The organism is Thalassotalea sp. G2M2-11 (assembly GCF_017168195.1).
GTDB lineage: Bacteria > Pseudomonadota > Gammaproteobacteria > Enterobacterales > Alteromonadaceae > Thalassotalea_E.
The window spans coordinates 634385-692055 of sequence record NZ_JADNYL010000001.1 but is presented as its reverse complement, the minus strand read 5'-3'; the positions used below and the strand labels follow the sequence as shown (position 1 = coordinate 692055).

The following is a 57671-nucleotide window of genomic DNA, read 5'->3' as shown; positions in this document are numbered from 1 at the left end:
AGCATTAAGGGCTGGCTTAGAGCAAAAAACCTATGTTTATGTGTTTGATGAACAAGCTAGCGTGGTACGACAACGCCAAGTACAAACTGAAAATATTTTAGGTAATAGAGTGTTTATCTCAAGTGGCCTAAAAAGTGGAGAAATTATTGCAACGGCTGGCGTCGCATTTTTGCGCGATGGACAACGGGTGACTTTACTTGACAAATCAACGGCTCGTTTCAATTAAGGAACCCCAATGAACTTAACTGAAATTGCATTCAATTACCGAAAAACCGTATTACTGATCGTTAGTTTATTATTAGTTAATGGTGTATTTGCCTATTTTACCTTGCCCGCCCAAGAAGATCCGACCATCACAATACGTGAAGCCATTGTTAGCACTGCCTTTCCTGGTATGGCACCAAAAAGAATAGAGCAACTGATCACTAAAAAACTCGAAGAAGAAATTCGAAAAATTCCAGAAGTTAAAGAAATAAAATCAAGCTCTTCAACAGGTTTATCAATTGTCCATGTCAAAATTGACGATAAGTATTTTAATCTCGATGACATTTGGCAAGATCTTCGCAATAAAGCACTTGCTGCTCATAGCAAAATGCCCGCGGGCACTGCTCGGCCTTTTGTCAATGACGAGTTTGGAGATGTATCTGTCATCACCCTTGCCCTGACCGCTGATGGTTTTGATATGGGGGAAATGTATGACATTGCGCAACATACCAGAGATACCTTGTATGCGGTTAAAGGCACTAAAAAAATAGAAATTTTAGGGCAAAAAGCAGAGCGTATATTTATTGAAGTATCCAACAGTAAATTATCGCAATTAGGGATTTCACCTAGAGTATTAATCGACGAATTACGCAGCCAAAATATTATCCGCTCAGGTGGCTTAATTGATACCGGCGCAAAAAGTTTTATTGTTGAACCTTCAGGTAATTATTTACATTTGGCCGATATCGAAAAAACCCAAATCAATATTCCGAACAGCGAAAACTTTTTTGCGTTAAAAGATATTGCTACCGTCAGACGTGACTATATCGACCCACCTAAAAAACTGGCGTACTTTAATGGTCAACCCGCGATATTTTTCGCTATTTCGATGTTACCGGGCTACAACATTTTAGAATATGCCCCAAGAATGCTTGAGCATATTGAACAAACAACCAACACCCTTCCTATTGGCTATCAATTAGATATTGCCACTTATCAAGCGGAACAAGTTGATAAAACCGTTAAAGGGGTATCAAAGAGTGTCATGCAAACGCTGGCGATCGTCATGGTGGTAGTGATCTTATTTTTAGGCGTTCGTACCGGCTTAATTGTCGGTGCCATTGTCCCCTTTGTTATGCTAACCACACTGTCAATCATGCAATTTACTGACATCAAGCTTGAACGTATGAGCTTGGCAACCTTGATCATTTCACTGGGTTTACTGGTGGATAACGGCATCGTCATCGCAGAAGACTTTAAACGACGAATAGAACAAGGTACTGAACGTTTTCACGCCATGCTACAAGGGAGCAAAGAACTAGCAATCCCCTTACTCAGTTCTTCTGCCACCACAATTTTATTCTTTTTACCGCTGATGCTTGCTGAACATGTTGCTGGAGAATTTACCCGCTCTATTTCGTTAGTGATTTTAATCACCTTACTCACTAGCTGGGTATTGGCGTTATGTGTCACGCCGCTACTGTGTTATTTCTTTATTCGCGTTGAGCAAACAAACACAGCACAAGAAACCAATGACACCACAGGTATCATGGCAAAAATTTATCATTCTTATGAAGGATTTTTACATTGGGTGTTACGCCATAAAGTATTATTTTGTAGCGTCATGGTAGCGTTATTTATTGCGTCAGTTTTCAGTATGAAATTTGTTGCTAAACAGTTTTTCCCTGATTCAGATCGCACACAGATATTAGTCAACATTGATTTACCCAATGGCACTTCTTCTAAAGAAACCAATCGCCAAATGAATGAAATATTCGATTGGCTAAATCAGCAAGAATCTATGCACTTTATTGAAAGTTACTCGGCCTATGTTGGCTTTAGTGGCCCTCGGTTTGTGCTGTCACTAAACCCAGAAGATCCTGCTGAAAATAAAGGTTTTATGGTATTAAATGTTGCTGAAAGTACCAATGTCACCGAAAAAGTCGCAATGTTAGAGCGTCAAATAGAACAAACATTTCCTAATGTCTCGGCACGAGTGAAGAAAATGTTTCTTGGCCCTTCAGATTCCAGCACTATAAAAATTCAGGTCAAAGGCCCTGACAGTGAAGTGATTTACAAAAAAGCTCAAGAAGTGATGGCATTATTACATCAAGTGCCAAACACCCTAGACATTCGTACTGATTGGGAAAATTTGATCACAAAGATCAATGTACAAGTTGACCAACATCGCGCTAAACGAGCAGGGTTAAGCTCAAATGATATTGCTCAGGCACTTGAAGCTTACTTTTCAGGGGCTCAAATTACCGAATTTAGAGAGCAAGATGAAATTATTCCTGTCATCCTACGAGCAAAAGAAACAGAGCGTCACAACTTAGACCGCTTGCGTACCCTTAATATTTATTCTGAGAAAACAGGCAAAGCTGTGCCCTTATTTCAAGTAGCCACTTTTGAACCAGTTAATCAGTTTTCTGTGATCCAGCATGAAGACATGTTTCGCACCGTCAATATACAAGCAAGAAATACTGAAATGGCGGCAGAAGATTTAAAGCTAATCATAGATAAAGACATCGAACAATTAAAACAAGATTTACCGGTCAATCATGTCATTGAGTATGACGGGGTGATCAAAGAATCTGCGGCGGCTCAAAAAGCATTAAGCGCGAATATGCCGATTGTGCTGGGGGTGATCATTATTTTATTAGTGGCCCAGTTTAATTCTTTTAGACAAACCGCCGTGATCATTTTAACCATTCCATTATCTTTTATCGGTGCTGTTATCGGTTTGTTGGTATTGAAGGCACCGTTTGGCTTTATTGTCACCTTGGGGCTATACAGCCTCGCTGGGATTATTATCAACAATGCCATTGTCTTGATAGACAGGATCAAAATTGAAATAGCAGAAGGGAAAACAGACTATCAAGCCATTGTTGATGCTTGTTTGACACGACTGCGCCCGATCACTATGACTACGATCACCACCGTGATGGGTTTATTGCCTTTGATCATCGGCAAAGATGCAATGTTTTACGGCATGGCAAGTGTGATAGCCTTTGGTCTAGCCATTGGTACTATACTAACGCTTGGCTTGGTTCCTGTAATTTACGCTGCTTTCTATCGGGTAAAATTGCCTTAAACCATCACCTGTTCATTATTGAGGGTATCACCACTGCTGCCCTCTTTAATGCATTGCTTTAACCAAGCTTTTGCCGATTCATTGTCCTGAAAAAAGTCATGCCTGATATTGACTTGAGCAAAGCTTTGATGACAAATGTTTTGGGTCAATGCTGGGGTGAGAACATCAGATAAATTAAAGGCAACAGCATTAACCAGTGACGCTTCTAAATACTGGGTTAAAAACAACATAGCATCTTGGGTCGCCAAGGCTTCACCATGTAAAATAATCAACGCAGTGTATTGCTCAATTTCTACCTGTTCACGCACCACTGCTAATTCTTTCGCCATCTGTTGAAAAAATTCAGTATTGCAATGTCCTTCAACATTAATGATCACCATATTTTCATCAATGCTTGTTTGAATATTGCCATGAGGGGCAAAAAAACTTTCTTGCATAATAGTACAACATTAACTAGAGAGGAGCTTACCCTAGCATAAGAATGGTTAACATAAAAGTGGTCAACCTCTTATATCTGAGGTTGAAGTGGTAGCCAATAGTAAAGTTTGCTAGACTCTCGGCAAAAATTGCCCGTACAAGACTCATGACTACTGATACACTTTCATTTTCAACTTTTCCACGCGCAGGTTTATTTCGTCGCATCGCTTCTTGGGTCTATGACGCCTTAGTTGCCATTGCCGTGTATATGGTTGCCGGTGCTTTTGGTTTTTTAATTTTTGCACTGTTTGCTTATTTTGGCTTCATTGATATGCAAGGTCATCAACACCTGATTGAAGCGCAGCAATCATCACTACTGTATAGCAGCTTAATTTATACCTGGAATATGGCGTGGGTCGCTTATTTCTTTATCTTTTTTTGGAGCAAAAGTGGTCAAACCGTTGGTATGAAAGCATGGCGTTTACGTGTCCAAAACCAAGACGGTAGTAATATCGATAAAACCACAGCGATGAAACGATTATTACCTACCTGTTTCGGTTTAGGCAACTTGTGGTTATTAGTTAACTGGCAACAAAAATTAAGTTTACAAGATTGGTTAACGGACACTGAAGTGGTGGTTTTATCGCCACAGGCAAATAAAGCCCGTTTATCGGCAAGTAAAGATTAACTTGCCTTATTTCTCATAAAAAATAATGCCACACTGGTAAAAATTACGCTCGGCATTAACGCGCCAAAAATCGCAGGCAATTGATACACTAAACTGATCGATCCTAATACTTGGTTAGTAATGAAGAATAAGATACCGGTGGCGACCCCCATCATGATCCTCGCCCCCATAGAAACTGAGCGTAATGGACCGAAAATAAAAGATAATGCCAATAATAACATCACAGCGACCGTCACGGGCTGAACAACTTTACGCCAAAAGGCAAGTTGATAACGACTTTTATCTTGTTGGTTTTCTTCTAAGTAATCCAAGTACTCAATTAAATCTCCCACAGATAAAGATTCAGGCTTAACCGTCACCACCCCTAGTTTATCTGGCGTTAACGATGACTGCCATGTTTTCACATGCATACGCTCACGGGTGATTGCTTGTGCAGCTATTTGTGTTTCAACCACATCATTGAGTTGCCACGCATCAGACAAATACACCGCACTTTGTGCCGATAACCAGCTGGTTAATTCTAAGGCCTGATTAAAACGGTATATTTGTATGCCATTTAATGACCCCGTATCTTCAACTTCATTAATATGGACAAAGTAGTCACCATCTTTTGCCCAAGTTCCCCCTTTAGCGGCAATTAAACTACCGCCAGAAATCGCCTGAGCTTTAACTTGTCGAGCAGATGCTTCACCAACGGGTGCCAACCACTCACCGATCACCATGCTAGCAAAGATCAACAAGGTGGCTGATTTCATCACCGAACGAATAATATCAAGCCGAGACATCCCTGACGCTTGCATTACCACCAGCTCTGAATTACTGGCCAACATACCTATACCAATAAGGCCACCAATTAATGCTGCCATAGGAAAAAACATTTCAACATCACGCGGCACAAAATACAGTACATATAACGCCGCATGAGAAAGGTCATAACTGCCTTTACCTACCGTTTTCATTTCTTCAACAAACTTGATAATGCCGCTTAAGCTCACAAAAACCACTAAGGTTAAAAATGTTGTTGAAGCAATGATACGGCCAATGTATAAATCAAGGATCTTCATGTTACGCTGCTCCAGTTCGTTTAAACTGAGGCAGTAAAGCCTTGATTTTCAGTCCGGTACTGCGTCCTTTAATAAGTAACGAAGTCCCTAAAATTAACGCTGTTAGGTGCACAGGCCATAAACCTACCGAGCTTGAGATAGAACCACTTTCAACCCCGCGTTTAATCGCGGTTAATAATAAAAAGTAACCTAAAAATAGTAATAAGGCTGGCAACATCTTAGCGAATTTACCTTGACGAGGATTAACCGCACTCAGCGGCACAGCAACCAGTGTTAAAATTAAACAGGCTATCGGAAAAGCAAATCGCCAATGGATTTCTGCGCTATATTCGGCAATATCTTGTTGAAATAATTCTGCCGTTGGAATGGCTTTTAATTTACGCCGTTTATGCTCAACTTTCTGATCTTGGATCTGAATGTAATATTTCCCAAACGCTACTTTGCGAAATTCATTATTACTTTCATCATTTTGATAACGAGTGCCGTCACTCAGGATCAAACGCTGAGAACCACTAGCCTCCTCAATAACTTCTCCTTTTGCCGCGTACACTAAACTGGAGTTAATAATAGATTCATGACTATTTTTATCACTCGGCAACTGAGCAACAAACACTTTTTCTAAACTGTTATCATCGCGGTTTTTATCGTGAATAAACACCACCGCTTTTTTGTTACCTGTAGTCTGAAATCGTCCTGCTATTAAGGTGCTTAAACCAGAATCTGCCGCCAATTGTTCTTTTGCTTGGTATTCATATTCTGCCGCTACAGGAGATAAGTACAAAGTAAAAACCCCGGTGATCAATGCCGTTATCAAGGCTAAAATTAACGTCACCCGAACCACATACCATTCACTAACCCCGCACGCATGGAGTATGGTCATTTCGTTATCGGCATATATTCGGCCATAGGCTAATAAAATTCCGAGAAAAAAGCTTAAGGGGAGGATCATGCCGGCTAAATCAGGCACTTTTAGACCGATAAACACCATGACCATTTGTCCTGGAATGCCACCTTCAGAGGCATCATCCAATACACGGACAAATTTATTACTAATAAATATCGTCATTAAGACAATAAACACAGCTAACTGAGTTTTAGCGACTTCTTTGAGTAAGTAACGGAATATGATCACGAAAAGATCCTATAAAAACTTAGTTTTTTTCTGACATTTTGACATTTTTTAAGTAAACTTGTCGTTTTCATAAGTAAATATTTGATAAGCTCTTATATATTATTTGCTGTGTGCGGCTATAATTATAGCCTTTAGCAAAATAAAAGATAGAGTTAGCTTATCTATAATTGATAGATTTAAGCAAGATAATCAGCATTTTTAAGAGAAAATGTTTCTGAAGATTGCAAAATTAGGAGAGTCCATGGAGTTCAGTGTAAAAAGTGGCAGCCCCGAAAAACAACGTAGTGCCTGTATTGTCGTAGGAGTATTTGAACCTCGACGTTTATCAGCCGTTGCTGAACAGCTTGATGAAATCAGTGAAGGTTACATCAGTAACCTGCTACGTCGCGGCGATCTGGAAGGTAAATCAGGTCAAATGCTGTTGTTACATCATGTTCCTAACATCCTAAGTGAACGTGTATTACTGGTAGGTTGTGGTAAAGAGCGTGAGTTAGATGAACGTCAATACCGTCAGATTATCAGTAAAACCATTAATACATTGAATGAAACAGGTTCAATGGAAGCCGTGTGCTTTTTATCCGAATTACACGTTAAAGGTCGTGATAATTATTGGAAAGTGCGCCAAGCCGTAGAAGCAACTCAAGATTGCCTATACAGTTTTACCAGTTTAAAAACGCGTAAAGATGAACCTCGCAGGCCCTTACGTAAAATTGTTTTTAATGTACCTACTCGTCGTGAATTACCCTTAGGTGAGCGGGCTATTGCTCATGGCTTAGCGGTTTCAGAAGGGATAAATACCTGTAAAAATGTTGCCAATATGCCACCCAATATTTGTAATCCGGCTTATTTAGCGGAACAAGCAAAAATTTTGGCCAACGATTACGAAAAAGTTAACACCGAGATTGTCGATGAGAAGCAAATGGCTGAATTAGGCATGGGCTCGTATTTGGCAGTAGGTCGAGGCTCTGCCAATGAGTCCTTGATGAGTATCATCAAATATCAAGGCGCGGCTGATGATAGCAATCCCATTGTATTAGTGGGTAAAGGACTGACCTTTGATACCGGCGGTATCTCCATCAAACCAAGTGAAGCGATGGATGAAATGAAATATGACATGGGTGGAGCTGCAGGCGTATTAGGTGCAATGCACGCGCTTGCGGAACTGGATTTACCCATTAATGTCGTCGGTGTGCTAGCAGGTTGTGAAAATATGCCTGGCAGCAATGCTTATCGCCCTGGTGATATTTTAACCACCATGTCTGGGCAAACGGTCGAGGTATTAAATACTGACGCCGAAGGTCGCTTAGTATTATGTGATGCGTTAACCTATGTAGAGCGATTTGAACCTGAAGCGGTTGTGGATGTTGCCACATTAACAGGCGCTTGTGTTATTGCGTTAGGTAAACATGCTTCAGGTTTATTAAGTACCCATAACCCATTAGCACATGAATTACTCAACGCCTCAGATCAAAGTGGTGACAGAGCTTGGCGCTTACCATTATGGGATGATTACCAAGAACAATTAGAAAGTCCTTTTGCTGATTTCACTAACCTTGGTGGTCGTGCAGCAGGCACCATTACAGCCGCGTGTTTCTTATCCAAATTCACAAAAAAATATCACTGGGCTCACCTTGATGTCGCAGGAACAGCATGGCGTAGTGGCGGTAAAGATAAAGGTTCAACAGGCCGTCCTGTCAGTATGTTAACGCAGTACTTACTGAACAAGTCGGGTGTCGAACAAGGCGAGTAGGCTAAACATAACCATGAATACACAGGTCATGTTCTATTTGTTAGATAACGAAGTCAGCGAGCAAAAAATGCAGCTAGCTTTTTTACATAGCTGTTTTCAAGCAGCCTATTATTATCGACAAAGACAAAAAGTATTCATCTATTGTCAAGACCAAACACAAGCTCATCATATTGATGAGCTTTTATGGTCATTTGAGCCTGACAGTTTTGTTCCTCACAATTTAATTGGTGAAGGGCCAAAACAGGGTGCAGCGGTTGAGATCAGTTGGCAACCACCAACAAATCGACGCGCAGTACTCATCAATTTAACGAGCACAGTACCAAACTTTGCTCATCAATTTTCACAAATCATCGATTTTGTACCAAGTGATGAACAATTAAAGCAAAGCGCTAGAGAGCGGTATAAAGCCTATCGCCAGTTAGGTTTTCAAGTTGATAACCAAGCTGTCAATCATCCACAAACATCGTAAGATTTTAACAATTAAGTAGTTACTCTGATGGAAAAAACATTTAATCCTTCTGACATTGAACAATCGCTCTACCAAAACTGGGAAGAGAAAGGGTATTTTAGTCCAACTGGTACAGGCGATGGTTATTGTATCGCGATCCCACCACCGAATGTCACAGGTAGTTTGCACATGGGCCATGCGTTCCAACAAACCATCATGGATACCTTAATTCGTTATCAACGCATGCAAGGCAAAAACACCTTGTGGCAGTCTGGTACAGACCACGCGGGTATCGCTACCCAAATGGTTGTTGAGCGCAAAATCGCCGCTGAAGAAGATAAAACGCGACATGATTATGGTCGGAAAGCATTTATAGACAAAATTTGGCAATGGAAAAACGAGTCTGGTGGTACCATTGGTAAACAAATGCGCCGCTTAGGTAATTCAATTGATTGGAGTCGCGATCGTTTTACCATGGACGATGGTATGTCTGAAGCCGTACAAGAAGTGTTCGTACGCTTATTTGAAGACGATTTAATTTACCGCGGTAAACGCTTAGTTAACTGGGATCCAAAATTTCATACCGCCATTTCAGATTTGGAAGTTGAAAACAAAGATAAAAAAGGCCATATGTGGCACTTACGCTATCCATTAGCGAACGGCGCTAAAACAGCCGATGGCTTAGATTACTTAGTTGTTGCCACGACCCGCCCTGAAACTATGCTAGGTGATACTGGCGTTGCGGTTAATCCAGAAGATCCTCGCTACCAAGCGTTAATTGGCCAACACGTGTTACTACCGCTAGTTAATCGCTTGATCCCAATCGTTGGTGATGAACATGCTGACATGGAAAAAGGCACGGGTTGTGTAAAAATCACCCCAGCACACGATTTCAACGATAACGAAGTCGGTAAACGTTGCGGTTTAGCAATGATCAATATCTTTGATAAAGATGCTGCAGTATTAGCTAAAGCCGAAGTGTACAACACCAAAGGTGAAGTAAGTGATGAGTATTCAAACGAACTACCAGCAGATTTAGCCGGTTTAGATCGTTTTGATGCGCGTAAAGCCATTGTTGAAAAATTTGAACAATTAGGTTTATTAGAAAGCATTAAAGAGCATGATTTAGTCGCACCATACGGTGATCGTTCAGGTGTGATCATTGAGCCATTATTAACTGACCAATGGTATGTTCGCACTGAGCCGCTAGCAAAGCCTGCGGTACAAGCCGTTGAAAATGGCGATATTGAATTTGTGCCAAAGCAATATGAAAATATGTATTTCGCGTGGATGCGTGATATCCAAGATTGGTGTATCTCTCGCCAGTTATGGTGGGGACACCGTATTCCGGCATGGTACGATCAATCAGGTAAAGTCTATGTTGGCCGTAATGAACAAGAGGTACGGACAAAATACTCACTCTCAGATGACATCCAATTAACACAAGATGACGATGTACTCGACACTTGGTTTTCATCCGCCCTATGGACTTTCTCAACCTTAGGCTGGCCAAATAACATGGAAGATATCAAAAAGTTTCATTCAACCGATGTGCTTGTCACTGGCTTTGATATTATTTTCTTCTGGGTTGCCCGCATGATCATGATGACCATGCATTTTATTAAAGATGAAAACGGCCAACCGCAAGTACCGTTTAAGAAGGTCTATGTGACTGGACTGATCCGTGATGAAAATGGCGACAAAATGAGTAAATCTAAAGGAAACGTTGTGGATCCATTAGATATGATTGACGGCATTTCATTAGATGACTTATTAGAAAAACGCACCGGTAATATGATGCAGCCACAACTGGCGAAGAAAATTACCAAATTAACCAAAAAAGAATACCCAGAAGGTATTGAAGCACACGGTACCGATGCATTACGCTTTACCTTAACCTCAGTCGCTTCAACCGGCCGTGATATCAGTTGGGACATGAAACGCTTAGACGGTTACCGCAATTTCTGTAATAAATTGTGGAATGCCAGCCGTTATGTGTTGATGAATACCGAAGAACATGATTGCGGTTTAAATACTACCGATGTTGAGTTTTCACTTGCCGATCGCTGGATCAGATCTCAGCTGCAACAAACCATCAAAACAGTGCATGAATCATTTGAACAATTTCGTTTTGATTTAGCCTCACAAGCTTTGTATGAATTTACCTGGAACCAATTCTGTGACTGGTATTTAGAACTAACAAAGCCGGTACTATTCAAAGGCAGCGAAGCCCAGCAACGTGGTACTCGTCAAACCTTAGTAGAAACCTTAGAAACGTTATTGCGTTTAATGCATCCAATTATGCCATTTATCACTGAAACTATTTGGCAACGTGTGGTACCGCTTACCCGTTTTGCTAAAACCGGTGATAGCATCATGATCCAACGCTTCCCGCAATTCGAGCAACAATTGGTCAATGAGCAAGCAAGTGAAGATCTCGAATGGGTAAAACAGTTTATCGTGGCTATTCGTAATATTCGTGGTGAAATGGATATTGCTCCTAGCAAGCCATTACCTGTGTTACTAAACAATGTAAGTAGTGCAGATCAGCGCCGTTTAGACGAAAACCAACAGTTTCTTTCGTCCCTTGCCAAACTTGAGTCAATTCAAGTATTACAAGCTAATGATGAAGCGCCAGCTTGCGCTACCGCAGTTGTTGGTGAGTTATCTGTGATGATCCCTATGGCGGGTTTAATCGATAAAGAAGCCGAACTTGCTCGCTTAACGAAAGCCATTGATAAGCTTGAAAAAGACACGCAAAAAATCCGTGGCAAATTAAGTAATGAAAACTTTGTTGCCAAAGCCCCAGAAGCTGTTATTGCTAAAGAAAAAGCCAAACTTGCTGATGCCGAGTCAACTTTAGCGAAGATGGCCGATCAAAAGGCGCAAATAGCGGCACTTTAACGACAAAACATTCGATTGTTAAAACCCGCAATACCAACAACCGCATATAATTGTTATATGCGGTTTTTTTATGTCATTAAAAAGTCAAGTAAAGTTCATTTTTTTTCAAGATCTTGGCAAATTATTGTGTTAGTATTATTTCGCGTTGAGTTTTTGCGTTTCGGGAGAAGGATAAGATTAACGATTGATTAACATAAAGTTTTTCAACTGTTGATTGACCTAGACGCTATAAGAAGTGTGTTATTGGAAACCTTTCTCTGTCTGTACTTTAGGTAGAGGGCATTTACTCCGTAACTGGCTAATTTAGCCCAATTTTTAATTTTTAACTGCGAGAAATGTCGGTATGTCTGATACAGTAACTGGTAAAGTAAAATTTTTTAATGAGTCAAAAGGCTTTGGCTTCATCGAGCAAGAAAACGGTCCTGACGTGTTTGTACACTTCAGCGCAATCACTGGTGACGGTTTCCGTACCTTAACAGATGGCCAATCGGTTTCATTTACCGTTGAACAAGGTCAAAAAGGTCCTGAAGCGAAAAACGTTACCGCCCTTTAAGGCTCGTCCTTTAAGGCAGATAACGAAAAGATTTTAAAAGGAGCTGATATCAGCTCCTTTTTTGTTGGGCGGGTATTTAACTTCAGCGAGCATAAGCCATGGGGTTCTAGCCGCTATTTCTTAGACAAACCTGAGGTTATTTATTCAGATTATTTTCTATGATGTCCGCAATCAATTGACAGTGATCATCCCGATCATTGAGTGCCGCAATATAGTGGTATTGTTCACCGCCCGCTTGGATAAAAATATCTTTATTTTCATGGACTAATTCTTCTAACGTTTCTAAACAATCAACACTAAAAGCTGGACTAATGACCGCGACATGCTTAGTACCTGACTGCGCTAATTCAGTTAACGTTGCGTCCGTGTATGGTTTTAACCATTCAGCTTTACCAAAGCGCGACTGAAAGGTCATCACGTATTCTTCTTGTGCTAAATTGAGCTGCTGAGCCACTAATTGAGTGGTTTTATGGCAAAAGCAATAATATGGATCACCACTTTCTAAAAAGTACTTGGGCATACCATGATAAGAAAAAACGAGTTTTTCTGGCTTTCCATGCTTGGCAACATGCTCATCAATGGTATTAGCAAGTGCACTAATATATTGCGGATGATCATAATAACCATTGATAAAGTGTAGTGATGGGATCCAGCGCCACTGCTTAATAGTATTCACCACGGCATCAAAAGTCGAACCTGTCGTTGGGCCAGCATATTGAGGATATAAAGGGAGCACGACAATATTATCAACTCCCTGCTGTTGAAACTTATCCAATACTTGCCCAATAGCAGGTTGTCCGTAACGCATGCCGATGGCTAGCACTATATCTTCACGCTCACTTACCTGAAGCTGATCCGCGACTTTATCGCGCAATTTCTCGGTGATCACTAATAGTGGCGAGCCTTCTTTTGTCCAAATACTTTCATACAACTTGGCAGATTTCTTAGGTCTTACTCGCAAAATAATGCCATGTAAAATAAGCATCCAAATAACACGAGGGATCTCAACTACACGCGGATCCGATAAGAATTCACGTAGATACTGACGCAATGCACTGCTAGTGGGAGCATCTGGGGTACCTAAATTGGTCAGAATGATCCCAGTTTTTCGCTGCTGTTGATGGATTGAACGATCACGGCCTAAATAACGAGACTTCAATGGTATTCCTCAGGTAAATTTATTGAACGACACTATCAATAATCATATTTATCGGTGCGGCTTCATTGACACTGACATTATTGAGCTCCGCTTTATAATCGCCCGGTTTAATACCAACACCACCATCATGAGAGATAATGGCATAAAGATGAACCTGCTCGACATCACTTAACTTTGCTTGTGGTGTCATGGCACGGGCATCATTTAGCACGATATCAATAGGTAAATCACTGGCATTTAATTTCACTGCAGCAAGTGGCATACGAGTACCATCAGCGGGAGTCGCGTAAACAAAAACCACTTTATCTTCCCCTTGACTCAACTCTTGGATGATTTCATCGCTAATGCTGAGACTTATCGCCAGTTGAGGGCCAGTAGTCGCGTTAGTGTCAGCGACTTCTCCCCCAGTTAATGCTAAACGATTTTTTGCTTCGACTATCGCCGCTTTTAACGCATCAACATTAACGGTTGGGCGACTTTCATCAACCACCAACTGCCAAGCATTAATCGCCGCTTGATAATTTTTATTCACAAAGTGATCCATACCTAACAAAATATTGGTTGACGGATCACGCGCATCTAACGCAAGTGCTTTATCGATATATGTCTGAACTTGAGGTGTAATTCTCTGTTGATTTTTGTAATAGCTTGCTTGTGCTTTGGCGCCAAATAAATCGGCATGTTCACCATCAATAGCAATGACACGATCAAAAGCAGCTAATGCGTCATCAAATTCACCAATCCCCACTAATGCCTGTCCTAAACTATACCAAGCATCAGAATTATCCGGTTGCTGCTGAGTCATTTGCTTCAGTTTTTGAATTTGAACAATCGCTTGTTGCTGCTCATCCAGAACTTCGTGACCAGTTTCTGCTTTTGGCGTATTTAAAATAAGATCAAATGCGCCGTGTTGCGTATAAAAATAGCCACTAAACACCAAGATAAATATGCTTAACATTACTGGCCAAATTATTGATAACGGCTTGCCTTGCACCTCTCCCTGGGCAGCTTCTTGCGCATTATCTTCAATATCAGACAACAAACTTTGATCTAATTCTGCCTTCAAATACTGGTAGCTTTCTTCATCTAGGCCACCTTGTTGAAAGTCCCTTTCAATTTCTTCTTTATGTTCATGGTACAAACGCACATTAGTCTCATCACGAAAACTATTATCCGTTACTGTTTGTTGCTTATTTTGCGTGATGTAATGCGCCCATATCACTACCAATAATAATAGGATAAAGGCGATAACGATTATTAACAGTTCTATCATGGCTTATTTATCTTTTAAAATTTGCGCGAGTTTATCTTGCTGATCATCCGATAAGGATTTTTCGATTTTTTTAGCGGGTTTCTTCCGCAGTATCATGACGACCACAAAAGCACCTATCAATAATAAAATTGCGGGGCCAAACCACAAAACGTAAGTAAGGCCTGATACTTTCGGACGATATAATACGAATTCACCATAGCGCTTCACCATAAAGTCTACGATTTCACCATCTGACTTACCTTGTTGCAATAACCCATATACTTCACGACGTAAATCAGCGGCAATTGGAGAATTTGAATCGGCAAGGTTTTGATTTTGACATTTAGGACAGCGTAATTCTTTCACTAAAGACTTATAGCGTTTTTCAGTCACCAAATCATTAAATACGTATGTGTCAGTGTTCCAAGCATGAGCTGCGAAGCTTACTATTAAAGACATTAATACGGCACTGAAGATATGCTTCATGAATTCTCCCCTTGATACTCTTTTTCTAAGTTCTCAATCATAGGCAAAAACTTATCTTTCCAAACTCGACCATCAATGGGTCCAACATGCTTCATACGTATAATGCCATTTCTATCAATGACAAATGTTTCAGGCGCAGCAGTTACCCCTAATTCAATCCCTAATTTACCTAAGGGATCAAAAATTGACAGCTGATATGGGTCTTCATAATCTTTAAGCCATTGCGCAGCATCTTGACGATCATCTTTATAATTTAAACCGTAAAGTGCGACACGACCACTTTGGGCAATATCCACTAAATAAGGATGTTCGTATTTACAATACACACACCATGTGCCCCAAACGTTGAGCAATACAATATCACCTTGCAAGTCTTGCTCAGTTAACATCACCTTAGGTTGTAATAACTGGGTGAGTTGAAAACTTGGCATCTTTTGCCCAATCAATGCAGACGGTAGTGCCTGAGGGTTCAAGGACAAACCTCTATATAACACAACACCCAGTGCAATAAATAAAATTAGTGGAATAAAACGAATAATTTTATTCATGAATTATGCCCCTTCAGATAATGGTTGTTGCACATTAGTCGAAGCTGGCACAGCACTCGTCACTTTTTTACGACGGCGATAACGTTTATCTAGCATCGCCATAACACCACCTAATGACATAAAAATAGCACCCAACCAAATCCAACGGACGAATGGTTTATAGTGAATGCGTATTGCCCATGCATTTTGTGGTAATGGGTCACCCAAGGCAACGTAAATATCCCTGAATAAACCAGGATCAATACCAGCCTCTGTCATTCCCATCGTTTGCACCAGATAGGTACGGCGTTCCGGTTTTAATAACGCAACAAAATCACCATCTTTTGATATTTCTAACTGCCCTTGTTCGGCACTGTAGTTTGGTCCTTTAACCGCTTTAATTCCTTTAAAAGTCACGTCGTAACCAGAGACATTCACAGTATCATTTTCAAACATTTTAACACTGACTTCTCTTTCATATATCGAAACAAGCGTAACGCCAACAATAGTGACAGCAATACCAAAATGAGCAATCGTCATTCCCCATTGGCTTAAGCTCACCTTAGAAAAGTCATAGCGATTTTGGCTCCCTTTTGCTTGATTACGTAAATCTTTAATCACGACAAATGATACCCAAAACGCTAGCATCATACCAAAGCTGGCCATTACATTAACTTCGCCAGCATAAAGCACTGGGAATATTGCCCCCAACACAATACTAATGATTGACGGTTTAGTGATTTGTTTTCTTAATTCACCTTTTTTTGCTTTCTTCCAGCGGATTAATGGCCCAATCCCCATAATAATAAACAGTAAACTCATGATCGGGATAAATACCGCATTAAAGTACGGTGGTCCAACCGATATTTTACCTAAACCGGCAGCATCTAGTATCAACGGATAAATTGTGCCAAGCAGTACAGTTACACAGGCGACCACTAAAATGATGTTACACAAAAGTAACGCGGTTTCACGCGAGTAAAATGAAAAACGACTAAAGCTGGCAACATTTGACGCACGAAATGCAAATAAGGTAAATGAGCCACCCACCGCAAGAGCGAGTAACAGTAAAATAAAGGCACCACGTGTTGGATCTGCAGCAAAAGAGTGCACTGAAGTGATCACCCCTGAGCGCACTAAGAAAGTACCTAGTAAACTTAAACTAAAGGCAAATATCGCCAGTAATACCGTCCAGTTTCTAAAAGTACCGCGTTTTTCAGTAACCGCAAGGGAATGTAATAATGCGGTACCAACGAGCCAAGGCATAAAAGAAGCATTCTCAACTGGATCCCAGAACCACCAGCCGCCCCAGCCAAGTTCGTAATAAGCCCACCAACTTCCGATTGCGATACCTAATGTTAAAAAGATCCATGCACCAACTACCCAAGGTCTTGCCCATCGCGCCCAAGCAGCATCGAGTTTGCCCACCATGAGTGCCGCAATCGCAAAAGCAAAAGACACTGCAAAACCAACATAACCTAAATATAATAGTGGCGGATGAATAATCAGACCAACGTCTTGCAACAATGGGTTTAAATCACGCCCTTCTTGAGGCACCATTGGCCACAAGCGTTCGAAAGGGTTTGAGGTTAGTAAGGTAAACAGCATAAAACCTACGGCCACCATACCTAATACCGAAAGCACACGGGCGATAAAGGCTTCATCAATCCCTTTACTAAAGCGTGCAACGGCCATGGTCCACGCCGTTAACGAAAAGACCCAAAGCAATAAGGAACCTTCATGCCCCCCCCAAACAGCACTCATTTTAAAGTAATACGGTAAGTGGGAATTGGAATGACTCGCAATATATTTCACCGAAAAGTCATCGACAACGAAACTGTAGCCAAGAATAACAATACTAATTGCCGTAAAGGCAAACATACCGAAGGTTAGTGGTTTTGCGTAGCTCACCAATTTACTTTGATGGCTATAGATCCCCACTAACGGGATTATGCTCAAGCATACTGCAAAGGCTAGGCCAATGATTAAGGCAAAATGCCCTAACTCTGGTATCATATCAGCTCTCCGAATAGTCTCTTATGCTGCAAGTACGGCACAAAATACATTTATCAAATTAACAATTAATTAAACGCAGCAATTCTAACACTGTTTATCATAAAAATTCATCAAAGAGTGAACTTCTTATCGAAATGAGTTAACTAGTCTCGCTCGTTATAGAACGCAGTTATAGTATGATAATTTCTTTGCATGTAGTAGGATCTGGATCAAGTCATTAAAAATAACTTCTATTTAAAATACCATTATTCAGAAGTGATATATATCAACTTAAGTTTGTACCATAAATGCCAATAACTTCATTACTAAGTGCTCAACAGCTGACTTGTATCAGAGAAGAGAGAATTTTATTTGAAAATCTCAGCTTTAATATTAATGCGGGTGATATTATTCAAATAGAAGGGCCCAATGGTGCTGGCAAAACCAGTTTATTACGCATCTTGGCAGGACTTTCACAACCATATGAAGGTCAGGTAAGTTTCAATCAAATACCCATCAACCAAGATAGAGAGTATTTTAATCGTCATTTACTTTATATTGGTCACTTAGCAGGTATTAAAGGTGAAATGTCGGCTCAAGAAAACTTACGTTTTAATCTTGCGTTAAATGGTTTAGATGCCTCACAGGCAGAAACAACCTTAGGTAAAGTCAATTTACTTGGTTTTGAAGATGCGTTGGCCTCTCATCTGAGTGCCGGTCAACACCGCCGTATTGCATTAGCTAAGCTTTGGCAAAGCCAAGCGCCTATCTGGATTTTAGACGAACCTTTTACCGCTATAGATAAGCTTGGTGTGAAAAAACTAGAGCAACTGATGATAGATCATGCCAAAAAAGGCGGTTGTGTGATTTTAACCACTCATCAAGATCTCGCTATGCCGACTGAGCTTTATCAAAAAATTATACTGGAATACCGTTTTTATTAACTTTATGAATAATATACCTAATATGAAGCCAACGAGCATTAACATCAGCAGCCAAAGCAGCACTGAACATTCTCAGTCATACAGAGAGGCTTTCTTATTAGTATTTAAGCGAGATCTAACCATCGCTTTTCGCCATAAAGACGATATTTTAAACCCGCTGTTATTTTTTATCATTGTTATCACGCTTTTTCCGCTTGGTATCGGGCCAGAATCTAACACGCTAGCACGCATTGCCCCTGGCATTATTTGGGTAGCGGCATTATTATCAACGCTACTATCGCTTGATCGCTTGTTTAAATCTGACCACGCTGATGGTTCATTAGAGCAAATGCTATTAAGCCCACATCCTTTGTTTTTAATTGTGCTAGCAAAAATTATTGCCCATTGGTGTTTAACCGGTCTGCCTCTTATATTTGTCGCGCCTCTATTAGCAATATTATTAAACCTTAATGAAAACAGCTATCTAGCACTGATGTTAACGCTATTAATCGGCACCCCTGTATTGAGTTTTCTTGGTGCTATCGGTGTGGCATTAACCGTCGGTATTAAAAAAGGCGGCGTACTGTTAAGCCTATTGGTATTGCCTTTATATATTCCGGTACTGATCTTTGCCACAAGCGCAATAGATACTGCCGCAATGAACTTACCCTATAGCGGACAACTTGCTATAATTGCCGCTCTTTTTATTGGTTCATTAACTTTATCTCCATTTGCGGTTAGCGCCGCACTAAAAGTGAGTACTAACTAATGTGGAAATGGCTACACCCTTATGCAAATCCTGAAGTGAGTTATCACTTCACTGGTAAACTTATTCCTTGGTTTTCCAAGTTAACCTTTGTGTTATTAACTATCGGTATTATTTGGGCGTTACTTTTTGTCCCTGCTGATTATCAGCAAGGTAATAGCTTTAGAATATTTTATCTGCATGTGCCTGCCGCCATGTTGTCTATGGGCATCTATGTAGGGATGGCAATTGCTGCACTGTCGAGCTTAGTTTGGCAAATAAAACTTGCCGATGCATCGGCTGCTGCAATGGCTCCCGTTGGTGCCGTGATGACTGCAATTGCCTTATTTACCGGTGCGGCTTGGGGACGCCCTACTTGGGGGACTTGGTGGATATGGGATGCACGCTTGACCTCTGAACTTATCTTATTGTTTTTATATTTAGGCGTGATTGCATTACACAATGCGTTCGAAGATAAAACTCTTGCAGGCAAGGCCGCTGGAATTTTATCGCTAGTAGGCGTGGTGAATATTCCTATCATCAAATACTCGGTTGAATGGTGGAATACCCTACATCAAGGCTCTACCGTTTCTAAGTTAGGTGCACCATCGATGTCTTCAGAAATGTATTGGCCATTTCTTGTCTGTTTACTTGGCTTTGTCTGTTTTATTTCTTGGGTGATCTGTATTCGTTTTCGTAATGAAGTGTTAGCACGAAATGCAATGCGCCCTTGGGTACGTGACTATGTTAAAAACGTGGAGGTACGCTAATGCAATTTTCTAGTTTAGCTGATTTTATTGCTATGGGCGGTCATGGTTTTTATGTGTGGCTTTCTTATGGTGTTAGTGCAGCATTATTGCTTGGTTTAGTGATCACCAGCATCAGCAATAATAAACGTATTATTAAACAAATCCAGCAACGCCAACAACGCGAACAAAAGTTAAAGCAGGCAGCACTTAATCAACAGGTGATGCAACAAGAGCAAAGTTTACAAGAGGCAGATTCATGAACCCACGTCGAAAAAAAAGGTTAACTATCGTTTTATCAGTGCTTGCCGGCATTGGGCTAATTATCGGTTTAGTACTTTATGCACTGAGTCAGAATATTGATTTATTCTACACTCCTTATGAAGTCGTTCATGGCAAAGATGATACAGGCGTCAAACCAACGATTGGTCAACGTATTCGCGTTGGAGGCTTAGTGGTTGCAGGTAGTGTCAAGCGTGACGAGGACAGCTTAAAAGTACAGTTTGATCTCACCAATAAAGGTGAAATCATGACAATAAAATACGATGGTATTTTGCCTGATTTATTTCGTGAAGGACAAGGGATCATTGCCAACGGCTCTTTGATTGATCAAACCGTGTTAGAAGCGTCTGAAGTATTAGCTAAGCATGATGAAAACTACATGCCAAAAGAAATTGCTGATTCATTAGGCGAAGGACATGAAGCCCCCAAATACTCAGATGAACAATTAGAAAAAGGTTACTAACCATTAACTGATTGTTAAACCAATGACAGAAACGCCGAGTCTCTAACTCGGCGTTTTTATTTGATTAACTGGGGCTGTGTCGATGTCACCAACACATGAGGAATAATACGCTCACCCGCTTTATTGAGGATATTTACTTCGCCATGACAAACCGCAATAATTGATTTTCCTTGCTTTAATTCATCTGGAATAACGACTCGGCCACTTTCAGCTTTCTCTAATTGACAAACTAAATGCTCTAACTCTAATGACGCATCGCTATAGTAAATAATCGTGATCGTTTCTTTCTGACAATTACTCATAATTTCCCTTCATTTATAGTACTTATTTATTGGGTTATTAAGGTATACTTCTGTCCCTTTTTTCAGCATCATCGCTGAATAACATCGCCATAGTAGAATAAATTGTTTGCTATTCATACACTTCACATCAAAAAAATAGCAAAAAAAACCCTGAGCAAAACTCAGGGCGATCTAGGACGATCGTTTAACGCACCTCAACAAATGAGCACGGATGTCGTTTCAGACAAATTTCAGAAACTAAGCACCATTAAGACCATGAACGCAATTTATGGCCTTTAACGGCATAAAACAAAATAAATAAGTAACAAGGTAATAGTACGATATACCCTCCTTGTTGCCCGAAAGAGCTACCGCTCGCCAGTCCCCAAAATAATGGCCCGAAAGCACCACCAGCAATCCCCATCACTAGCAACGCCGAACCAGTACTGGTTAATTTTCCCATACCTGAAAGGGCTAGCGGAAATACTGCAGGCCAAACAATGGCATTCGCCAATCCTAAAAAGGCAATGAGTAATAAGGTATCAGGTAATTGCGCACCACCTAATGGCACTAATAAAGTATTGGCAATAAAAAAGGATTCATTGTCACCAAATAAAATCCCCAGTGACAGTAATACACCTAATATCGCCGATACAGTTAACGCCTTAGCTTGTGTGATATAACGAGGAATTAATGCGATGCCGAGAATATAACCTACTACCATGCAAATCATGGTATATGACGTCATTACACTGTAATTTTCGACACCAAGTGATAAGGCAAATGTCCCTATGGTGTCACCTGCAATGACTTCCACGGCAACATAAACAAATATCGCGATCACCCCTAAAGCTAAGTTAGGGTGTGATAACGCTTGTTTTATTTGTTCTTTGCCATTGCTATTCTCGTCATCATCAGTATTTTCTAATTCAGGTAACGGTGATTTCAGCACTGCAAATGCTAATAAACCAATAAATAACGCCATCCCTAAATAAGGTAAAATCAAGCCATTGGCCATTTCATCTATTTGGCTAGGAGTCAGCTCTTCGCCCACTAGATGAGTGAAGTTACTCAAAATCAATGCTGTAAAGACCATAGGCGCAATAACACCCGCACCTTTATTAAGTATTCCCATAATGCTGATACGTGCTGCCGCCGACTCTTCTGGCCCTAAACGCACCACGTAAGGGTTAACAGCTGTCTGCAACAAGGTTTGCCCTATCCCCATCACTAACTGCGCCAATAAAAATAAGGCAAATACTTGTGACTTGGCAGCGGGAATAAACAATAACCCCGCAACCATCATAGTCGCCATCCCTAACGCCATGCCTTTCTTGTAGCCTACTTTACGAATAACGGCAGCAGAAGGTAGAGCAGTAAATGTCACTGCAATATAAAAAGAAAATAAGATCAATGACGCTTGAAAAGGCGACAATTGTAATATTTGTTTTAGGTACGGCATTAGTGAACCGTTTAACCAAGTGGCAAATCCTAAAATAAAAAACAAGCTGGCGACAATCGCCATAGGAACTGCACTACTTTTTTTCTTGTCACTCGACATTGTCATTTCCATCATATCCTCATCTATTATGTTGTTATTGTTATTTTTTTACACACTTACTATTTGCTATTAATACACTTTTTCGCCACCGATCCAAGTTGATAACACTTGATAGTCATCATCAAGGGCGACAAAATCAGCCTGTGTACCCGGCTGTAATCTACCGCGTATTTTCTGTTGGTTAATATAATCAGCGGGATACATAGAAGCCATTCGAATGGCTTCTTCTTTACCAACCTCTAAGCCCTGCGCGGTATTTCTCACCGCTGTATTCATTTCCAGCGCAGCACCAGCCAATTCTCCGGTAGTTGATGTTAAGCGCCCATCATTTAAATAAACGGTACGATCAAAAAATGAAAACTCCGTTTGATCTGTGCCTATGGTTGACATGGCATCAGTGACTAAAAACAATTTCCCTTTAGGCTTATTTTTTAACGCTAGCTTGGCACTGACATAATCCACATGATGACCATCGATAATGATGCCACAACTTGCCTGATCATTAAGCAATGCACAGCCTGTTACACCTGGTGCTCGCCCTTGTAATGGTGACATTGCATTGTAAAGATGGGTAAAGCCATCGGCTCCTGCATCCATCGCGGCTTGTGCCTGTTCAAAGGTCGCATTGGTGTGCCCTAAACATACTTTGATGCCTAACGACACCATACGTTCAACATCCTTAACTGTGACGGTTTCTGGCGCTAAGGTAACTAAAATTTGGCCGATGTCTTTGCGTTCAAGAATCTGCCATTCACGCTCTGAGATCGGACGAATATATTGTTCAGCATGAGTCCCTTTTTTAGCAATGGACAAATGTGGGCCTTCAAAGTGAATACCTAAAATTCCCGGTACCTTTTCAGCCATCGCCTCGGCCACAGCTTCAGCCGCTTGCGCCATAACCTCAACCTTGTCCGTAATCAAGGTAGGTAACATCCCTGTAGTACCATATTGAGAATGAGCGGTGATGATGGTTTTCAAGCTATTTAATGAGGGAGAACCATTAAACAAAACACCACCACCACCATTAACTTGTAAATCAATAAAACCAGGGACAACTAAGCCCTTAATTGCTTCATCATAATGAGCATTATCATCATCAATGGCAATGATCTTACCATCAGCAATACTAAGCACTTGCTGATGGCTAATTGCTTCACCATCAAACAAGCTTTCGGTAAGTATGCGCAAATGACTCATTATAATGTCCGAGTAACTTTCTTTAGGCCTTTCGGCTCATCTGGATTAAAACCACGTGTTACGGCAACTTTGGCCACATCAAGATAAAAACGTTGCAATACCACCAAAGGAGCAATACGTGGGTGAATGCTGTTATCTGTTTGACGTAAATGCACCAGATCAGCACCACGTTGACCAACTTCGTCAATTTGATCTTGATGAGATTTTGCACTTTCATCATTCACTGCGCAGTTTAAAATAGCTAAACCTTGTTCCACTAGAGTTACTGGGCCATGTAAAAATTCGGCACTACTAAATGCCTCAGCATGAATGGAACTAACTTCTTTTAATTTTAACGCCATTTCTTTGGTAACGGCGTAACCCAAACCACGCCCTAATACCACCATGTTTTTGACACCATCAATCGATTCAGGCGTCAGTTGCGCATCAGATTGGATCATGGTTTCTAATGCGCCAGGTAATGTCGCTAAGGCATCAATTAAGCCTTGGTTTTCTGTCCAATAAGCCGTTAATTGTAGCAAAGCCGATAATGTAGCTAAGTAGCTTTTGGTTGCAGCAACAGAAATTTCAGCACCAGCTTTAAGCGGTAATAACTCATCAACAATGTCTTTAAGTGGCGAGCTTTCATCATTGACTAGAGCAACACAATACGCTCCCGCTTTTTTAGCCATTTCAGCTTGTGCAATAATGTCTGGGCTTCTGCCTGATTGTGAAATCACAATCACTAACGCATTCGCCAATTTTAACTGTTTACCATAGACACTTGAAACAGATGGTGCCGCAGCAAATGTTGGCACGCCAGCTTCAATTTCAATTAAGTATTTACCAAAAACACCGGCATGGTCTGACGAACCGCGACCTATGATCATTACCATTTTAGGATCGATCTCACGTAGCTTACTGCCAATTTTTTCTGCAAGTGCTTTGTTCGCGCTAAGCTGCCCTTCAATAACCGAAGGTGCTTGCTTTGCTTCTTTTTCCATAATTGATTGTGTCATGTTCACTTCTACCTAACTTAATAAATTTGATTACTGCAATGCCAATTGTTGTTTGGCAAAAATTACTGCCCCCATTTCAGGGGGACATAACGGCTCTTGTAATTTTTCTTGGATGTCTTTATCTAACCAAGGTTTAATCCGCGGCGTTAGCCCGCCAATTAATGAAATACGCGGTGGTTGCTGCTTTTCTAGTTGACGAGCGACACCACTAATATAGCCAGCACCTTCTTCAACAATGGCTTTAGCGACTTGATCGCCTTCTTCAGCGGTATCGAACACTAAATTAGCCATCTTGGCATAAAATGCCGCGGGTTTACCGGCAATAGTTTCCACCATAGATAAACCATCGTTAACATCTAAAAGCGCTAATAGTTTTTCATTGATCCTTGATGGCGCTTTTAAGCCATCTAATGACATCAATGCATAATTAGCCGCCTGAAAACCAAACCATGCACCACTACCTTTATCACCATGTGGAAAGCCGTGACCTCCCAGTGTGTATGGATGACCATCAACATAAGAGAAACCACAAGATCCTGTGCCTGTGATCATTACCGCCCCATCCTCGCCGTTATGGGCGCCTAAGCAAGCGATCAATAAATCAGTAGCTAAAAACATTTGTTTAAACGGGTGCTGCCAATTTGACATTTGCTCAAATAATATCGGTAAGTTTACCCCTGCTAAACCAACACCTGCGGTAATATCCTGTAATTGTGTCGAAGTTAAACCTGCATCTTTAAGCGCTAACTCAGCAGATTCGGTAATTGAGTTTATTGCTTGCTCAAAACCGTGAAGAGGATTTGCGGGGCCAGATATGCCGGTACCTAAAATAGTATTATTTTCATCAACAATAATGGCTTTACATTTACTACCACCACCATCAATTCCTAGGAAGAATGTTTTATTGTCACTGTTACTAGGCATGTCACCCTCATGTCTCTTACCTATCCATGATGAAAGAACTTAAGAAAATCGAGTTCTCAACATCTCACAATTTCATCTTAACCATAAATGACAGCGTTGTCATTTACTTTTTTAGAATAATTATTATATTTTTATTGTCTATCGGCACTAACCTAAATAAACCATTGATTAAATTATAATTAAACTTGTAACACAGGACTTATTACTCCCGTGTTACCATCATGATCCGCCCAGCTCTTTCACCGTTAGAGGAAATCGCTCTGACACGTACATCACCTGAAACTTTCGTTGCTTGACGATAATACTGCCAAGGACCATTCCCTTCCTGAAACTGAATGTTCACGCCTGGAAATGCAATATTCGCATAAAGCGTTCCATCTGTTATTTTCGCTCCGACGGTAGGTAGTCGATAGGTTACATTTGCTAAATCAAGCTTAGGCAACTCTTTTTGACCTAATGCATTGGCAAATACACGCCATGCCTGATCGCGTTGCTGACGTAAATCTTTAGTAAACACATGACTATTGGCATCATATTTAGCCCCCGAGTAATTATAAGGGACCGCCCACGAAGCTCTATGCCATGCGCGCTCAGCTAAAGCGATCACCCGAGGAAATATTTTATATTCCGCAATTTCATCGGTACGTACATTTTCACTCCACAACTGCCCTTGTACTCCCAGAAAACTGCGCCCTTGCTCTAATGGTTGATGGATAATATGACCTTGGTCATCTTTTTGCACTCTATCATCGGCAGTATAAGGGTTATCTTCTCTGTCTAACCAGAACTCTGCATGTATCGGTAAATTCTCTGGCATAAACTGAAACACTTTTTCTGTATTCGTTTTACGAGATGCCCAGTAATAGCCATGCTCTTTCGGATCTGCTTCATACGGAAAATCAAAATACGTTACATCAGGAATGGAGAGTACAATTTGCCAGTTACGATTTGCTAACTCATTCACCTTTGTATGGGCTCCCCAAGGAAGATGATCCCAAGCATTTGCTTGCACAACTGCTGGCATGTTCTCTTTCGCGGTGTGCTCTAATCCATCACTCCAAGCGCCCGGCTCAATTCCCATATCTGCGATCATATTAGCAACACGTTCAACAAAGTAAGCACCAAGTTGGCTCATCTGGGTAATGCCTTTATCATTATCAGCTATAAATGTTTTACATACCGGAGACTCTAACCAAGCACCTGCAGTTTCATCCGCGCCGATATGATATCGCGTCAATGGTTGTCCAGCTTCGGCGTGAATTTTCTTCACCTCTGACATCACTTTTTCAATAAATGCATACGAAGATTCTTGACAGGCGTTAATGGTATTATCTTTATAAAATTGCACAGAAGAATACTCAGTGACGTCATCAGGATCATGTAATAAATATTGTTCAGCTTTTTCTTTGTCTTCTAATTGACTGTATTTAGCATAACGAGCCGCCATGGCTTTAATTGCTGCTCTTGAATGACCTGGCATGTCTAATGAAGGAATAACTTGTATGTGACGCGCCGTTGCCGCCTTTAATATTTCAGTATAATCCTCAACGCTATAATAGCCGTTTACCGACGCATTAGGATCAACACCAGCACCTAACTGAGGTAATAAACATGACTGTTCAGTTGGATCAAAGCAGCGCTTACTGCTCACTTTTGTCAGTTCAGGCAGGCCAGGGATCTCAAGACGCCACCCTTCATCCTCTGCCATGTGCAAATGCAGTTTATTCAACTTATAGGCCGCCATTTGATCGAGCAATTTGATAATAAACTCTTTACTACGAAAATTACGCGCAACATCTACCAGCATACCTCTAAACTCATACATAGGTTCATCGTCAACGCTTAAATAAGGTAAGGTCTTGCTATCAAGTTGATATAAACTTGCCAGCGACTGCAAGCCATTAAATACACCATCACTATCAACGCCTATCACTTCAATGCCAGCTGGTGAGATCATTAACTGATAGCTGCCGATCATTTGGTCAACATTAGCTTTGATGGCTAATTTTAATGAAGTTCCTTGTTTTGCTTGTGAAATCCCTAACTTGCTTAACCGTTCAATAGCTACGTTTACCTCTGCTTGCTCCACATTCGCATAGTCAATATTAACGCCCTGAGTAATATCGAGTGTTCCCTGACCATGCGGATAAGTGACAGATTTAGGGGTTGGAATGATCACTTGGTTAACATCGACTAATTCGTCACCAAGCGCCTTATTTCGCTGATAAAAATCACCAGAATCTAACCAAGGCGTGGCATCTTTTGCCGTTCGCTTAAAGTGATGCTGATAATCATTGTAAGGTTGAACAAAAGGGACAACTTCCAATTGAGTGTCAGGATCAATGCTCGGGCGGGTACTTTCAATCACTTTTGCAGTTAAATTATCGCCCGTAATGATAAGGTTTGGCATGATGTCAGACTCAGCCAGTGACCAAAAACCCGCTCTAAAAGTGATAGCAATAGGCTCGCCTGCTTTAAAGCCCCTAAACTTTTCTGTTGGCGTGATCCGATGTAAATCACCATTAAGGTGTTCAAGATGAAATTGTTCACCGTCATAGTTATGCAGAGGTGCCACTTGACTGTAATAAATCGCCCAGTCGTTCACTAAGAGATCTTGCGGCGCAGTTAACAAAAACTGCGCTTTATAACATGAACCGTCGGTCAGCTCAGCTCGACACTGCTCTTTCTGTTGGTTGCTAATATGATTAAACTTTATATCTAACGATTTTGCGATATTATCTATATCTGCTTGCGTTGCCGGTTTCACCTCGGTACTTGCCTTTATATCATTTGGCGCGTCAACAGATGATGGCCCACAAGCCGATACCAATGTCCCGACACAAATAAGCGCTAGTAGTCGTTTATATTTCATCATTAAGGTTACTCTTTAATGTTAATTTTCAGCTTTATTTTCGTTCATTCACTTTTTTCTGTGTATAACACTAACAAATTTGACAGCGCTGTCAAAATATATATTAATAATCGTTAAAACAACTCGCTATAACTCATACAAAGTGCAGGCTTAATTTGGAAAATAATAATCAGCTCTCATTGCAGTACGATAACTCAATCATGACTTGCTCATTTGATCAAGCAATCGAAAAACTTGATCAGCTGCTCAATCAACAAAAAGCACCTTTGGCAGAATCTATTGCTAAGCAAATAATTCAGCAAGCACCTTTTCATATCACAACGTATCATCGACTGTACAAAATATTGACCTACTTACAAAAATTCGATGAATTAATAGCTTACGCGAATGCAGCAATCAAACATTCATCTGATGATGCCGTCAGTCATCACGCATTATCAACAGCTTTCCGCCTGCTACGCCAACCAGAAAAAGCGATTTCATCGATGAAAACTGCTGTGATTTTAGCCGATAAAAATATGCTGTGGCGTACTGATTTGGGCATCATGTATAAGGAATTTGGACAAGTTGAAGAGGCATTAAATTGTTTTGAATATAGTATTAATGTAAAGCCAGCATATACCCCAGCGTATTGGTACAGAAGTGATATTACACCACAACTGCCTGAGCAATATGTCAAAACATTAACAGCAATATGCAACCACGGCCGTTCTGATGTATATGCTTGCTATGCACTCTATAAGCATTTTGAAGCGAATAAAGATTTTCAACAAGCGTTTGAATACCTAAGCACAGGCGCTACACTCAAAAGACAAGAATTTACCTACAACCACCAAAGCGAACTTGAAGAACATCTAGCAATTGCCAGCGTGTTTGACGTTAACCTATTCACCCAAGCCAGCCTTGACAGGATAAATGCTCAAAAAACAAATACAGAGGGGCCAATATTTATCTGCGGTTTACCTCGTTCAGGCACCACATTAATCGAACAAGTCGTATCGTCTCACCAGTCTGTGGCCGCAGGAGACGAGCTTTATGAATTAGCGCAATCGACACAATTTATTCTACAAACATGTCGCCCTAAAAAAACATTTCCATTTTGGGCGGATGAGCTCACCACTAACGACTGGCTTGCTATTGGTCAACGCTACCTAGCAACCACAAAACATATCAACACCAAACACTATTTTACCGATAAAATGCCTTTGAACTATAAAGCCATTGGCTTAATTCATTTAGCTTTACCTGATGCTAAAATCATTTATTGTCAGCGAAACCCGATGGACACTTTACTGGGAGCTTACCGGCAAATTTTAGATAGAGGTAATCGCTATAGTTATGATTTAGATGAACTAACGTCAATGATTATCGCGCACCACCAGTTAATGAACCATTGGCTCAAATTATTACCAGAGAAGATCTTTATTGTTGACTACGAAACTTTTGTCACAGAGCAGCTTAGCACGACTAAACAACTACTTAATTTTTTACACTTAGACTGGCAACAACAATGTATGGATTTTCACAAAAATGACAGAGTGATCCACACAATTAGTAACACGCAAGTGAGAAAGCCTCTGTTCAAGGGAGCCATCAATACATGGCATAATTACTACGAGCAACTTAAACCGTACGCCATTAAAATGATCAACGCTGGCTTATCAGGTATCCGCTTAAAAGCAGGGGATACCTGATAATGTTTGAATAAACCTACCTATTCAGCCTCATTGTTTTTGTAAGCCATACTGGTAAATTTTATCTAGCAATTCTCTATGTTTAGGTAACTTATTTACCGCTGTATTGGTATGACTTTGTATTGTAGAAAAGATCGCATTGGCATTTTTACTTTGGTTCAGTCTTGCTGAAAAATGCGATAAATCCGTATCAAAGTCCATTCCATAGAGTATGTACTGATAATTTTCGACATTAAAAATATCGTATTTACTGGCAAAATCATATGCCGATGGTGGCTGATATTGCCACCTAGCTAACCTTTCTTGCAAGGTCTCTGGAATCGTTTCTGCATTTCGATTATCTCGCCAGAAATCGCTATCAGTTCGCTTTGACAGGCAATAGTGTGCTTTGACAAAATCAATGACATTTTCCCAAGTAGCCGAAACTCGCATATTAAACTGTTTGGCAATAAGTGGCATATCCAGCTTACTACTCGGAAACTGCTCAGCTAACATTTTTGCCGTGGCATCGAACACCAATAATCCAGTCGCTTCTAACGGCTCAACAAAGCCTTGTGCCAACCCTAAAGCGACACAGTTTTGATGCCAAAATTTTTCACGATAACCGATCTTCATTGGGATGCGTCGACTGTCAATATTCTCACTTATCGGCCCAATATAATCCCTTAATTGCTGCTCTGCTTGCTCATGGCTAATATGATTTGACGAATAGACATGACCGACTCCACGGCGTTCTTTTAATCCAATATCCCATACCCAACCACAACTAAGTGCAGTAGAGATAGTCGATGAAGCAATATCAGCATTTTTTTCAGGGTAAGGTACTTGAATGGCGACAGCATGATCAACAAATAAAGTATCGCTTTTGTCTTTAAAAGCAACATTGAGCTTATCCCCGATCAACATCGCTTTAAAGCCAGTACAATCAATAAAAAAGTCCGCAACGATTTCACCATGGGTATCGGTAACAACTGAGTGAATATCGCCATTTTTATGCATGATCACATCACAAACTTCCGTTTTGATGTGTTCAACCCCCAGTTTTTCCACTGCATGCTTGGTTAATAACGCTGAAAACTTACTGGCGTCTAAGTGGTAACCATATGAAGCCACTCCTTGATATTCTGGGGTGGTAATTGTTTTCGGAGCTAAACCAAGATCACACAATCTTCCTTGTATCGAAATACTATCGACATAACTTTTGCCTGTATTTTTAATGTCTTGTATCCAATAAGGCGTTAAGTTAAATCCCGGCTGATGTGGATAGTCAAAAATATGATGGTAATAATTTGGCTCATTCTGTACAGGGTTATTCACCCAATCAACAAACTTGATCCCTTGTTTAAACGTAGCATCACATTCTACGATAAATTCAGTTTCACTAATACCTAGGTGTTGCAACGACTGGCGCATCATAGGCACAGTTCCTTCACCGACACCAATAGTTGGAATATTAGGTGATTCAATTAGCGTTATTTGAACGCTATCAGCTTTTTCAGTGAGCAAGTTTTTAGCTAGGTGGTTAGCTGCAAGCCACCCCGCAGTGCCGCCACCGACGATGACGATTTTCTTTATTTCAACACTTTGATTCATCACATCTACCTGTCCAGCTACTTAAGTTGTGCTAAATAATCTTGATGCGACATTGCCGCATTCATCACTTGAGATAGTCTGCGATCAAACTCAGCATATATTTTCTTATTTTCTTCTTTATCCGCGTTAAGGTGTAGCTCAGGATAATGCTTCATGCCGTATAAAATCGCTCGGTAATTTTCATCAGAAAACATGGTGATATAACCACCAGCTAAGTCCATGTATTCACAAACTTTACTTTTCCAAGTAGCTATTTTTTGTTCTAAGCCCGTACAATATTTTGCTGATTGTGCAACTTCACGCCAAAACTCGGTATCGTCTCTGTCAGTTAAGCAGTAATGTAAGACGATAAACTGCTTAAGATCTTCATATGTACCATTCATAATTGTGTTATAAGAATCACGAACAGATTGAGGAACTTGTTTTGAGGTAAGGTGGGTACCCAATAATCGAGCACTCGCATTGATTAAATGTAATCCGGTTGATTCCAGCGGCTCAATGAAGCCTCCAGAAAGACCAATAGCAATGCAGTTACCCACCCAAAATTCTTTCAGGCAACCCACTTGCATATCAATATGAACCGTTTTTAATACCTTTTTATCCTGTCCGAGATATTCAAGTAACTCTTGTTGAGCTTGTTCTTCGGTCAAGCGGTTACCATCATAGACATAGCCTGTTCCTCGTCTATTGACTAAATCAATTTCCCAAGCCCAACCATTACTTAATGCAGTTGCCTCTGTGTACGGCTTGGGAGATTCACTGTCAGGATATTCCACCTGTACGGCAACGGCTTTATTACAGGGCAAAGCTTGCTCAAACGACTGCCAGTTACTTTCTCTTGATTTAAGTTTATTGATTAACAGCCCTTTAAAACCAGTACAGTCAATAAACACATCGGCAGCATGACTTCCCAAATTAGTATGAACAGCCCCAATATTACCATTGACTATTTCAACATCTGTCACTGTGGCTTTGATATGCTTGATACCGGCTTTTACCCCAACTTTGGTCATATAGGCAGCCATTTTAATCGCATCTAAATGATAACCATAAGGTACAATGCCTTCATAAGGTCTTGAGTTAATATTTTTAGGCCCCAGCCCCTTTTTAATTAAATGAGATGACACAGAAACCGCATCATCATAAGACTGTTGATTATGCTTTTTATCTAATAACCAAGCACTTGAGATATCATGAATATTGGCAATGTTTTGTTGTTCGAAAGAATGAAAATATTCATGCATGGAACCATCCTGGTTAGGCTTCATCCAGTTGCGAAACAAGATACCGTTTTTAAAAGTAGCATTCGTTTCTTTTAACAGTTCCTTTTCATCTAATCCCATCGCGGCAAAATAATACCGAATACTATGAACCGTCGCTTCACCTACACCAATGGTTGGTACATTGGGACTTTCAATGAGAGAGATTTCAACGTTTTGCGTGGTATGGTTATATAACTTATTTAAATACAAAGCAGTCATCCAGCCAGATGAGCCGCCTCCAACTATAGCAATAGACTTAACTTGATTATCATTCATATTGATACTGCCCATATAACACTGATTACAGGATAATTTATTTTGTTTTTAATGCAGCGATATTCGCTAACTGGTGCGTTGAATTTAAATGACAATAAATGGGGGCTAAGAAGCCTTTTTCTCGCAATGATAAAAAGTCTGCATCACTTAATTGATTCAGCGCTTTTTCATCCACCATGTATACACCATTTAATGCAACTTTTTCACCGTTTAAATCAAGTGTTAGGCTTTTTTCCTTAAGTAAACCTAAGCCACTAATTTTATCGATAAACGAACGAGTAATTTGACTATTCTCATAGTACCGCCCTATCGCATTTTTTCGCTTGGTCATGTATTCAGTTTCATTTCCTAGAGCATCAAACAATGACTCACCCTCTTGATCAGAGACAAGGTGGCTATCTTCTTTAATGACGACCTGAAGCTGAGTTTCATCATTTTGAGAAGGCACCAAGGCAAAAGGATGGTGAGTAATAATCGCAGGCACATAACGGCCACGCCATTTACCCAGTTGATAAAATACATTTTCACCCGGTTTTAAGCCAAGCATAGCAACCGACTGAAACTCCCCTGTTTCACTGTTTTTCACAAATAGAATGGGCATTTCAGCACTTGCTGGTGAAAACTCATGCACAATGACAGGAACAACTTGCTGGTTTTCAGCGTGACGATAATCATTACTTGATTTAACTTTAAGGTGTTGATGGTTTTCAAAGTTAACAGGCTTAATTGAATTAGACATGAAATTCCTCAATGGAGAATAAAGTTTAAGGATGCATTAACCGTTTACGCTATCTGATAGGTTAGCTTTTAGTCAACAAAATAAAAACTTACAGATAAAAAAGGGGAAGTAAATTACTTCCCCTCCATTAGAAGTCAAACTGAAACAGTTTTAGAACTTAACGCTTACACCTGCAATCACACGCGTAGCCATTTCATATGCATACAATGGGAATCCATCAGCAAAACCACTTGCATTAGTTTGCATAGCATTGTTTCCGAACTGCTCAGATGATTCACCCGTCAAGTTAACAACGTCAAGCTTCACATCAACCATTTCATTTACGTGATACACACCGCTTAAGTCAAGCGTACCGAAGCCATCATGTAAACGGTTACCGTAGGCACCTTCTTCACGAAGCATATATTCGCTGCGGTAGTTATATGAAATACGCGCAGAGAAGTCATCATTTTCATAAAATGCTGAAGCGTTGAACACATGATCAGAGCTGTCAGATAACCAACCGTTACCATCACCAAATGTTTCAGCACCTGTTGTGGCATCAGTGTACGTGTAGTTAGCCATCAAACCAAAGCCATTATCAAAGTCTTGTTGATACTGTAACTCGAGACCACGTACTTCACCGTCTTTGGCATTGAATTTCTCTTGTACCGTCCAGCCTTTTGCCGCTTCTTCAGGTCTTAGACCATCATAATCTATCGTTGAAGAGTCTGCATGGTATGACTCAATCGAGATGAAGTTAGAGACATTCTTCATAAACACAGTAGCTGATAGTAAAGAACTTTCATTAAAGTACCACTCAACGCCTGCTTCAAATTGATCTGCCATGAACGGGTCTAAGTCAACATTACCAACAATCCAAAATTGGTTGTCATCTAAATCATCATTACCACCAACTGCACTTGGGTTTACATACATATCATTGTACTGTGGGCGGGCAATAGTGCGAGCTGCTGCTACACGTAAAATAACATCGTCGGCTAAGTTATAAGCTAAGTTAAAACTAGGTAGGACTTCAGAATAACCACCATCTGTTGAAGTCTTAACACCTTCAGTATAGTAAGTAGAAGTCGCATCAGTTTTCACATAACGAACACCAAAATTACCACGGTAGTTTTCACCACTGTAGTTCGCCATCACATAAACGGCTTTGTTTGTTTCATCGATTTCACTGTATGAACCTAACTCTTCAGTTTGACCGACAATACTTGCTTTCGCCCATTCCTTAAGTGCATTCACGTCAAACTTAGAAATCTGATAGTTACCATCACCTACATCAACAGTACCTGTTCTTAAACCAGAGGTTGATATTACCGGATCGAACCCTTCTCGTTGATCGAAATAAAACTGACGAGATCTTGTATTGTGATCACCGTAACGAGCACCTAGTTCAACACTTGAAATGAAATCGCCATTTAAAGGAAGTTGTAAATCAACTTGGAAATAAGACTCTTCATCTGTTTTAGGCGTTTTATTAAATGTAGAACCTGTGCCCATTGCCAATGAACCTGGGTCATAATCAGCCATTGACTGACCCCCAATACCATTTGGCAGCGACCAAGTTTGGTTACCATTGGTGAAGTCATAACCACCATCAACAATTGGTGTATTTACCCCATCATCAACCACCATTTCAAAATCAGTGCCGCCACTAGAATTGGTATCACCAACTTGTACTTCTAATGTAAAGTCATCAGCTTCGTATGTCGCTTTTAAATCAACTAAATCTGAATTCATCGTTGCTTCACGTGGGCGAGCTTGATAGAAACCAGACGCTAATTGTCCTTTAACAGCAGTACCACGATTGTCACCACTACAGTCACCACCTAAACATTGCTCAGGAGTATTGCCTGACCAAGAAGTATCACCTTGAGTCAACCATAACGCGTAGTTGGTATTATTAGCTTCCATCTCCATATCCATTGCATTTAATACAAAAGATAGGTTCTCTGTTGGTGCCCATTCTAATGCAACAGTTAAAGCTTGACGCTTACGCTCTTGTTCAAAAGCTACAGGACCTGCACCCCATTCCCAAAACGCTTCATTACCTTGGCGTTGCAAATCACGTTTTTGTGAGACACCCGAAACCATGATACCAAAATCTTCTGCATCATTTTTCCAGCTATACATACCTGAAAGTTGCGGATCTGTAGAACCAGAATCATCAGAGTGCATCGCTTCAACAGAAACATATGATGTATTGGCATCTAATTCTAAAGGTGTACGTGTGTTTACAATAACAGTACCACCGACACCACCTTCAATTAAATTAGCTTGAGAAGACTTATAAACTTCTAAATCACCAACAATTTCAGAAGGTAGTAATTCATAGTTAAAGCTTCGTCTAGCAGGCTCAAGTACAAACCAGCCAGTAGACGCAACATTTTGACCATTTAACGTTGTTTTAGTAAATTCAGCACCCGCACCACGAATTGATACCGATGAACCTTCACCGAATTGACGTTGGATGGTTACACCAGGAATACGCGCTAGTGATTCAGCGACGTTTTTATCTGGAAATTTACCAATATCTTCAGAACTGATTACGTCTACTACGCTATCAGAAAAACGTTTTGCGTTAACATTGGCTTTAAGGCTACCCCGTAAGCCTCTAACCTCAATAACTTCTGTTTCTTGATCAGCAGCGTTTTGTTCAGCCATTGCAAATGGTGCAGCACCACCAGCAAGAACCATAGCGATAGAACTCGCTAAGACGCCTTTTTTAAATAATTTAGATGACATCGACTTTCCCTTACACACGTTTATTAAATACATAGTTATATTTTTATAACCTTTATGAAGACAGCGCTGTCTTATTTTTATGACAACGCTGTCATTAGGTTAAGTAAAACCATACACAAAAAAATAACTATTGGCTATACTTCAAAACAATTTTATCGACAAACCAAGCATAACCATTTGTTATATTTGATAATTTAAATGTTTAATTTTTCCTCAATCGCGAGAACTTATGGAATAAATGCTATTTTTATACACTAAATCAGTGTAATTATTAACAGTAAATGAATAATATTCCATCGACAGATAAAAAAATAGGAAGGCTATTTACTAGCCTTCCTACCTGCACGATACTACCCGCAAGTTAGTGTGTTTTTGTTTGCTTATAATAATTGATTAGATTCATGGTTGAGCAGTCGTGGTTTGCTGATATTGCATCCCCTTCCAACTCTTCTTGAATTGAAGCAGCAAGCCCTTTGCCAAGCTCTACCCCCCACTGATCAAATGAGCATATTTGTAAAATGATCCCCTGAACAAAGATTTTATGCTCATAAGCGGCAATCAAATGACCCAGTGTACTTGGATCAATACGTTTAAGCAGAATGGTATTGGTAGGTCGATTACCTTTGTGCACTTTGTGAGGCGCAACCTTATCGATATATTCTTGGGTACGACCTTTGGCTTTTAAGTCTTCTCTGACTTGCTGTTCATCAACACCTGTCATCAACGCCTGGGTTTGAGCAAAAAAGTTAGCCATTAAGGTTTCATGATGTCCTTTAACAGGTGTCACACTGGCAACAGAACCAATAAAATCAGCAGGCACCACATTATTACTTTGGTGTAAATACTGATAAAAAGCATGTTGACCATTAATACCTAATTCTCCCCAAATTGACGGCACTGTCGCGTAATCAACTTCTTCACCGTCCCAGGAAACTGACTTTCCATTACTTTCCATTTCAGCTTGTTGTAGATACGCTGCGAGCATATGCAATGTTTGATCATAAGGTAAAATGGCTTGAGATTTGGCATCTAAGAACGTGGTATTCCACACGCTCAATAATGCCATTATCATTGGCATATTTTGCTCAAAAGGCGCATTAATAAAATGCTGATCCATTTCATCTGCACCAGCGAGCAGTTCTTTGAACTTATCGAAACCTAAATCTAATGCAATTGCCAAACCAATAGCCGACCATAGTGAAAAACGACCACCGACCCAATCCCACATACCAAAGATATTTTCTTCTTTAATACCAAAGGCCATGGCATTAGCACTATTAGCCGTAACAGCAACAAAATGCTTTGCTATTGACGATTCATCAAAAGATGCCGCTGTTAACCACTTCATTGCTGTTTTGGCGTTTGTCATTGTTTCTGTGGTGGTAAAGGTTTTACTTGATACAATAAAAAGCACTTTTTCTGGCTCTAGCGGTCGCAAGGTTTCAACAATTTGAGCGCCATCAACATTTGATACATAATGCACGTTCACACTATTATCGCTATAATGCTTCAACGCTTCTGTGACCATTTGTGGTCCTAAATTAGACCCACCTACGCCAATATTAACAATATCTGTGATCCGTTTGCCTGAATAACCTTTCCAATGACCTTCTCGCACGTTATTAACAAACCCTTCCATTTTCGCCAACTGTTGCTTTACGCTCTCAGTCACATTTTCACCGTCTACCAACAAAGGTGCATCGTTGGTACGACGAAGTGCGGTATGCAATACTGCTCGATCTTCGGTTTTGTTAATTTTCTCACCAGCAAACATTTTTTCGCGCCAGCCAGCAACATCACATTCCTTTGCCAAATCAAATAACGTTGACATGGTTTCATCGTCAATTAAATTTTTTGAATAATCTAATAGCAGCTTAGGTAACTCAATTGAATACTTATCAAAACGCTGACTATCGTTAGCAAACAAATCATTCATATGCTGCGACTTTTTCTCTAACGCCATTTGCGTTAACTTTTTCCAACTATTTAGGGATTGACGACTTGACATAACTTTTCCTAGTGCATAATTTAAAATTCTTTGTCGATACCATATTCAATAATGACAGCGCTGTCAATTTTGAATCACTCATGAGAAAATAAAATATCGACCGGTTTGATCTAATTACGTAATTTAACTGATAAATCCTTGCTGCATACATCATAAAGCAATATTCTTAACCCTTTATGAAATCGTATCAGAATACAATTTTAAGGCTATATGGATAAATGAAAGCTACAATTAACGATGTCGCAAAACAAGCAGGCGTTTCAATAAAAACTGTTTCTCGGGTGATTAACAATGAACCATCGGTGCGTCAACCTACGCGGGAAAAAGTCATGGCTGCCGTCAACAGTCTCAACTATCAGCCTAACTTAGCGGCGAGAAACTTAGCCGGAACAAAGTCTTATAGCGTTGCATTCATTTATGATAACCCAAATGCTTATTACATCATAGATATGCAAAACGGTATTTTGTCTGCTTGTAAAAAACAAGGATTTGAATTGTTAATTCATCCATGCAGCGCAAAATCAGATAATTTACTCGAAGAAATTACCAGTATGATCAAGCAATCTCGCATTGCGGGGTTGATATTAACGCCGCCTTTTTCCGAAATGCCTGATTTTGTTAAGCACATTTTAACCTTAGACATTGATGTGGTTCGCATTATGTCTGGCGATATAGCACCTGACAATTTAGCACCTTGTGTAATGATCAATGACCACCAAGCAGCTAAAAGTATTACTCAACATTTAATCGACTTAGGCCACCATGAGATTGGCTTTATTGCGGGTCAAGCTGAGCATAAATCAACGGTTGAGCGCTTAAAAGGCTATAAAGATGCACTGACTGAGAATAATATTGCTATCAACGAGCAACTAATTATCCATGGCGAATATTCATTTGAATCTGGTGTCAACGGAGCCCAACAATTACTCGCAGCAAGCAACAAACCCACAGCAATATTTTCATGTAATGATGAGATTGCTGCTGGTGCTTTGTTCGCATCAAGGTTACTCGGTATTTCTATTCCAGAACAACTTTCCATTAGTGGTTTTGAAAACAGCCCATTCTCTCGTCAAACTTGGCCTAAGTTAACCACAGCGGATCAACCCACCCCCGAAATCGCAGAAAACGCAGCGAGTTTGTTAATTGCTAAATGTCGTAAGCAACCGCTGAACAATATCAACAGTCAATATACACCGCAACTGGTCGTAAGAGACTCGACAGATAAAGTGACTCAACTATCAAAACAATAAAGCAAAATTACCCTTGCTTTATTGCTGTCTTATTAATGATGAAAGTAAAGCGAATTATAAACTGTCAGGATCGTAGCCTTGCTTGATTTTTTCTATTCGCTCTTGATGTTTATGATGTGACTTAAGCGCCGCAACGGCAAATGCACCAATAATAGCGACAATTGGGATCAATAATGCAAGCGTTTCAGCTTTCAATAATTGTTGCAACCATTCCATGTAATATTCCTTTATTGCTAAAATTATTATTCTTCGAAGTAGGTACCCCATCCATCATAATCAACTTTGTACTGCTTCGCCAATTCAAACATGGATTTTGTTTCATCTTTTAAGATGTTTTCATCTAAGGGTTGCTCAGTGATAATGTCAAAAGCAAACACTTTACTGCCATCTTCACACTCAGCTTCTTCTGGTTCTTCGACTTCCAGTCCCATTTTAAAAGCAGCCACAGCCGCTTTTTCTAACTGCTCGAACTGTTGACATGAAAAATGATGCTCAATGGTGTGATGTACTTCTTCATTACTACCATCTTCGATCAATGCCGATACTAGTGCAGAAGTATGCTCATACCACTGCTGTAACATTTCATCATCCATATCACGCTACCTCTTTATCTATTTGTGCTATTTTATCACGCATCTTGTCTCGAGTGGTATTGGCGACTGAACGAATATCATCCTTAGTCAACCCTTCCATTGAGATCGGTTCGAGAAACTCGATGATTATTTTACCATTATCCCACCGATTTAAATCAATTTTCTTATGCATATTACTGGCGCACACAGGAATAATAGGAACCTTTGCTTGTAATGCGGTGCGAAACGCTCCTGTTTTAAATGGTAACAGCCCTCGACCATTACTTCTGGTACCTTCAGGAAACAACCACACAGATAATTGCTTTTCACGAATTTTTTTTGCCGTAACCGCTATAGTATTTATCGCCTTACTGGTATTTTTTCGATCAATAAGAATATTACCGGTAAGCCAATACATCTGGCCAAAAAATGGGATCCACTTAAGGCTTTTCTTGCCAACACTTACCGTACTGGGTAATACCGCATTACTGACAGTAAAAATATCGTAACTATTTTGATGATTACAAATAAACACAGCGGGTGAAGCGTTAGCGACCGACTCCGGCACCCTAACCTCTACTTCCAGCCCGAGCAAATATGAAACTTTGCCTAAAAATTTTGCCGTATGATAGACGTTATTTCGATGAAAAGGGCGAATTAAACATAATAGGATCGAACAGATCGAAATAATGACAATGGCGAATGTCATTAAAATTATGCGAATAAATGCTAACAAATGAGTTTTCCGGTAGTTCTAATCGGGGGCGAGTATACACTAATCCTGCGGTAAAAATCGACTGTTAACATTGAATTAACCCTTTTTGCTACGACACGGGCTATCGTCAATCAGTATTTTTTTATTCAAATAAAAACAGATAATTAAATAATTTCTGCTAAATTTTTATCAAAATTTCTCACCAAAATTAAAAACCGATCTATAGTTAAATAGTCGTCTGATTTTACACTTGGAAACAGCAAATAAAATCAATATCCAAGGTAATAGCACTAATATAAACAGCTTAATAACACTCGGGAAAAAAGATGAAAATCGCTCTGACTATTGCTTTACTGGCATGTAGCTCAGTTGTCTATGGGGCAACCGATAAGCAGGTATCAGTCAAAACGGCTAAGCAGCTAACCGATAATGTACATTCTCAATGGGGTGTACAGGCGTTAAAGTTTCCCAAACACACACAGTTAAACAGCGCAGAATCACTTGGGTTAACACTGCCGAGCAACTCTAATACGTCAACCAATATCGATCATTTTAACGGTTTAAATGCCAGCTATTCTTATGGTAATTTTAGTGCGACAACCGGAGTATTAACACAATCAACTAATATTAGCGAAACAAGCCAACTCTACCTACAAGGGGCTTATCATTTTTTTGGTACTGAACGGTTTAGTTTAGCGCTATCCGCCAAAATAGAAGCGGTTGATAATGATACAGTGAATCGCTATTACGGCTATAAAGATAACTTTCGTCATACCCATGCGGGTTTAAATCAATTAGCTACTAATACTACTTTAGAGTTAGTAAGCACCTATAATATAACGCCAAAATGGAAAGTGCATGGTGTCATATCTACCACTACTTTAGACAGTAAAATAGAGAATAGCCCGTTGATTAATGACGATAATATTCAAATGGCATTAATCAAAACAAGCTATTCGTTTTAATCTACTGAGCATTTTCACCATCAAGATAAGCGAGGATCAGTTTCCGCTAAAATAGTTTTCGACGCATGCTGTTGAAAAAACTGTGATAAATTGGGTAAATGTTGCCACTGCGCTAATTGACGAAATTCAGCCCAATCAAGTAAGCACCACAAACAAATAGCAGGATAATGCCATTGATTAAAAGCACCTTTTGCCACTTCGTCATCAAGCACTTCAAACACTTTCGTTACTCGCTCACGTTGCAAATTAAAAAACAACCCTTCTTGCATAGTGTCAATATCCGAGCGTTTTAACAATAACAATGCCACTAACGAATCATTGACCGAATCAATTAAGGTTAATAAATTTTCCTGATGCCAGGTCAAAGGTGCTGCTTGATATTTCTGCGCTAAGTATCGGAAGATAACGCGAGAATCATAAATACACTGGTCATCATCAAGTAGCGCCGGTACTTTCTGAGCAGGGTTATTCTCCGTTAACACTGTACGATCTTGTTCTGCAAAAATATCTAAATTAACAAATTGATAATCTTTCCCCGCTAAGTAAATGCGGATACGTCTAACAAAAGGTGAAGTTGTTGAACCAAGTAATTTCATTAATATTCCTTTAACACTCAATGTCGATGATAAATTTAGCATGTTTTGTTCATTAAAAAACGCCTAACTGAAACAATTAGGCGTTTTAACATTCAGTAGCTGCGCATCAAGTATTAAAATAGTGCTTCATCTAGATCAAACATTGGCGCAGAGCCCGCTTTAATTGTTTCAATTAGCGATAGACGACGCGGTAATAAACGGGCGAAGTAATAGCGTGCGGTGATTAATTTACTGGTATGAAAATCAGTATCTTCAGTCATTTTTGCAAACGAAGTTTCAGCCATTTTCGCCCAAACAAATGCCATTGCCGTATAACCAAACACATGTAAATAATCATTTGCTGCGGTGCCCAATATTTCAATATCATCACCTGTTGAAGCAAGAATGAACTCAGTTAACTCGGCAAGCTCCTGATTTGCTTTTGCTAAAGGTTTGATAAATTCAGCCATTTCATCAGCAACAGTTTCATTGACATATGCATTCACATCGTCGATGAATAACTTCATTAATGCGCCTTTGCTACCCGCGACTTTACGTGCGAGTAAGTCCATAGCTTGAATACCGTTTGTGCCTTCATATATCTGAGCGATTCGAACATCACGCACCAGTTGTTCTTGCCCCCATTCGCGGACAAAACCATGACCACCAAAAATTTGCTGACCTGCAACCGTATTATCAAAGCCCATGTCAGTAAAAAACGCTTTCGCTAATGGTGTCAATAATGCCACTAACTGCTCAGCTTTGGTTTGCACTTCACCTTCACCATAAGTCGCAATATCTAATTGCATTCCTATATACAATGAAAGTGCACGTGAACCTTCGTTTAACGCTTTCATGTTAAGTAACATACGGCGTACATCACCATGTACCATAATTGAATCAGCTGGCTTTTCAGGTGACTTTACGCCAGATAAAGAGCGACTTTGTACTCGGTCTTTAGCATACTCTAGTGCATTTTGATAAGAACGTTCACTCGCACCTAAGCCTTGAATACCCACACCGATACGCTCAAAGTTCATCATGGTAAACATGCAGGCTAACCCTTTATTTAGCTCACCCACTAAGTATCCCTCAGAGCCATCAAAATTCAGTACACAAGTTGCCGATGCGTGAATTCCCATTTTATGTTCAATTGAGCCACATGACACCTGATTAAACTCACCTAGGCTTTCGTCATCATTCACCTTGTATTTCGGCACTAAAAACAATGAAATACCTTTAGGACCAGCAGGTGCATCCGGTAACTTAGCGAGTACTAAGTGAATAATATTTTCAGTTAGATCATGCTCACCGCCGGTAATAAATATTTTGTTACCGGTAATTTTATAACTGCCATCATCTTGCGGCACCGCTTTGGTACGGATCATACCTAAATCAGTACCTGCATGAGATTCGGTTAAACACATAGTAGCAGCCCATTCACCCGCATACATACGCGTTAAATAACGTTGCTTGAGTTCTTCACTGGCATGTTTTGCAAGCGATAAACCAGCACCAGCTGTTAACCCTGGATATAATGAAAAAGAAATATCGGCAGAACAAAGCATTTCTTCATGTAATGAAGTGATCACTTTTGGCATGCCCATGCCACCATAGTTAACATCACCACCAAGGGCAGTCCAGCCACCTTCAGCATAAGTGCGAAATGCTTGTTGATAACCTGGGGCGGTTGTTACTTTACCATTATCAAAACTAACACCAGTTTCATCCCCTTCTCGTGACAAAGGAGCTATCACTTGCTCTGCAATTTTTGCACATTCTAATAAAATGGCTTCAGAGGTTTCTCTGTCTACATGCTCTGCCAACTTAGGCAAAGTCGGCCATAATTGGTCATTCTTGAACACATCATACAAGAGATAGTTCATATCTTTAACGGGAGCAACGTAATCAGCCATAATAAAACCTCAATAATCAAACATACATTTCAAACATGCGTTTGAATATAACCTAATTGAACAAAAAGTAAAGTAATAATAGCAAATCACTTGTCCTATGCTTTGAGGTTGCATACAGTGATAGGGAAAGAAATCTTTACTCTTGCGACCAATGTCAGTATTTACGTTAAAAATCAATCAGGATTATATTATTAACACGGCAAAGCTATCCTTTTACAACTCCTTGTTTTTTTTGAGCCTACTTATCGCAGGCCCATATAGCGCACAAGCCGAGCAAATAAAATTTAGCAAAATACTTAAACAAGGTGACTATATTTTTCATTATCAATGGCGTGATCACACCCGCAATCAACATGAGATTTCTTTTGCTATTCCCAAAACAGATATTTTCAATCGCTATCGTGACTTTAGCCGATACCAGCCTGAACTCGCCAAAGAGTATATCAATAACCAATTACTAAAACGTTTACAGCAAACACCGTTAACCGGTGTGCAGTTAGAGATCAAGAAAACAAACAATCAACTGGTGATAGACATTCACGCTGACGATCAAGAAAAAGTACAACAAGCGTATCAAACGCTTGCAAAGCTAAAAGCGGAAGTAACACAGCAATACCTTGCCAACAAATACTATCAGCTGTTTACCACAGCCAATCAAATACGTGCGGTAAAACCAGATCACGCACGTATCGCTTATGACTCTGCCGTTGATTTTAAACCGTTAAAAGACATTATTTTAAAAAAAGCATCAATCAAAAACATTCGTAAAGTCACCAATTTTGTGCTGAATTTTGTTCAAAGCATTCCTTATGCTCCGCTAGCGTCCCGTGTTACTTCATCGGGTGCAGGTTTTAATCCTCCCCTTAAATTACTTTGGGAAAATCAAGGGGATTGCGACAGTAAAGTAACACTCACCGCAGCGTTACTAAGAATGTTGATGCCACGAATAAAAATGGCGTTGGTCTATACAGAAAATCACGCGCTTATCGGCATAGACACTTTAGTTGAACAAGGTGAACAGACTATCACCTACGAGGGTTCTACCTATATACTTGCTGAGCCAACAGGCCCAGCATTGTTAACATTAGGTAATATTGCGCCTGAAACCGAACAAGCAATCAATAGCGGTTACTATACCATTGAGCCTTTTGATACTCCTTACCAAAGTAACGAGGATGATACAGAAGACTCCTTAGATGATGACAATGAGCCAAGCCAACAGCCAGCTCGTTAAACTAATCAACTTTTTCAATTAAGTGCACATCCCGCTGCGGGAATGGTATGGTCACATTATGTTGTGAAAATGCCTGATAAATTGCTTTATAACCTTGATATTTCGTTTGATACAGCGTCGACGTAGGGATCCATAATCGAATACCAATATTAATAGCACTGTCTGCGAATTCATCTATCCCCACCTGTAATTTCGATGCTTCATCACAAAATGCCAGTTCTTGAAGCGTTTTTTCAACTAAAGCAATCACTGCCACAGGATCGTCTTGATATGAAATACCAACCTTCATTTCTAACAAGGTATGACTTTTAGAATTATGTAACACTTCACCAACAATGTGTTTATTAGGAATGGTGATTTCTACCTCATCTTCGTCTTTAATGATGGTATAGGCTAATAACACTTCTTGCACTATGCCTTTCACCCCTTGCACAGTAATAGTATCCCCAACAACAAAAGGCCGGATTAAAATAATATTAAAACCGGCGGCATAGTTGGCTAACAGCCCTTGAAACGCTAAACTTGCCCCTAATGAAATTGCGCCAATTGCTGCAATAAACGGGGTGATGCTGATGCCTAACTTACTTAAGGCAACAATTGTCACCATCACCACCACCAGCATTTTAGTGGTGTTGGCCAAAAAGCGACTTAAAGTCACGTCTAATTGTTGATTTTCACAGAGTCTTAATACAACTTTGGCAAATTTACCCGCAATATAATAACCGAGTAAAAAAATAATAAACGCACCAACCAACTGAAAACTATAATTGGCAAAGAAGTCTAAAAGTAACTGATAAAATCCCGTCACTTGCTCGATTTCATCTTTTAATAATCCAGAGGTCTTATCGACAATAGTGCTTGGTTGTTCAGCCGACATTACATATCTTCCTTTTTCATTAGGGCCTGTTGATCTTTGCTGTAAAAACAAACTTGAAAGATCTACAGCCCCTAGTTATAACTTCAATTTTCTAATTTTAAAATTACGACCTTTTAACTTACCATTACCAATAAGCTTAAGTGCCTGATTGGCGACAGAACGTTCCACGGCAACAAAGGTGGCTAATGCCGAGACATTAATTTTACCAATCTGATCTGCAGAAATAGTTTTTTGTGCAGTTAACGCTCCTAATATATCTCCTGGGCGTAATTTTTGTTTCTTTCCACCATCAATTTGTAACGTTACCATTTTAGCGCGCGGTACGGATGCTTGAGCATTGCTTAACGTTGGCAATGGCTTGGTAATTATCTCTTGTGATAAGTACTGTTCAAGCTTGATTAATTTACGCGCTTCTTTATCACTGATCAGCGTACAGGCAATGCCTTTACTGCCCGCACGACCTGTACGTCCAATACGGTGCACATGCACTTCAGGATCTCTTGCCAAATGATAATTAATGACCATGTCTAAGCCATCAACATCCAGCCCACGTGCAGCAACATCGGTAGCCACTAACACGTTAACGCTTTTATTCGCAAAACAGGTGAGCACTTGATCCCTTTGTCGTTGTTCCAAATCCCCATGCAAAGCCTGACAACTCACCCCTTGTGCATTAAGAAGTTCGGCAATCTCCTGCGTTTGTACCTTAGTACTGCAAAAAATCACGGTCGATTCCGGTTGCTCAAGCATTAATAACTGTTCAACCGCACTCAAACGCTCCATATCACTATTAACCTGATAAAAGCGTTGGTCAATGCTAGCGTGATCATGCCTTGAGTCCACTTTAACAGAAACAGGATCTGTCATGATATGTTTAGCCATAGTGGCGATCTGAGTCGGAAAAGTCGCACTAAAAAGCAGCACTTGCTTTTGCTGTGGACAGGAAGAAAAAATAGCTGTTAATGCTGGCTCAAACCCCATTTCTAACATGCGGTCGGCTTCATCCAGTACTAAGGTTTGTAAGTGCTCAAGTTGTAATCGTCCTTTTCGTATATGATCTTCTATACGTCCTGGCGTTCCCACGATGATATGTGCGCCATGTTCTAAAGAAGCGATTTGCGGTCCAACCGGTGAACCACCACATAAAGTGAGTACTTTAATGTTATGAATGGTACGTGCTAACCGTCTTATTTCTTGTGCTACTTGATCGGCTAATTCTCGGGTGGGACATAACACTAACGATTGCACACGAAACTTCTTCACCTGCAAATGATGTAAAAGCCCTAATCCAAATGCGGCGGTTTTTCCCGAGCCTGTTTTCCCTTGAGCAATAACGTCTTGCCCAGCAAGAATTGCGGGTAAGCTGGCAGCTTGAACACTCGTCATCTGCTCAAACCCTATGGTTTTCAAATTTTCAAGTAGCTCAGGTTTTAATGATGTTGCGGCAAAATTTAACGGTAAGTTTGACAAGTTAACACTCTAAATAGCGATGGTGGCGTTATTATAACAGTTTTATTCCTCTCGCTGCCATTATCCGTTTTATTTCAGCAATTTTTCTACCTCGTTTGCTGGCATAGGTTTATTGAAAAAATAGCCTTGACCATAAATACAATCCATCTGGGCAAGTAACATCGCATCAGCAGCATTTTCTATGCCCTCTCCCACCGTTGCCATTTGCAAGTTAGTGGCTAAATCAATAATGGTCTTAATAATTGCCTGATGATTATCATATTCATGAACATTATTAATAAATGAGCGATCAATTTTTAACACATCCATCGGAAAGCGATGTAGATAACTTAAGCTAGAGTAGCCGGTCCCAAAATCATCTAATAATATTTTTACGCCAAACTTTCGTAAATCGGTCATGTTTTTTAGCACCATTTCGGTATTTTCTAACAAGGCTCTTTCTGTTAGCTCAACCCGTAAATGGCGAGGTTCAATACCAACACGCTCAATAATATCGGCGATTTCCCCAACTAAATTATCATTAAAAAAGTGATCACAATACAGATTACAGCTTATGTAGAGATCATCGCAATTGAACGTATTTTGCCACGCTTTTAATTGACGGCATGATTTCTCAATAATTTGTAAATCAATCGCTAGCACTAAGCTCGTTTCTTCAGCCAGCGGAATAAAATCATTTGGAAAAACAAAGCCACGCTTTTCATTTTGCCAGCGGGCTAACGCCTCAAAGCCAACAATTTTATTATCAGATAAACGCACGATAGGTTGATAAAACGGGATGAACTCTTTGTCACGTATTCCTTCTCGAAGGTCTGCTTCTAACGTTAACGCGTTTTGCACCTTCTTATGCATACTAGTATCAAATACTTCGTAACGTCCTTTGCCCATATCTTTGGCATGATACATCGCAGTATCAGCATCCCTTAGCATAAACTCAGCACTTTCATAATGAATATCATTAAAGAGCACCCCAATACTTGTACCGATAAAGACAGGTTGGTCTTCGATCATAAAGGGTTCAGTTAACCATTCAGTAATGCGTTGTGAAACATCGTATGCTTCTTGTTTATTATCAAGATCTTCAATGAGTATCACAAATTCATCACCACCGAGTCGCGCCACGGTATCCTTGTTTCGTACTAAGGTAGACAACCCCTTGGCAATTTTCTTTAATAAAATATCCCCAGCATGATGCCCTAAACTATCGTTGACCACTTTAAAGCGGTCTAAATCAAGAAATAGTACGGCAAACTGTAACTCAGGACGGCGCTTGTGGCAGGCAATGGCATGGTTTAATAAATCAAGAAAAACAGTCCTATTCGGTAAGCCTGTTAAGCTATCATGAGATGCTGCGTACTTTAACTTTTGTTCTATTTTTTCCCGTTGCTTGATTTCTTCTTCTAATTCAGCAGTACGATGTTTAACTTGTTGTTCTAACAATTCTTGGGTTTTACGTTCAAAAATCGCTAGTTCACGACGTTTGATCGCAGTAGCAACATGCTGAGAGACAAAGTTTAGGAGTTCTGCGTCTTGCTCGTTATAAACCACATCGGTGTGATAGCTTTGTAGCACCATCGCCCCGATTGCTTCACCATTTTGCAGTAATGGCACACCAAGCCACGACTTAGTTTCCCCAGTAGGTTTTAAGGTTTTATTTTGCTGATATAATTCCAGCATGTCGAGATCACTAAGCAGCACAGTATCAGCCGAGCTGATCACCAATTCAGTAAAACCATTAGAAAATTTTCTGGTACTGAATTTACGCTTAATTTCGTCATTACTTTGTTCCGAATAATAGACAAAAGATAATTCATCTTTTACCCGATCATATTTTGCAATATAAAAGTTCTCAGCATTTATTAATTGTCCAACAATATTGTGCACCTTAGGGTAAAACTTATTCAAATCTAATGATGCTTGATTGGTAAGCTCTGAGATCCTAAACAATGATTCTTGTAATAACTCTGACTTTTCCCGTTCTCGAATTTGCTTCATAAGCTCACGAGTTCTAGCATCAACGGCTTTTTGTAAACGTTCACGATCTTGTAAACGCGCCATGGCAGAAACGGTATGTTGTGCAGTAAAAGTCAACATATCTAAATCATGCTCTTGATACCTTGTCGATTCGCTATAACTTTGTACCACCATTACCCCGATAACAAAGCCATCACTGATCAACGGAACCCCTAACCAGTCGGTTCCTAATGTTCCTATTGCTTTTAGTTTTCCTTCGGCAATCAAGCCTTGTAATATTTCTGGAGTTGCCAGTAACGGTTTACCGGTTTCTATAACATGGCAAGTAAGCGAGCCTTTAAATTTTTCAAAATCAAATGTGCCACGCGGGTAGTCATCTTTTTCGTCGACGTGATAAACAAACTCAAGCGTTTGAAAGGTTTGATCGTACATGACAATATAGAAATTATTGGCATTCATGATCGATGAGATAGCTTGCTGAATTTGACTAAAAAATGTATCCAAATCAGTGCATTCATTTGACAGCTGATTAAGCTTTAGTAATGCAGTATAGCGATCTTGAAGCTTTCGATACTTATCAAGTAATTCAATTGCCTCTTTTGCTAATTGCTTATCTTGCTCTAATAATGTTAGTTCACTGTTTGTTACGTTTGTCATATCACTACTGGGATATACTGATAAGTAGTGCCACATAATGACGGGATTTTAATAAAATTTCTAGTGTTGGATGTCACTATCCTAATTATTGGTCGGAGCTGTTATCGCCTTTTTGTTTCAACTGTTCCAATTGCTGTTTGTTACCACATATAGCTTCTTGATGTTCATCGCGATAATAACGCACATCAACACAATCTGTTTGATAACGACGTTCAAGCTCTGTACGAATAATAGGGCGATCTTTCGCCTTCGCTATTTGCTTTTGTAATACTTGGCACTGCTGGAGCTGCTCATTTGCTATAGTAATATCTTCACAGACATTTTCTTGAGTGGCGCAACTGGATAATAACACCATAGCAGAACTGACAGTAACATTGACTAGTTTCATGATAAGTACTTCTCTGGACTAAATTATTTTTATTATTTGAGTATAGACAGCTATTTCAAGTTTCTAAAGTCGGATGTTAAAACGATAAATAATTGACCAAATAGACAAGTTTTGTTTTATAATTCATTTACTTTTTGCTCTATCAAATACGTTAGGATACCAACATGCAAGTTCAAGTTGTTGATTATCAATCAAAAGATGCACCAAAACGCTTTGTTGAAAGTTTAAAATCAACGGGCTTTGGGGTGCTAACGAACCACCCAATTCAACAATCATTAGTTGAATCCATTTATAAACGCTGGTACCAATTTTTTACTCAAGGTAATCCACAAGACTTTGCGTTTGATCCAGCGAAACAAGACGGTTACTTTGCTCCTGAGATCTCAGAAACGGCAAAAGGACATCAGCAAAAAGACATTAAAGAGTATTATCATATATACCCTTGGGGCCGTATTCCTGACGAACTTAAAGATGAGATCCTCACCTATTATCACAACACTTCTGAGCTCGCGGCAGAATTATTGGATTGGGTCGAACAATATAGTCCTGAAGAAGTAGCAAAACATTATTCAGAACCCTTGTCTAACATGATCAAAGACACACCAAATACTTTATTACGTGTACTTCATTATCCCCCTTTAACGGGCAACGAAGAGCCAGGAGCATTACGTGCAGCAGCACATGAGGATATCAATCTATTAACCATTTTACCCGCCGCTAATGAACCAGGTTTACAGGTACAAGCGCAAGATGGCACCTGGCTAGATATTCCGGCTGACTTTGGTAATCTGATCATTAATATTGGCGATATGCTTCAAGAAGCCTCAGGGGGCTATTTCCCATCGACTAGCCATCGTGTAGTCAACCCCAGCGGCGAAAATGCGACCAAGTCACGTATTTCATTGCCGTTATTTTTGCATCCAAGAGACGAAGTGGTACTTTCAGAAAGACACACACAAAAAAGCTACTTACTTGAGCGCTTAAAAGAGCTTGGTGTTAAATAACATAAGCTTGATTAAATAAGTAAAAACCTGAGCCGAGAAGCATTATATGGTGCATCTCAGCTCAACTACTCCTTCATCTGCTCAATTGTTCAACAAGCCTAAAATTTTTCAGAATTATTTGATGATCACAGCTATGATTAACGGTACCATAGCGCCTTTTTTTTAATGTGAGCCCACATTTTAGCCAAATGAGCTCAGATTGTATTCAAGTTTAAACTATTGGAGTGTTCTATGTCGTTTCATCCCGGCCAACGTTGGATCAGTGATGGTGAATCAGATCAAGGGTTAGGTACAGTAACCGCTGTTGAAAACAGATTTGTTTCAATTATGTTTACCGCTACTGGCGACATGAGAAAATACGCAATAGCCAATGCACCGCTCACGCGAGTCATCTTCAATGAAGGTGACATCATACCAAGTCATGAAGGTTGGCATTTAGCCGTTCATCATATTGAAGAAAACTCAGGTTTGATCACATATAGCGGTAAGCGATTAGATAATGGTGAGCATGCCGAATTAAAAGAAGTGATGATCGATCACTTTATTAAATTTAATAAACCACAAGATCGCCTACTTAATGGTCAGGTAGACCGCTTAGACTGGTTTCGACTGCGTAAAGACAGCTTAAATCACCAATATACTCAGCAACAATCAGACTTAACCGGATTAATTGGTGGTCGTGTTAGCCTGATCCCCCATCAATTATATATCGCTGAAGAAGTCGGTAGTCGATTTGCACCTCGGGTATTACTGGCAGATGAAGTTGGTTTAGGTAAAACTATCGAAGCTGGCCTTATTATTCACCAGCAATTAGTGACAGGACGCGCTAAACGAGTACTGATCATAGTGCCAGAATCATTAATGCATCAATGGTTAGTAGAAATGTTGCGCCGATTTAATCTTAAATTCAGCATTTTTGACGAAACCCGCTGCCAAGAAATAGCTAACAGTGCCGAAGAAGGTGAAACCGTCAACCCGTTTAGTGCAGAACAACTGGTATTAGTGAACTTAACCTTTATTACTGAACATCCTGATTGGTATGAATCATTAATTGCTGAAGACTGGGATCTAATGGTAGTAGATGAGGCGCATCATCTAGATTGGCAACTTGATAACGCCAGCATGGAATATTTATGTGTGGAACAATTAGCACAGTCAATTCCTGGTGTTTTGCTATTAACGGCAACACCGGATCAATTAGGCCATGAAAGTCACTTTGCGCGCTTACGTTTGCTCGATGCTGATCGCTTCTATGACTACCAAAAATTTACTGAAGAAGAAACGCATTATACTGAAGTTGCCGATGCAGCTAATGCCCTTGTTGCCAAGGAAGCGTTAACAAATGAGCAGATCAGTACCCTACAACAGTTATTAAGCGAAACGGATATTAGCGAACAACTTGCACAGATCAACCAAGAGGGAAATGCGCAAGCGCAGCATGATATTCGCCAACAAGTATTATCACAACTGCTTGATCGTCATGGCACTGGTCGCATTCTATTTAGAAATAGCCGTAACACGATCCAAGGTTTTCCAGCACGACAACTAAACGCAACAGCGCTCACGCTACCACAGCAATATCAAGAAACACTTGAAGACTTTTTGCTTAGCGATAATGTTGAGAACCTCCAACAAAGTAAACAAGCACAATACCTTGTGACACCAGAAATGCTCTATAGCTTAAATGGAGTCGAACCTTGGTACGATTTTGACCCTAAAGTTGACTATTTAATTGATTTACTAAAATCACTGAATAAAGAGAAAGTTTTAGTCATTTGTGCCCATGCACAAACCGCGATTGAATTAGAAACAGCCCTACGCGTAAAAGAAGGTATGCGCGCTGCGGTATTTCATGAAGGATTAAGTATTTTTGAACGGGATCGCGCCGCAGCTTATTTTGCTCAAGATGAAGATAGCGCTCAAGTCTTACTGTGTTCAGAGATCGGCAGTGAAGGCCGTAACTTCCAATTTGCTCATCACTTAGTGTTGTTTGATTTACCTACTAATCCTGACTTGCTTGAACAGCGTATTGGTCGACTCGATCGTATCGGGCAAACACAGACCATTCAACTGCATGTGCCTTATTTCGAACATTCACCGCAAAGCATGTTATTCCAATGGTATCATCAAGCACTCAATGCCTTTGAACATACCTGTATCACGGGTCGGGCAGTATATGAAGCGTTTTCCGAGACATTAAACGCCCTGACATTTTCTGCGGCTCCCGCCCAGACAGATATCGATCAGCTTATACAAGCTAGCCACCAGAAACACTTAACATTAAAAGCGGAATTAGAAGCTGGCCGAGATAAATTATTAGAACTTAATTCTTCAGGACAAGGAAAAGCTGAACAACTCGTTGAGGATATAGCCGCTTTAGACTGTCAAACACAATTACCGCAATTTATGTTTCAGGTGCTTGACGTCTTTGGTATTGCCCAAGATGATAAGTCAGATAACGCCATTGCACTGCAGCCCACTGAACACATGCTTAGTGGTAATTTTCCTTGCTTACCCGATGATGGAACCACAATCACTTTTAATCGAGACACCGCTCTGGCCTGCGAGGATTACCAGTTATTGACTTGGGATCATCCCATGGTCATTGGTGCGATGGATCTGATTTTATCGGATGATATTGGCAACTCCAGCATAGGTTTATTAAAAAATCCGGCCTTACCAGCAGGCACTTTCTTTATTGAATGTTTATTTACTATTGAGGCGACTGCACCTAGTCAGTTGCAATTAAACCGCTATTTACCTATTACCCCGATTCGCGTATTAGTCGATAAAAATGGCAATAACCTTGCTGATAAAGTCAGTGCCGAGGTATTAGATCAACAGTTAACACCGGTGAAAAAACAAGTGGCATTACAATTAGTAAAAGCCTTAAAAGAGCAAGTATCGCCACTAGTTGCTAAGGCACAAGGTCATGCTGAAGAATGTGTTGCAGAGGTTCAAGCAAAAGCACAAGCCCGTATGGAAGAGCAGCTTGAACGAGAATTTCAGCGCCTAAGTGCTTTAAAAGCCATTAACCCCAGTGTACGCCAAGACGAGCTAGACTTTATCAAGCATCAACAAACAGAGTTGGCCAACTATATTCATAAAGCGCAGCTGAAGTTTGAAGCGATCCGCTTAGTCGTTGTGAGCAATTAGCGATCAGTAAATACCATGAGTGCTAACCCTGACTTCATTTACCGACCACCTTTATCACCTTATCTTGATATTGTTTATCGAGATAAGGATATCGTGGTACTTAACAAACCCAGTGGCTTATTAACTGTACCCGGTCGTTTAACTGAACATCGCGATTGTTTACAAACTCGGGTACAACGCGTACTTCCCAGTGCAACCATAGTGCACAGGCTTGATATGGCGACCTCAGGGATAATATTAATGGCGTTAAACAAAGCAGCCCATGTTCATATTAGTCGCCAATTTGAACAGCGAAAAACACAAAAACAATACCTCGCACGCGTCTATGGCCACGTACAGGAACAGGACGGAACGATTGATCTCCCCTTGATCTGTGACTGGCCGAATCGACCAAAACAAAAAGTCGATCATGAAAATGGTAAACAAGCTAAAACCCATTATCATGTATTATCTTACTCAGAAAACAGCACCTTTGTTGAACTGCTCCCTATTACTGGACGTTCTCATCAACTTAGGGTGCATATGCTTGCCTTAGGTCATCCTATTTTAGGTGATAGACTCTATGCCCATGATAAGGCATTAACAGAAAGTCCTCGATTACAACTGCATGCCAAATGGTTACAGATCAGTCATCCCGTTTCTGAGCAAACGTTAACTTTTGAAGCACCTTGCCCGTTCAGCTAATTGTATTTACTATTAGATAATGCAGAATAAGCGCAGTTTATTGTCTTAATTTTTAAGGAAAGTGCATGGGTAAATTTTCACGGTTGCTTGTTAATGGCGTAGTATTGCTTGTTTTTATCGCCAGCAATAATCAAGTATTTGCGACGATGCAAGACGAACAGCCCCAATCAAACAAACCAAGCACTGAACAAAAAAAACCTGCTGACGATAAAAAAACAGAAGAAAATCGCGAGACAGCCCCTGATGTTAAGCGCAGCGATATGAAGATTGCGCCTCCGCTAGATCCCACTGAATTACAAATATCAGATATTAACCATTACCTTGATGAGCAACTGATTGAGCCGATTCTTGTTGGGCCAGAGCAACATATTTCATTAATCGAAACCAATGCTACCAGCAATAGTAAGGGAGTCATGGTATTACTTGCTGATTGGCAACAAAGCGCCACCAGTCCCAAAGCAATCAATTATTTACGTCAAAGCATGCCACAACACGGCTGGACAACGATCAGTATACAACCAACACCAAAGCCTGCTGCATATCCTTCAACAGCGCAGCCGCTTAATCAGCGCAATGAAGAAAACAGCAAAACAATCACACAATATAATGAGCAATTGGCAAAAATACTGACAGCCATCACCGAAAAAGCAAAAAATTATCCCGGCATCATTGTCATGGTTGCTGAAGGACGCCATGGCGCATTATTACTTACTCAATATCAACAACAACTCACCGAGCCACCTAATGCACTAGTGATATTAAGCGCTTATATCGATGATGCTCACACTAACCAGCAAAGTGCTGAACATTTAGCACAAACTGACCTGCCAGTACTAGATCTGTATCTTCGAACCGATCAACGGTTGATAAAATCATCAGTGGCATTACGCAAAAAGTACGTCAATAAGGAATTAAAGTCGTATTATCGACAAAAAGAATTGTTTAATACCCACACGGGATATTACCCAGAAACAGCATTAACTAAAACGATTAACGGATGGTTAAAATCACTTGGTTGGTAATATCAGCAATCAAGCCAATACCACCAATCAAGAATACTGACAGGCATCACTACCCAAATTCTCACTAGTTTAGATCACTGTCGACCCAGTACTTGGTTCCTTGTAATGTTGCTTGTAATGCCAAGCCAGTTTCAGTCATTTGATAAATAGACACGCCATTGACAATCGTGCCAGCGGCACTGCCTTCAGCACCTTTTTTACCTGATTTAGCTGCAACATCCGCTTGACCAGAA

The 57671-nt window shown here is 40.2% G+C and carries 49 protein-coding genes (2 of these 49 running past the window's edge); 20 read left to right on the top strand and 29 right to left on the bottom strand.

Annotated features, from left to right (window positions below):
• Both IV514_RS03010 and IV514_RS03005 read left to right on the top strand, forming a co-directional pair.
• Positions 1-226 carry the 3' end of an efflux RND transporter periplasmic adaptor subunit gene (locus IV514_RS03010; RefSeq protein ID WP_206483417.1) on the top strand. It extends 875 nt beyond the left edge of the window, so the window shows 226 of its 1101 coding nt (coding positions 876-1101); its start codon lies off the left edge, out of view; the stop codon is at positions 224-226.
• Between the two features lie 9 nt (positions 227-235).
• On the top strand, positions 236-3298 hold the full coding sequence (locus IV514_RS03005) for an efflux RND transporter permease subunit (protein ID WP_206483416.1): 3063 nt from the start codon (positions 236-238) through the stop codon (positions 3296-3298).
• Here the strand turns inward: IV514_RS03005 and IV514_RS03000 are convergent.
• The gene (locus IV514_RS03000) at positions 3295-3735 is read right to left on the bottom strand and encodes a hypothetical protein (RefSeq protein ID WP_206483415.1); all 441 of its coding nucleotides are present in this window, start codon (positions 3733-3735) and stop codon (positions 3295-3297) included. The genes IV514_RS03005 and IV514_RS03000 overlap by 4 nt on opposite strands.
• A gap of 146 nt (positions 3736-3881) precedes the next feature.
• Here IV514_RS03000 and IV514_RS02995 point away from each other — a divergent pair, with 146 nt between their 5' ends.
• Entirely contained in the window at positions 3882-4403 is a 522-nt protein-coding gene (locus tag IV514_RS02995; RefSeq protein WP_206483414.1) for an RDD family protein, read from the top strand.
• Here IV514_RS02995 and lptG read toward each other — a convergent pair.
• Together lptG and lptF are read right to left on the bottom strand one after the other, a co-directional pair.
• Entirely contained in the window at positions 4400-5467 is a 1068-nt protein-coding gene (gene lptG, locus IV514_RS02990) for an LPS export ABC transporter permease LptG (protein WP_206483413.1), read from the bottom strand. The genes IV514_RS02995 and lptG overlap by 4 nt on opposite strands.
• A gap of 1 nt (position 5468) precedes the next feature.
• Entirely contained in the window at positions 5469-6599 is a 1131-nt protein-coding gene (gene lptF, locus IV514_RS02985; RefSeq protein ID WP_206483412.1) for an LPS export ABC transporter permease LptF, read from the bottom strand.
• 241 nt (positions 6600-6840) lie between these two features.
• On the opposite strand from lptF, the gene pepA reads away from it, so the two are divergent.
• The 4 genes from pepA to IV514_RS02965 all read left to right on the top strand — a co-directional run bounded on the left by pepA (position 6841) and on the right by IV514_RS02965 (position 12254).
• On the top strand, positions 6841-8349 hold the full coding sequence (gene pepA, locus IV514_RS02980; RefSeq protein ID WP_206483411.1) for a leucyl aminopeptidase: 1509 nt from the start codon (positions 6841-6843) through the stop codon (positions 8347-8349).
• A 13-nt stretch (positions 8350-8362) separates the two neighbouring features.
• Positions 8363-8818 carry a DNA polymerase III subunit chi gene (locus tag IV514_RS02975; RefSeq protein WP_206483410.1) on the top strand — a complete coding sequence of 152 codons (456 nt, stop codon included), beginning with the start codon at positions 8363-8365 and terminating at the stop codon, positions 8816-8818.
• A 27-nt stretch (positions 8819-8845) separates the two neighbouring features.
• Complete coding sequence (locus tag IV514_RS02970; RefSeq protein ID WP_206483409.1) at positions 8846-11701, top strand: valine--tRNA ligase; 2856 nt, start codon at positions 8846-8848, stop codon at positions 11699-11701.
• A gap of 343 nt (positions 11702-12044) precedes the next feature.
• Complete coding sequence (locus tag IV514_RS02965) at positions 12045-12254, top strand: cold-shock protein (protein ID WP_206483408.1); 210 nt, start codon at positions 12045-12047, stop codon at positions 12252-12254.
• A gap of 136 nt (positions 12255-12390) precedes the next feature.
• Here IV514_RS02965 and hemH read toward each other — a convergent pair whose 3' ends face one another.
• The 5 genes from hemH to IV514_RS02940 are packed head-to-tail and all read right to left on the bottom strand — an operon-like array spanning position 12391 to position 17694.
• Positions 12391-13413: a ferrochelatase gene (hemH, locus tag IV514_RS02960; RefSeq protein ID WP_206483407.1), complete on the bottom strand. Its 1023-nt coding sequence runs from the start codon at positions 13411-13413 to the stop codon at positions 12391-12393.
• A 19-nt stretch (positions 13414-13432) separates the two neighbouring features.
• A complete protein-coding gene (ccmI, locus tag IV514_RS02955; protein WP_241242155.1) occupies positions 13433-14686 on the bottom strand; it encodes a c-type cytochrome biogenesis protein CcmI in 1254 nt (417 codons plus the stop codon).
• 3 nt (positions 14687-14689) lie between these two features.
• Positions 14690-15151 carry a cytochrome c-type biogenesis protein gene (locus tag IV514_RS02950; RefSeq protein ID WP_206483406.1) on the bottom strand — a complete coding sequence of 154 codons (462 nt, stop codon included), beginning with the start codon at positions 15149-15151 and terminating at the stop codon, positions 14690-14692.
• Entirely contained in the window at positions 15148-15699 is a 552-nt protein-coding gene (locus IV514_RS02945; protein WP_206483405.1) for a DsbE family thiol:disulfide interchange protein, read from the bottom strand. The genes IV514_RS02950 and IV514_RS02945 overlap by 4 nt, the downstream gene beginning before the upstream one ends.
• 3 nt (positions 15700-15702) lie before the next feature.
• Positions 15703-17694, bottom strand: a complete 1992-nt coding sequence (locus tag IV514_RS02940) for a heme lyase CcmF/NrfE family subunit (RefSeq protein ID WP_206483404.1) — start codon at positions 17692-17694, stop codon at positions 15703-15705.
• 287 nt (positions 17695-17981) lie between these two features.
• Between IV514_RS02940 and ccmA the strand changes: the two genes are divergently transcribed.
• Genes ccmA through ccmE form a run of 5 tightly spaced genes read left to right on the top strand, consistent with a single transcriptional unit; the run spans position 17982 to position 20832 of the window.
• Entirely contained in the window at positions 17982-18617 is a 636-nt protein-coding gene (gene ccmA, locus IV514_RS02935) for a cytochrome c biogenesis heme-transporting ATPase CcmA (RefSeq protein WP_206483403.1), read from the top strand.
• 22 nt (positions 18618-18639) lie between these two features.
• Positions 18640-19365 (top strand): heme exporter protein CcmB, encoded by a 726-nt coding sequence (gene ccmB, locus IV514_RS02930; protein ID WP_206484004.1) that lies wholly within the window; start codon positions 18640-18642, stop codon positions 19363-19365.
• Positions 19365-20111, top strand: a complete 747-nt coding sequence (locus IV514_RS02925) for a heme ABC transporter permease (protein ID WP_206483402.1) — start codon at positions 19365-19367, stop codon at positions 20109-20111. The genes ccmB and IV514_RS02925 overlap by 1 nt, the downstream gene beginning before the upstream one ends.
• Entirely contained in the window at positions 20111-20350 is a 240-nt protein-coding gene (gene ccmD / locus IV514_RS02920) for a heme exporter protein CcmD (protein WP_206483401.1), read from the top strand. Before IV514_RS02925 ends, ccmD begins: the two co-directional genes overlap by 1 nt.
• Positions 20347-20832 carry a cytochrome c maturation protein CcmE gene (ccmE, locus tag IV514_RS02915; protein WP_206483400.1) on the top strand — a complete coding sequence of 162 codons (486 nt, stop codon included), beginning with the start codon at positions 20347-20349 and terminating at the stop codon, positions 20830-20832. Before ccmD ends, ccmE begins: the two co-directional genes overlap by 4 nt.
• Before the next feature lie 56 nt (positions 20833-20888).
• Here the strand turns inward: ccmE and IV514_RS02910 are convergent, their stop codons facing one another.
• The 6 genes from IV514_RS02910 to IV514_RS02885 form a co-directional block, all read right to left on the bottom strand.
• Complete coding sequence (locus tag IV514_RS02910) at positions 20889-21134, bottom strand: TIGR02922 family protein (protein WP_206483399.1); 246 nt, start codon at positions 21132-21134, stop codon at positions 20889-20891.
• Between the two features lie 247 nt (positions 21135-21381).
• On the bottom strand, positions 21382-22680 hold the full coding sequence (locus tag IV514_RS02905; protein ID WP_206484003.1) for a sugar MFS transporter: 1299 nt from the start codon (positions 22678-22680) through the stop codon (positions 21382-21384).
• Positions 22681-22743: 63 nt separating this feature from the next.
• The gene (gene nagA, locus IV514_RS02900) at positions 22744-23871 is read right to left on the bottom strand and encodes an N-acetylglucosamine-6-phosphate deacetylase (protein ID WP_206483398.1); all 1128 of its coding nucleotides are present in this window, start codon (positions 23869-23871) and stop codon (positions 22744-22746) included.
• Complete coding sequence (locus IV514_RS02895) at positions 23871-24869, bottom strand: SIS domain-containing protein (protein WP_206483397.1); 999 nt, start codon at positions 24867-24869, stop codon at positions 23871-23873. The genes nagA and IV514_RS02895 overlap by 1 nt, the downstream gene beginning before the upstream one ends.
• A 30-nt stretch (positions 24870-24899) precedes the next feature.
• Positions 24900-25793 (bottom strand): BadF/BadG/BcrA/BcrD ATPase family protein, encoded by an 894-nt coding sequence (locus IV514_RS02890; protein ID WP_206483396.1) that lies wholly within the window; start codon positions 25791-25793, stop codon positions 24900-24902.
• A 202-nt stretch (positions 25794-25995) separates the two neighbouring features.
• The gene (locus IV514_RS02885; RefSeq protein WP_241242154.1) at positions 25996-28668 is read right to left on the bottom strand and encodes a family 20 glycosylhydrolase; all 2673 of its coding nucleotides are present in this window, start codon (positions 28666-28668) and stop codon (positions 25996-25998) included.
• Between the two features lie 152 nt (positions 28669-28820).
• Here IV514_RS02885 and IV514_RS02880 point away from each other — a divergent pair, with 152 nt between their 5' ends.
• Positions 28821-30359, top strand: a complete 1539-nt coding sequence (locus IV514_RS02880; RefSeq protein WP_206483395.1) for a sulfotransferase — start codon at positions 28821-28823, stop codon at positions 30357-30359.
• Positions 30360-30389: 30 nt separating this feature from the next.
• Here IV514_RS02880 and IV514_RS02875 read toward each other — a convergent pair whose 3' ends face one another.
• The 5 genes from IV514_RS02875 to pgi form a co-directional block, all read right to left on the bottom strand.
• Positions 30390-31952 (bottom strand): tryptophan halogenase family protein, encoded by a 1563-nt coding sequence (locus tag IV514_RS02875; RefSeq protein WP_206483394.1) that lies wholly within the window; start codon positions 31950-31952, stop codon positions 30390-30392.
• Positions 31953-31969: 17 nt separating this feature from the next.
• Entirely contained in the window at positions 31970-33490 is a 1521-nt protein-coding gene (locus IV514_RS02870; RefSeq protein WP_206483393.1) for a tryptophan halogenase family protein, read from the bottom strand.
• 37 nt (positions 33491-33527) lie between these two features.
• A complete protein-coding gene (locus IV514_RS02865) occupies positions 33528-34229 on the bottom strand; it encodes a SapC family protein (protein WP_206483392.1) in 702 nt (233 codons plus the stop codon).
• Between the two features lie 150 nt (positions 34230-34379).
• Positions 34380-36971 (bottom strand): TonB-dependent receptor, encoded by a 2592-nt coding sequence (locus tag IV514_RS02860; RefSeq protein WP_206483391.1) that lies wholly within the window; start codon positions 36969-36971, stop codon positions 34380-34382.
• A 361-nt stretch (positions 36972-37332) separates the two neighbouring features.
• Positions 37333-38979 (bottom strand): glucose-6-phosphate isomerase, encoded by a 1647-nt coding sequence (gene pgi / locus IV514_RS02855; protein ID WP_206483390.1) that lies wholly within the window; start codon positions 38977-38979, stop codon positions 37333-37335.
• 218 nt (positions 38980-39197) lie between these two features.
• Between pgi and IV514_RS02850 the strand changes: the two genes are divergently transcribed.
• Positions 39198-40229 (top strand): LacI family DNA-binding transcriptional regulator, encoded by a 1032-nt coding sequence (locus tag IV514_RS02850; protein WP_206483389.1) that lies wholly within the window; start codon positions 39198-39200, stop codon positions 40227-40229.
• Between the two features lie 54 nt (positions 40230-40283).
• Here the strand turns inward: IV514_RS02850 and IV514_RS02845 are convergent, their stop codons facing one another.
• Genes IV514_RS02845 through IV514_RS02835 form a run of 3 tightly spaced genes read right to left on the bottom strand, consistent with a single transcriptional unit; the run spans position 40284 to position 41510 of the window.
• Entirely contained in the window at positions 40284-40445 is a 162-nt protein-coding gene (locus IV514_RS02845) for a hypothetical protein (protein ID WP_206483388.1), read from the bottom strand.
• A gap of 26 nt (positions 40446-40471) precedes the next feature.
• Positions 40472-40822 (bottom strand): ribonuclease E inhibitor RraB, encoded by a 351-nt coding sequence (gene rraB / locus IV514_RS02840; protein ID WP_206483387.1) that lies wholly within the window; start codon positions 40820-40822, stop codon positions 40472-40474.
• 1 nt (position 40823) lies between these two features.
• Positions 40824-41510, bottom strand: a complete 687-nt coding sequence (locus tag IV514_RS02835; protein ID WP_241242153.1) for a 1-acylglycerol-3-phosphate O-acyltransferase — start codon at positions 41508-41510, stop codon at positions 40824-40826.
• A gap of 332 nt (positions 41511-41842) precedes the next feature.
• On the opposite strand from IV514_RS02835, the gene IV514_RS02830 reads away from it, so the two are divergent.
• Entirely contained in the window at positions 41843-42481 is a 639-nt protein-coding gene (locus tag IV514_RS02830) for a MipA/OmpV family protein (protein ID WP_206483385.1), read from the top strand.
• A 20-nt stretch (positions 42482-42501) separates the two neighbouring features.
• Here the strand turns inward: IV514_RS02830 and IV514_RS02825 are convergent, their stop codons facing one another.
• Both IV514_RS02825 and IV514_RS02820 read right to left on the bottom strand, forming a co-directional pair.
• Entirely contained in the window at positions 42502-43077 is a 576-nt protein-coding gene (locus IV514_RS02825; protein WP_206483384.1) for a glutathione S-transferase family protein, read from the bottom strand.
• A gap of 113 nt (positions 43078-43190) precedes the next feature.
• Positions 43191-44972 (bottom strand): acyl-CoA dehydrogenase C-terminal domain-containing protein, encoded by a 1782-nt coding sequence (locus IV514_RS02820; RefSeq protein ID WP_206483383.1) that lies wholly within the window; start codon positions 44970-44972, stop codon positions 43191-43193.
• A gap of 232 nt (positions 44973-45204) precedes the next feature.
• On the opposite strand from IV514_RS02820, the gene IV514_RS02815 reads away from it, so the two are divergent.
• Complete coding sequence (locus IV514_RS02815; RefSeq protein ID WP_206483382.1) at positions 45205-46206, top strand: hypothetical protein; 1002 nt, start codon at positions 45205-45207, stop codon at positions 46204-46206.
• Position 46207: 1 nt separating this feature from the next.
• On the opposite strand, the gene IV514_RS02810 is transcribed toward IV514_RS02815, so the two are convergent.
• From IV514_RS02810 to IV514_RS02795, 4 genes are all read right to left on the bottom strand, one after another.
• Positions 46208-47083, bottom strand: a complete 876-nt coding sequence (locus tag IV514_RS02810) for a mechanosensitive ion channel family protein (RefSeq protein ID WP_206483381.1) — start codon at positions 47081-47083, stop codon at positions 46208-46210.
• Between the two features lie 75 nt (positions 47084-47158).
• Entirely contained in the window at positions 47159-48553 is a 1395-nt protein-coding gene (gene dbpA, locus IV514_RS02805) for an ATP-dependent RNA helicase DbpA (RefSeq protein ID WP_206483380.1), read from the bottom strand.
• A gap of 69 nt (positions 48554-48622) precedes the next feature.
• Complete coding sequence (locus IV514_RS02800; RefSeq protein WP_206483379.1) at positions 48623-51184, bottom strand: EAL domain-containing protein; 2562 nt, start codon at positions 51182-51184, stop codon at positions 48623-48625.
• An 85-nt stretch (positions 51185-51269) separates the two neighbouring features.
• Positions 51270-51572, bottom strand: coding sequence for a hypothetical protein (locus IV514_RS02795; RefSeq protein WP_206483378.1), 303 nt, complete (start codon positions 51570-51572; stop codon positions 51270-51272).
• A 164-nt stretch (positions 51573-51736) separates the two neighbouring features.
• Between IV514_RS02795 and IV514_RS02790 the strand changes: the two genes are divergently transcribed.
• The 4 genes from IV514_RS02790 (at position 51737) to IV514_RS02775 (ending at position 57438) form a co-directional block, all read left to right on the top strand.
• Positions 51737-52576, top strand: a complete 840-nt coding sequence (locus tag IV514_RS02790; RefSeq protein WP_206483377.1) for an isopenicillin N synthase family oxygenase — start codon at positions 51737-51739, stop codon at positions 52574-52576.
• A 231-nt stretch (positions 52577-52807) separates the two neighbouring features.
• Positions 52808-55732, top strand: coding sequence for an RNA polymerase-associated protein RapA (gene rapA / locus IV514_RS02785; RefSeq protein WP_206483376.1), 2925 nt, complete (start codon positions 52808-52810; stop codon positions 55730-55732).
• Positions 55733-55747: 15 nt separating this feature from the next.
• Positions 55748-56416 (top strand): bifunctional tRNA pseudouridine(32) synthase/23S rRNA pseudouridine(746) synthase RluA, encoded by a 669-nt coding sequence (gene rluA / locus IV514_RS02780; RefSeq protein ID WP_206483375.1) that lies wholly within the window; start codon positions 55748-55750, stop codon positions 56414-56416.
• Between the two features lie 65 nt (positions 56417-56481).
• Positions 56482-57438: a DUF3530 family protein gene (locus IV514_RS02775; RefSeq protein ID WP_206483374.1), complete on the top strand. Its 957-nt coding sequence runs from the start codon at positions 56482-56484 to the stop codon at positions 57436-57438.
• A gap of 64 nt (positions 57439-57502) precedes the next feature.
• On the opposite strand, the gene IV514_RS02770 is transcribed toward IV514_RS02775, so the two are convergent.
• On the bottom strand, positions 57503-57671 hold the 3' portion of the coding sequence (locus IV514_RS02770; RefSeq protein WP_206483373.1) for a YSC84-related protein. Its footprint extends 380 nt past the window's final position; the window shows 169 of its 549 coding nt (coding positions 381-549); its start codon lies beyond the right edge, outside the window — the gene reads right to left on this strand; the stop codon is at positions 57503-57505.

Coding starts and splice junctions, on each gene's coding strand:
- IV514_RS02810 (WP_206483381.1), bottom strand. CDS start 47,083: ATGTCGGCTGAACAACCAAGCACTATTGTCGATAAGACCTCTGGATTA.
- ccmD (WP_206483401.1), top strand. CDS start 20,111: ATGCAATTTTCTAGTTTAGCTGATTTTATTGCTATGGGCGGTCATGGT.
- ccmI (WP_241242155.1), bottom strand. CDS start 14,686: ATGATAGAACTGTTAATAATCGTTATCGCCTTTATCCTATTATTATTG.
- rraB (WP_206483387.1), bottom strand. CDS start 40,822: ATGGATGATGAAATGTTACAGCAGTGGTATGAGCATACTTCTGCACTA.
- ccmA (WP_206483403.1), top strand. CDS start 17,982: ATGCCAATAACTTCATTACTAAGTGCTCAACAGCTGACTTGTATCAGA.
- IV514_RS02775 (WP_206483374.1), top strand. CDS start 56,482: ATGGGTAAATTTTCACGGTTGCTTGTTAATGGCGTAGTATTGCTTGTT.
- IV514_RS02940 (WP_206483404.1), bottom strand. CDS start 17,694: ATGATACCAGAGTTAGGGCATTTTGCCTTAATCATTGGCCTAGCCTTT.
- IV514_RS02790 (WP_206483377.1), top strand. CDS start 51,737: ATGCAAGTTCAAGTTGTTGATTATCAATCAAAAGATGCACCAAAACGC.
- IV514_RS02820 (WP_206483383.1), bottom strand. CDS start 44,972: ATGGCTGATTACGTTGCTCCCGTTAAAGATATGAACTATCTCTTGTAT.
- IV514_RS02885 (WP_241242154.1), bottom strand. CDS start 28,668: ATGATGAAATATAAACGACTACTAGCGCTTATTTGTGTCGGGACATTG.
- IV514_RS02895 (WP_206483397.1), bottom strand. CDS start 24,869: ATGACACAATCAATTATGGAAAAAGAAGCAAAGCAAGCACCTTCGGTT.
- IV514_RS02950 (WP_206483406.1), bottom strand. CDS start 15,151: ATGAAGCATATCTTCAGTGCCGTATTAATGTCTTTAATAGTAAGCTTC.
- IV514_RS02845 (WP_206483388.1), bottom strand. CDS start 40,445: ATGGAATGGTTGCAACAATTATTGAAAGCTGAAACGCTTGCATTATTG.
- IV514_RS02795 (WP_206483378.1), bottom strand. CDS start 51,572: ATGAAACTAGTCAATGTTACTGTCAGTTCTGCTATGGTGTTATTATCC.
- pgi (WP_206483390.1), bottom strand. CDS start 38,979: ATGTCAAGTCGTCAATCCCTAAATAGTTGGAAAAAGTTAACGCAAATG.
- IV514_RS02970 (WP_206483409.1), top strand. CDS start 8,846: ATGGAAAAAACATTTAATCCTTCTGACATTGAACAATCGCTCTACCAA.
- IV514_RS02905 (WP_206484003.1), bottom strand. CDS start 22,680: ATGACAATGTCGAGTGACAAGAAAAAAAGTAGTGCAGTTCCTATGGCG.
- IV514_RS02995 (WP_206483414.1), top strand. CDS start 3,882: ATGACTACTGATACACTTTCATTTTCAACTTTTCCACGCGCAGGTTTA.
- IV514_RS03000 (WP_206483415.1), bottom strand. CDS start 3,735: ATGCAAGAAAGTTTTTTTGCCCCTCATGGCAATATTCAAACAAGCATT.
- lptG (WP_206483413.1), bottom strand. CDS start 5,467: ATGAAGATCCTTGATTTATACATTGGCCGTATCATTGCTTCAACAACA.
- ccmB (WP_206484004.1), top strand. CDS start 18,640: ATGAAGCCAACGAGCATTAACATCAGCAGCCAAAGCAGCACTGAACAT.
- IV514_RS02945 (WP_206483405.1), bottom strand. CDS start 15,699: ATGAATAAAATTATTCGTTTTATTCCACTAATTTTATTTATTGCACTG.
- IV514_RS02835 (WP_241242153.1), bottom strand. CDS start 41,510: ATGACATTCGCCATTGTCATTATTTCGATCTGTTCGATCCTATTATGT.
- rluA (WP_206483375.1), top strand. CDS start 55,748: ATGAGTGCTAACCCTGACTTCATTTACCGACCACCTTTATCACCTTAT.
- IV514_RS03005 (WP_206483416.1), top strand. CDS start 236: ATGAACTTAACTGAAATTGCATTCAATTACCGAAAAACCGTATTACTG.
- IV514_RS02865 (WP_206483392.1), bottom strand. CDS start 34,229: ATGTCTAATTCAATTAAGCCTGTTAACTTTGAAAACCATCAACACCTT.
- IV514_RS02800 (WP_206483379.1), bottom strand. CDS start 51,184: ATGACAAACGTAACAAACAGTGAACTAACATTATTAGAGCAAGATAAG.
- rapA (WP_206483376.1), top strand. CDS start 52,808: ATGTCGTTTCATCCCGGCCAACGTTGGATCAGTGATGGTGAATCAGAT.
- IV514_RS02975 (WP_206483410.1), top strand. CDS start 8,363: ATGAATACACAGGTCATGTTCTATTTGTTAGATAACGAAGTCAGCGAG.
- IV514_RS02925 (WP_206483402.1), top strand. CDS start 19,365: ATGTGGAAATGGCTACACCCTTATGCAAATCCTGAAGTGAGTTATCAC.
- IV514_RS02890 (WP_206483396.1), bottom strand. CDS start 25,793: ATGCCTAGTAACAGTGACAATAAAACATTCTTCCTAGGAATTGATGGT.
- IV514_RS02825 (WP_206483384.1), bottom strand. CDS start 43,077: ATGAAATTACTTGGTTCAACAACTTCACCTTTTGTTAGACGTATCCGC.
- IV514_RS02860 (WP_206483391.1), bottom strand. CDS start 36,971: ATGTCATCTAAATTATTTAAAAAAGGCGTCTTAGCGAGTTCTATCGCT.
- IV514_RS02850 (WP_206483389.1), top strand. CDS start 39,198: ATGAAAGCTACAATTAACGATGTCGCAAAACAAGCAGGCGTTTCAATA.
- IV514_RS02870 (WP_206483393.1), bottom strand. CDS start 33,490: ATGAATGATAATCAAGTTAAGTCTATTGCTATAGTTGGAGGCGGCTCA.
- pepA (WP_206483411.1), top strand. CDS start 6,841: ATGGAGTTCAGTGTAAAAAGTGGCAGCCCCGAAAAACAACGTAGTGCC.
- nagA (WP_206483398.1), bottom strand. CDS start 23,871: ATGAGTCATTTGCGCATACTTACCGAAAGCTTGTTTGATGGTGAAGCA.
- IV514_RS02875 (WP_206483394.1), bottom strand. CDS start 31,952: ATGAATCAAAGTGTTGAAATAAAGAAAATCGTCATCGTCGGTGGCGGC.
- IV514_RS02910 (WP_206483399.1), bottom strand. CDS start 21,134: ATGAGTAATTGTCAGAAAGAAACGATCACGATTATTTACTATAGCGAT.
- IV514_RS02965 (WP_206483408.1), top strand. CDS start 12,045: ATGTCTGATACAGTAACTGGTAAAGTAAAATTTTTTAATGAGTCAAAA.
- ccmE (WP_206483400.1), top strand. CDS start 20,347: ATGAACCCACGTCGAAAAAAAAGGTTAACTATCGTTTTATCAGTGCTT.
- IV514_RS02830 (WP_206483385.1), top strand. CDS start 41,843: ATGAAAATCGCTCTGACTATTGCTTTACTGGCATGTAGCTCAGTTGTC.